Raw genomic sequence first — 55,333 nt, 5'->3', positions numbered from 1 at the left:
GCCGCCACCGGTGGGTCCCCACGACGCGCCGCCCTCGGGCGGAGTCCCGAACGCGTAGCCCTCGACCTGGCAGTCGTCGCGCTGCGACAGGGCGAGGAAGAGGTCCTGGAAGTAGCGGTTGAGCCCGCCGGGGCGGTCACCGAACCACTCCGCGCCGCTCATCACGATCCTCACGGCGACTCCCGGGGCGGTCCTTGCTGCACCGGTCGAACCTAACTGCTCGCAAGGGCGTGCCGGGGCGACTTGCCGCGACCGCCCGCCGGTGCCGAGATCGGCGGTGCGGCGATGTCAGGGGATCCCGGGACAGGTGGTCTGGACCTGGTGCAGACTGCCCCGATGCGCACGGGGGACACGTGGCGCCTGGGCTACGTGCCTGCGCTCGACGGATGCAGGGCGATCGCGGTGTCGTTGGTGGTCGGCTACCACGCCGACTGGCTGATCCCGGGGGGTTACCTCGGGGTTGACGTGTTCTTCGCTCTCTCGGGGTTCCTGATCACAACTCTCTTACTGGCCGAGCATGACCGGACCGGCGGCATTGCGCTCCGCAGCTTCTGGTGGCGCCGCGGCCGGAGGCTGATGCCAGCGCTGCTTGTGCTGGTCGCCGTGACGTGGATGGTGGAACGGAACAGCTCGGCGGCACTGAGAACGGTGACGTACACCTCGAACGTCGCCGCGGCGACCGGGTCGGACCTCGGGTCGCTGGGGCACACGTGGTCACTGGCGCTCGAGGAGCAGTTCTACCTGCTCTGGCCGCTCCTGCTGGTGATTCTGCTGTACCGCAGGCCGCAGCGGCTCGAGATCGCCGGGTTCCTCGTGGTCGCCGCCGCGGCCCTGTACGTGTGGGCCGGGCACTTGTTCCTCACCTTCGGGCAGGGGACCTACTTCCGCCCCGAGTCGCGTGCCGCGACGTTGATGCTCGGCTGCGCCCTCGCGTTCATCTCCAGCACCGGACCAGGCCGCGCCGCGGTGGCCAGATGTGGCCTGCCGCTGGGCGTGGCCGGCGTGGTGGTGCTCGGACTGCTCGCGGCGACGGTGCCTCCACCGTCGCTGTCCGCGCCGGCCGCGAGCGCCGTTCTGTTCCCCGTCGCAGGTGTGGCCGCTGCCGCGCTGGTCGCGTCCCTCGCCATGGGCGAGCACGTCCTGACCCGGGCGGCCGCGGTACCGGCGCTGGTATGGGTCGGACAGATCTCGTACTCGATCTACCTGTGGCACGTGCTCGTGCTGCACTACACGGCCGAGTGGCCACTGCCTGTGCGGGTGGGGCTGGTGCTGGCCGCAGCCACGGCCTCGCATCACTTCGTGGAGCGGCCGGCCGGGTACACGACGCCTCGCGGACAGTCGGTGGTCGTGCGGCGTGAACGGGTGACTCCAGACGCGAAGGAACCGGGCCCTTGGCGGGCGTGCATCAAGTTCGCCACCATCCCGAGTCACCACCCAACCCACATCAACGGCGCGAGTCCTGTATCCGTGCCGTCCCGCCATGTCAGGGGTCGGAGCAGACACGTGCGGGCATGGCGTTGATGGCCCCGGCAGCCGGGGTGGTCGTGGCGGTGGTGCTGGCCACGGCTTCGACACTGCTGGAGGAGGAGCCGCTGCGACGACGGTGGAAGCGCCACGCACGGACCCCTCGGCCCATTAGGCTCGACGACGCAGGGGCCAGCCCACGGCGAGGCCCCGCCCGAGCCGAGAGGGAGCGGATCCTGTGACCATGACGTCGATCGCCGTGGTCGGCTGCGGCTACCTCGGCGCCGTGCACGCGGCATGCATGGCCGAGCTCGGCCACGAGGTGGTCGGTCTCGAGGTCGACCTCGAGCGGGTGGCATCCCTCAACGACGGCCGGGCGCCGTTCCACGAGCCCGGGCTCGACGACCTCCTGGCGCGTGGCCTCGCGAGCGGCCGGCTGAGCTTCACCGCCGACCCCGCCGCCATCGCCGAGGTCGAGGTCGCCTTCATCTGCGTCGGTACGCCGCAGCGCCGGGGCGAGCTCGCCGCCGACGTGTCGCACGTGGACGCCGCCACCGCGACGGTGGCCGCGCACGTCACCCGCGCGGGCGCGCTGGTGGTCGGCAAGTCCACCGTGCCGGTCGGCACGGCTCCGCGGCTGGCCGAGGAGCTCGCGCGCACCGCACCGCACCTCGAGCTCGCCTGGAACCCCGAGTTCCTGCGCGAGGGCCACGCCGTCGACGACACCCTCGAGCCCGACCGGCTGGTCCTCGGGGTCACCAGCGAGCGGGCCGAGGCGGTTCTGCGCGAGGTCTACGCCACACCCATCGCCGGCGGGACCCCCGTGGTGGTCACCGACTTCGCGACCGCCGAGCTGGCCAAGGTCGCCGCCAACTCGTTCCTGGCCACCAAGATCTCCTTCATCAACGCGATGGCCGAGCTGTGCGAGGCAGCCGGCGGCGACGTCGTGCTGCTCGCCGACGCGATCGGCCACGACAAGCGCATCGGGCGCAGCTTCCTCAACGCCGGCCTCGGCTTCGGTGGCGGCTGCCTGCCCAAGGACATCCGCGCCTTCATGGCGCGCGCCGGCGAGGTCGGCGCCGACCAGGCCCTGACCTTCCTGCGTGAGGTCGACGCCATCAACATGCGGCGGCGCTCGCGCATGGTCGACCTCGCCATCGCCGGGCTCGGCGGCTCCGCGATCGGGCGCCGGGTCGGCGTCCTCGGTGCGGCCTTCAAGCCGCACAGCGACGACATCCGTGACTCGCCCGCGCTCAACGTGGCCGCCCAGCTCCAGCTCCAGGGTGCGGACGTCGTCATCACCGACCCCGAAGCCCTCGACAACGCGCGGCGCCTCTGGCCGGGGCTCTCCTACGCCAGCACGGCCCAGGAGGCCTGCGAGGGCGTCGACATCGTGCTGCTCCTGACGGAGTGGCCGGAGTACGTCGGGCTCGACCCCGACGAGCTCGGCACCGTGGTGAGGCGGCGCCACGTGCTCGACGGCCGCAACGCGCTCGACGTACGGCGCTGGCAGGCCGCGGGCTGGGACTACCGCGCCCTGGGTCGTCCTCACGTCTGAGCGGTCCTGACAGGATCGGCGCATGCGGGCAGTGGTGCAGCGGGTGCGGTCGGCGTCGGTCACCGTCGCGGGCGAGGTGACCGGGGCGATCGAGGGGCCGGGGCTGCTGGTCTACCTCGGCGTCACCCACGCCGACGGGAGCGACGAGGTCGCGTGGATGGCGCGCAAGGTCTGGGACCTCCGCCTCCTGCGCGACGAGCAGTCGGCCTCGGACGTCGGTGCGCCGGTGCTCGTGGTCAGCCAGTTCACGCTGTACGGCGAGGCCCGCAAGGGCCGGCGCCCGACCTGGCAGGCGGCCGCGCCGGGCGAGGTGAGCGAGCCGGTCTACGACGCCGTGTGCGCCGAGCTCGAGCGGCTCGGGGCGCACGTCGAGCGCGGGGTCTTCGGCGCCGACATGCAGGTCGCGTCGGTCAACGACGGCCCGGTGACGGTGATCCTCGAGCGGTGACGACCGCGCGGGACCCTTGGCACTACCGCCGCGGGCCTCCGGGAGTGACTGTGGACGTAGGTCTACTCGGAGGAGGCTCGCCATGGCACGCACCGTGCTCATCGCCGCCGCCGCGCTGGGCTCGGCCCTGGCGCTGGCCACACCCGCACTCGCCGTCGGCATCGACGGCACCGACCGGGACGACGTCCTCGTCGGCACCCCGCACGCCGACCACATCCGCGGTCACGGCGGCGACGACGTCATCCGCGGCCGCGACGGCCTCGACCGGGTTCTCGGCGGCTGGGGCGACGACACGATCCTGCTGGGCCGCAACGTCCTGCCCGGCAGCGACTTCGAGGGCGACGAGGCCCTCGGCGGGCCGGGCGACGACGTCATCCGCGGCCAGCAGGGCCTCGACGTCATTGCCGGCAAGGGCGGCGACGACGTCCTGTACGGCGGGCTGGGCCACGACAGCGTCCAGGACGACCACGGCGACGACCTGATGCGGCTCGGCCGACTCGGCGACGCAGCGTACGTCGGCGACGGCGCCGACCGCGTCAACACCGGGCAGTCCGGCGACGCCGTCTTCATCGGCGTCGACGGCAAGGTCGACGTCATCTTCTGCGGCGCCGGCGACGACCACGTCTACCGCGGCAGGCACCGCGACCCGCTCGACCGCTTCCACGGGTGCGAGCACTTCACGCGCAGCCCGTGAAATGACGCTGACCCGCCGTTGGTTGACGGCGGGTCAGCGTGGGGGTGCTCAGATCGGGATGGTGACCTCGGCGACGGAGCCGACGGAGGCGACGACCTGCTTGTCCACGACCTCGGCCTTGGGGGCCAGGGTGCGCAGGGTCCACTCGCCCTCGCCGGCGAAGAAGCGGAAGTGACCCGTTGCCGAGGTCGGCACCTCGGCGGTGAACTCGCCGGTGCGGTCGAGCAGGCGCACGTAGGCGTTGCCGACCGGCTCACCGTCGCGGACCACCTGGCCCTGGACGATGGCCTCCTTGGCGACGTTGACGCCGTCGAGCGAGAGCCCGCCCTCGGTCGCGCCGCACATCAGGCGTCACCCCGGTCGTCGCCCAGGACGACGGGCACGCCGACGAGCGAGCCGTACTCGGTCCACGAGCCGTCGTAGTTCTTCACGTTCTCCTGGCCGAGCAGCTCCTTGAGCACGAACCACGTGTGCGAGGAGCGCTCGCCGATGCGGCAGTAGGCGATGGTGTCCTTGTCCCAGTCGACGCCGGCCTCGGTGTAGATCTGCTTGAGCTCGTCGTCGGACTTGAAGGTGCCGTCGTCGTTCGCGGCCTTGCTCCACGGCACGTTCGCCGCGGTCGGGATGTGGCCGGCGCGCTGGGCCTGCTCCTGCGGCAGGTGGGCCGGGGCGAGCAGCCGGCCGGCGTACTCGTCGGGGCTGCGCACGTCGACGAGGTTCTGCGTGCCGATCGCGGCGACGACCTCGTCGCGCCAGGCGCGGATCGAGGTGTCCTGCTCCTGCGCGGTGTACGACGTCTGCTGCCGCTCGGCGGGCTCGTCGGTGAGCTCGCGGGAGTCGAGCTCCCACTTCTTGCGGCCGCCGTCGAGGAGCTTCACGTCCTGGTGGCCGTAGAGCTTGAAGTACCAGTAGGCGTAGGCGGCGAACCAGTTGTTGTTGCCGCCGTAGAGCACGACGGTGTCGTCGTTGGCGACGCCGCGCTCGGAGAGCAGCGCCTCGAACTGCTGCTTGTCGACGAAGTCGCGGCGGACCTGGTCCTGGAGGTCCGTCGTCCAGTCGAGCTTGATCGCCCCCCGGATGTGGCCCTTGTCGTAGGCGGAGGTGTCCTCGTCGACCTCGACGAGCACCACCTTCGGGTCGTCGAGGTGCTCCTCGACCCACTGGGCGGTGACGAGAGCGGTGTCGCGGCTCATGGTGCTGCCTTTCTTCGGGGAACTCGTGGTGTCTGTCGTGGTGGTGTGTCGCAGTCAGCGGGCGGCGGCGGGCCGCAGCCGCTGGATCAGCAGGTACGTCTCGCAGCCCAGGCAGAAGCCGAACACTGCGTTGAGCAGCGCAGCCGCCAGGGCGAAGCCGGTGGCCACCAGGCCGACGACGACGGCGCCGGTCAGGAAGCCGAGCAGGCCGATGACCGAGAAGGTCAGCCCCACGGCCTGGGCGAAGCGCGGCGGCGCCGGGTCCTCGAGCTCGGCGGGCGGGCCGAGGCGGGGGCGCACGAAGCGCCGGAACGCCCACGCGTGCGGGGTGCGCCGTACGCCGCGCACGGAGGCGATCGCGAACAGCACGGCCTGCGCGGCGAGCAGCCCCACCGCCAACGGCGAGGGCGCCAGCAGCAGCACGGCGGCGAGGACCACGGCGGTCACCGCTGCGGTGAACTGCTGGGCGCGCGGGTCGACGCCGGCGGTCGCGGGCTGGGTGGACGTGGACCTGGACGGGCTGAGGGTGGACATGTCGCTCCTGAGGGAGGTGGCCTGGTGACGCGGACGGGCGGGTGCGTGAGGCACGTGCCCGGAGCTCAAACTATACGAACTCAGTCAACTAAAGAGTGTTGACGCCGGGGTCTGTCGTCAGGACATTCGACACAGCGACGAGCGGACGCGGCAGTGGTCCACCGCGCGGCGCTTCGTGAGCATGGTCGAGGACATGCGGACGAGAGTAGGGGCGGCGGACGCCGGGCGACCATGGCCCATCTCGTTGGATGAGACGAGCGTCCAGATGATGGACGCGCTCACGGGAGCACTCCGTCCAGCGCGGCCAGCACCTGCTGACGACTGGGCGCGCCGGCGGCCCTGGCCACCTCGACCCCGCGGGCGTCGAGGACCAGCGTGGTCGGAGTGCGCAGGATGCCGAGGCGCCGCACCACGTCGAGGTGGTGCTCGGCGTCGATCTCGACGTGCTCCACCCCCGGCACGCTCCCGGCGACGTCGGCGAGCACCCGGCGGGTCGCCCGGCACGGCGCGCAGAACGCGGAGGAGAACTGCAGGAGGGTGGCCCGCTCACCGAGCGGCGTGCCGGCCGGGAGGTCGAGAGGCGCCGTGGTCTCGACAGGCTCGACCGACGGGCTGGAGTCGTCGGTCGAGCTTGTGGAGGTCACGCCGCTCCCCTTGACCGCATGGGTCCCGCGGAACCGGCCGTCGGCGTACGCGCGCCAGGCGCCGAACGCGAGCGCGCCGACGACGGCGGCGAGCAGCACCCAGGCACCAGCGGTCACGTAGGAACCCAACCACGCCCGGGGGGGTGCCCATTCCCGGGGAGCGCAGCGTCACACCCCCGGTGGCGCGCCCCCGCTCCTCTACGCTGCGGAAGTGCCCCTCCGCCGCAAGCTGGCCGCCGCCGGCCTGGTCGTCTACACCCTCGCCCTGGTCGCCGTGCTGCTCGGCCCCTCACCGGAGGCGGGCGACACGGCGATCCGCTGGACGCGTGAGCTGATGACCGGCGTCGGAGCCCCGGACAAGCTCAAGGACCCGGAGCGGATCGAATTCCTGCTCAACGTCGCGATCTTCGCGCCCTGGGCCGCCCTTGCCGCCCTGGTGTGGCCGCAGCCGAGCTGGCGCGACTGGACGGCGTACGGCTTCGTGGCCACCTCGCTCGTGGAGACCGTGCAGGCGCTGGTCTACCCCGACCGCACCGCCGCCTTCAGCGACATCGCCGCGAACACCCTGGGCGCACTGATCGGGTCGGTCGTGGTCACCCTCGCCCGCGCGCTCGCCCGAGCGCGGCGCGGAGGCGGCTGACCTCCCCCTCGAGCTCGAGGACCTTGGCGATGCCGGCGAGGTTGAGCCCCTCGGCCAGCAGCTCGCGGATGCGGTGCAGCCGGTCGACGTCCGCGCTGCTGTAGAGACGGGTGCCGCCCGGCGTCCGGTCGGGGTCGACGAGGCCGCGGCGCTCGTAGACCCGGAGGTTCTGCACCTGCATCGAGACCATCTCGGCGGCCACCGAGATGGCGTAGACGCCCTGCTCACGGTCGGGCACCGCGACACCTCCGTTGCTGTTGCCTCAGCCTTGATCGCGTGGTACAAGGAATATGTAACCACAGATACAGGTTACCTGACCTGACATCACCATACTGGAGCACAGGAGGAGGACTCGTGATGTTGCTGCGCACCACTGACCCGTTCCGGGACTTCGACCGCCTCACCCAGCAGTTCTTCGGCACCACGAACCGCCCTGCGGTGATGCCCATGGACGCGTGGCGCGAGGGTGACCGCTTCGTCGTGGAGTTCGACCTGCCCGGCGTGAGCCTCGAGAGCATCGACCTCGACGTCGAGCGCAACGTGCTGACCGTCCGTGCCGAGCGGGTGGCCCGCAACGGCGACTGGGAGATGCTCGCCTCCGAGCGGCCGCGCGGCGTCTTCAGCCGCCAGCTGGTCCTCGGCGACAACCTCGACCTCGACCGGATCGAGGCCGGGTACGACAGCGGCGTGCTGCGCCTGACCATCCCGGTGGCCGAGAAGGCCAAGCCGCGCAAGATCGAGGTGACCCGCGGCGACCAGCCCGCGGCGATCAGCAGCTGACGCCCGGGGGACCGAGGCCCCGGCGGGCCCGGCCGAGCGTCGGGCCCGTCGGGGCCTGTTGCCCGTGAGGGCTCGCCCGGCTGACGGTCAGTTGACCTGGTCGGCGACCTGGATGTCGAACTTCACGTCGCTGCCGTCGACCTCGGTGACCGTGACGGTCACGTCGATCGTGTCGGTGCCCGCGGTGAGCACGCAGGTCATCGTCGCGTCGACCTTGCCCTCGAGGTCCCCGGGGCAGTCGACCTTGTCCGGCGCCTGGCCGACCTGGGACTCGAGCTGGCTCGAGATCTGGTCCTCGACGTCGGCGGCGGAGACGGAGCTCGAGCAGCCGGCGAGCAGCGCGGCCGAGGCGAGGGCGATGGTGGCGAGGGCGGTGCGGCGCATGGGGGTGTCCTCCGGGTCGGCGCGACCCGACGCCCGGGCAGCGGTCCTTGCTACCACGCGACCCGGGCCCCGACGTCGTACGCCGCGAAGGAGGGCCCAACGGTCTGGACGCCCGGTCTGGACGCCCTGTCTGGACGGCGCGGGTCAGCCGCCGGCGAAGGGCGGCAGGAGCTCGACGGTCTCCCCGGGCGCGACGAGCACGTCCTCGGCGTCGGCGGAGCCGACGGGTGTCTCCCCCACCAGGACCGAGCAGACCTTCAGCACGTCGGGCAGCCGCGTGCCGGCGTGCAGGGTCGCGGCGCGGGCGAGCACCGTGGCCAGCGGGAGCGGTGCGGCGGCGGGCAGCTCGTCGCTGGCGACGCCCGCGGCCGCCCGGGCCGAGGCCCAGTAGCGCACGGTGATCGCTGTCTCAGGTCGAGTCGTTGCGTCCGGAGGGGTGCTCATCACCGGATATCCTTCCCTATCGGCCCAACGGGGAGAGAGGTGCCGCAGATGAGCCAGCTGCTCCTGCTGACCAGCGCCCTCCAGCCGAGCGCCGAGGTGCTCCCGGGCCTCGCGCTCCTCGGCCACCAGGTCAAGATCCTCCCCGCCGAGGGCAGCGCGCTGCTCGAGGCTCCCGAGGTCGACCTGATCCTCGTCGACGGCCGCCACGAGCTCGCCCCGGCCCGCGACCTGTGCCGCCTGATCCGCACGACCGGCGCCGACGTGCCCGTGCTGCTCGTCGTCACCGAGGGCGGCCTCGCCGTCGTCGCGCACGACTGGGGCATGGACGACGTGCTGCTGCACACCTGCGGCCCCGCCGAGCTCGAGGCCCGCATCCGTCTGTCGGTCGGCCGCCTCGTCGCGCAGCGCCAGAACGACGACCCCGAGGCCCACCTGATCCGCAGCGGCGAGGTGCTCGTCGACGACGCGACGTACACCGCGAAGATCGGGAAGCGCGCGCTCGACCTCACCTTCAAGGAGTTCGAGCTGCTGAAGTTCCTGGCCCAGCACCCCGGGCGGGTGTTCAGCCGGCAGCAGCTGCTGCAGGAGGTGTGGGGCTACGACTACTTCGGTGGCACCCGCACCGTCGACGTGCACGTCCGGCGGCTGCGCGCCAAGCTCGGCCCCGAGCACGAGACGCTGATCGGGACCGTGCGCAACGTCGGCTACCGGTTCGTGCTGCCGAGCGTCGACCCCGGCGAGGGCGTCGGTGCGGCGTCAGCGGCGGAGACCTCGCGGCAGGACGCCTGACGGGCCCGTGAGCCCCTCCGAGCAGCTGGAGACCATCCGGCGGGTGGCCGCCGCCGCCGAGGCCGAGGACGGCGCCGCGCCGTACGACGAGGCGACCTGGCTCGGGCTCAAGCGGGCCGACGGTTCCGTGCAGGCGTGGGTCGAGCCCGAGGCCTTCGCGGTGCTCGACCACGGCACGCTCAGCGTCGCCGTCGACCCCGGGTCACGGGGCCGCGGGGTCGCGACCCGGCTGCTCGACCGGGTGCTCGCCGACGCCGGCGACGCCGTACGTGCCGTCTGGTCGCACGCCGACCACCCGGCGGCCGCCCGGCTCGCGGCGCGGCACGGCTTCACCCGGGCGCGGGAGCTGTGGGTGATGCGCCGGCCGACCTCGCAGCCGCTCCCCGACCTGGTGCTGCCGCCGCACGTCACGATCCGGTCGTTCCGCGACGACGACCTGCCGGCCCTCCTGCGCGTCAACGCCGCGTCGTTCGCCGCCCACCCCGAGCAGGGCGGCATGGACGAGGCGAGCTTCGCCGAGCGGATCGCCGAGCCGTGGTGGGACCCCGCCGGCCTCCTGGTCGCCGTCGACGACGACGGCCGCCTGCTCGGATTCCACTGGACCAAGCAGCACGACGCGGAGGTCGGCGAGGTGTACGTCGTCGGCATCGACCCCGACGTGCAGGGCATCGGCCTCGGCCGCCTCGTCACCCTCGCCGGCCTGCACCACCTCGCCGGGCTCGGCGTCTCCGAGGTGATCCTCTACGTCGAGTCCGACAACGCCCCGGCGATCCGCGTCTACCGCGACAAGCTCGGCTTCACCCACGCCCCCGAGGACACCCACGTCATGTACGTGCGGGCGGGCTGAGCCACGGGGTAGTACGTCACGAAACGCCCCGTTCTCGCTGTCGAGGTGGGGCGTTTCGTGACGTACTACCGGATCAGCTCAGGCGCGGCCGCACGTGCAGCCCGACCTCGGGGTCGACCACGACCTCCTGGGTCGCGGGCAGGCCGTCGACCTCGAGCTGGGCGTCGACGGGCACGTTGCGCTTGAGCAGCGCCAGCGCGATCGGGCCGAGCTCGTGGTGGCGGGCCGAGCTGCCGACGAAGCCGACCGCCTTGCCGTCGTGGGTGACCTCGGCGCCGGCGGTGGGCAGCCGGTTCTCGGAGCCGTCGAGGTGGAGCATGGTCAGGCGTCGCGGCGGGCGGCCGAGCGTGTGCACCCGGGCGACCGTCTCCTGGCCGCGGTAGCAGCCCTTCTCGAGGTGCACGGCGCTGCCGATCCAGCCGACCTCGTTGGGGATCGTGCGGTGGTCGGTGTCGACGCCGAGCCGGGGCTCGCCGCGCGCGATCCGCAGCGCCTCGAACGCCCACAGCCCACACGCCGGCGCGGCGGCCTCGGCGTACGCCGTGAGCCGGTCGCGCGGCACCAGCTCGTACGACGACCCAGCCGGCCGGTCGCCCTCGGTCGACGTCGGCCTCCAGCAGACGGCGAGCTCGGCGGTCACGTCGGTGACCTCGACCCGGGTCATGAACTTCATCCGCTCCAGGAACTGCACGAGCGGGGCGCCCGCGCCGGGCTCGGTGTGCGCGACGAACGCCTCGCCGTCGTCGTAGCCGCAGAACGCGTGCTCGACGTGTCCCTGCGGGCTCAGCACGAGCGCCCAGGTCCAGGTGCGCGGCGCCAGGTCGGTGAAGTCCTGCGTGGTGAGGTCGTGCAGCCAGGTCAGCCGGTCGGGTCCCTCGATGCGCAGCACGTCGCGGTGGGAGAGGTCGACGAAGCCCTCGTGCGCCTCGAGCGTGCGCTGCTCGGTGTTGAACGAGCCGTAGTGGGCGGCGACCCCGGCGTCGACGCCGTTCGCGGAGACCGCGCCGGGGAGGTCGAGCAGGGGGCTGCGCCAGGAGTCGGGGTGGGTCACGGCAGGTCCGCCTGCCGGGTGCGCTGCAGCCGGGCCCACAGGTGCGGCTGGAGCTCCTGCCCCATCGCGGCCATGTCGTAGGCGTAGAGCAGGTCGCCGTCGACGTTGCCGTAGAGCCGGGTGCCGGCCGCCACCTCCTTGGCCGACTCGGTGCGCGCGATCGCGTCGGTGGCGAGCTCGAGCTTGCCGCCGTCGGCCCGGCCGTACCAGACCTCCACGAAACCGGTGTGGTGCGCCATCACCAGCTCGACCTTGCCCTCGGGCCGGCAGCGCAGGAAGCCGGTCTCGAGCGCGGCGTCGCGCACCTTCTCGCCCGACTCGTCGACGATCCACGACCGCGCGAAGTAGTGGAAGAACGGCCGGCCGTCGTGGGTGAAGATCAGCTCCTGCCCGAACTGGAAGGAGTCGATCGTCGGGTAGTCGCCGTGACCGTTGCCGTGCCAGCTGCCGAGCATCCATGCCAGGGGCGCGCAGTCGGGGTGGAGGTTCTCGGGCAGCTCGAACACCATGGCCCCACGGTAGCGCCGGGGCGCATGACCTAGCCTCGGGCCCATGCCTCGTCCCCTCGTCGTCAAGGTCACCTGCGGCGCCGACGATCCCGAGCGCTGCAACCAGGCGTTCACGGTGGCCGCCTCCGCCGCGGTCGCCGGGGCCCCGGTGTCGCTGTGGCTGACCGGGGAGGCGGCGTGGTTCGGGGTGCAAGGGCGGGCCGAGGACTTCGCCCTCCCCCACGCCACGCCGCTGGCCGACCTGCTCGCCACCGTCCTCGCCGCGGGCACCGTCACGGTCTGCACGCAGTGCGCCGTACGCCGGGGTATCGACGAGGCGGACCTGCGCCCGGGCGTGGGCGTCGCCGGCGCCGCGGCGTTCGCCGAGGAGGTCCTGCGCGACGACGTGCAGGCCCTCGTCTACTGATCCACCGGGCCGGGCCCGGTCGCCGCCAGCCCGACCTGCTGCAGGACGGCGTCGGCCAGCCGCTGCGCCCCGGCGGGCGTGGGGTGGACCCCGTCGGTGGTGAGACCCGGCTGCCAGTGGCCGTCACCCGTGGACAGCGACGGCGTCAGGTCGACGAACGGCACGCCCAGCTCGGCGGCCACCTGCGCCTCGGCGGCGAGCGTCGGCTGGATGGTGACGCCCGTGGCGGGGTCGAGCGGAGGCGGCGAGACGACCCACACCTCGATCCCCGCGGACTGTGCCGCCTCGACCATCGCGCGCAGCGCCGCCGCCGACTGGTCGGGCGGCACCCGGCGCAGGGCGTCGTTGGTGCCGCCGAGGATCACCACGCCGGCGGGGTCGTGGGCGAGCACGTCGGTGGCGAAGGCGGCCTGCATCTCCGCCAGCGTGCGGCCGGCGACGGCGGCGTTGGAGTCGAGGAACCACGGCGAGCGCGGGTCGGGCAGCGCGTAGGTCACCCACGAGGTGGCGTCGTCCGCGGCGAGGGTCGTGGGGTCGAAGCCCCGCGTGACCGAGTCGCCGACGAAGACCGTGCGCACCCGGCTGACCGGCTCGGGTGCGGTCGGCCCGTCGTCCCTGGTGAGCATCACGGTCGCCGCGATCGCCCCGGCGAGCAGGCCGGTGACCGCCGCGAGGACCCAGGCGCCCCGCACCCCCGGCGCCCCTGCAGCGGTCACGCCAGCCCGGCCCGCAGCCGCGAGGCGATCTCGGCGACCGCCGCACGCGAGGTGCGACCGACGCCGACGATGTTGAGGAAGCCGTGGATCTGGTCGGGGAAGCGCCGCAGCTCGACCTCCACGCCCGCCTCGGCGAGCTTGCGGGCGTAGGCCTCGCCCTCGTCGCGCAGCGGGTCGAAGCCGGCGGTCGCGACGTACGCCGGCGCGAGCCCGGCGGGCAGGTCGGCCAGCAGCGGCGAGACGCGGGGGTCCTCGACGAGGGCGGGGTCGTCGAGGTAGTTCTCGGTGCCGACGTCCATGAAGCGTCGGGTGAGGTAGAAGCCCTCGGCGAAGGTCCGGCGACTCTCGGTGCCGCCGCGCAGGTCGGTGCCGGGGTAGACCAGCAGCTGGAACCGCAGCGGCAGGCCGGTGCGGGCGGCCTCGATCGCGGTGGTCGCGGCCAGGCAGCCGCCGGCCGAGTCGCCGCCGACGGCCAGCCGCTCCGGGTCGGCGCCCAGCTCGGCGGCGTGCTCGGTCGCCCAGCGGTACGCCGCCACCGCGTCGTCGTACGCCGCGGGGAAGGGGTGCTCGGGCGCCAGCCGGTAGTCGACCGCGAGCACCCGCGCCCCCGAGCGCTCGGCCAGGAACCGGCAGACGGCGTCGTGCGACTCCAGGTCGCCGTACACCCACGCGCCGCCGTGGAAGAAGACGAGCAGCCCCGCACCCGGCGTGGTGGGGGTGTAGAGGCGCGCCGGCCGGCCCGCCACCTCGAAGTCGCGCACCGCGCCGACCGCCTGCTCACCGCCGGTCAGCCCCGCCTGCCGCAGCACCGCGGTCCGGCCCTCGGCGATCGGCAGGGTCTCCGGCCCCGGCTCGCGGACCAGCTCCTTGAGCCGCAGCGAGAGCTGCACGTCGGTGGCCAGGGTCTGGCCGTCGCGGACGACGCGGCGGCCCGCCAGCACCCGCTGCGCCGGCTCCGGGAGCGCGAGCAGACCGGTCAGGGTGGCGCGCTCGAGGAGCTCGAGCCGGGCGTGGATGGTCACGGAGGCAACCTAGTCTCCGTTACCTAGGTCCCTAGGACGTGTTCGTCTGGCGGTGCCACACTGACGCCATGTCCGTCGGCAGCCCGTCCCTCGAGGACCACGACCCCCTCGACGAGGCCTTCGACGTCGACCCGCCGTACGAGCCCGTGGCGGTGGACCTCAGCACGGTCGAGAAGTACGACAACCGGTTCCTCGACCGCGAGCTGTCGTGGCTGCACTTCAACCAGCGGGTGCTCGAGCTCGCCGAGGACGAGGGGCTGCCGCTGCTCGAGCGGGTCCGCTTCCTCGCGATCTTCGCCAGCAACCTCGACGAGTTCTTCATGGTGCGCGTGGCCGGCCTCAAGCGCCGGATCGCGGCGGGCGTGGCCGTGCGCGCGGCGTCCGGGCTGCTGCCGCGCGACGTGCTCGACACGATCTGGACCAACACCCAGGAGCTGATGCAGCGGCACGCCGCGGTCTTCCGCGAGGACATCGTGCCGGCGTTGCGGGGGGAGGGCATCGCGCTGGTGCGCTGGGAGGACCTCGACCGCGAGGAGCAGAAGCTCTGCAAGCGGATCTTCAAGGACCGCGTCTTCCCCGTGCTCACGCCGCTGGCCGTCGACCCGGCGCACCCGTTCCCCTACATCTCCGGGCTCTCGCTCAACCTCGCCGTGCTGGTGCGCAACCCCCGCACCGGCAAGGAGCACTTCGCGCGCGTGAAGGTCCCCCCGACGTTCCGCCGCTTCGTCGCCCTCGGCAACGCGCGGTTCGTGCCCATGGAGGACGTCATCCGCGAGCACCTGCGCCGGCTCTTCCCCGGCATGGAGGTGCTCGAGGTGCACACCTTCCGGGTCACCCGCAACGAGGACCTCGACGTCGAGGAGGACGACGCCGAGAACCTCCTGACCGCGTTGGAGAAGGAGCTGCTGCGGCGCCGCTTCGGCCCGCCGGTGCGGCTCGAGGTGGAGGAGTCGATCTCCCCCGCGGTGCTCGAGCTGCTGGTCTCCGAGCTCGGCATCAGCGAGGCCGAGGTCTTCCGCCTCCAGGGCCCGCTCGACCTGACCGGCCTCCACGACATCGCCGACCTCGCCCGTGAGGAGCTGCACTACCCGGCGTTCATCCCGACCACCCACCGGCACCTCGCCGAGGTCGAGTCGGCCGCGCCGGTCGACGTGTTCGCGGCGACCCACCGCCAGCACGTGCTGCTGCACCACCCCTACGACTCCTTCGCCACGAGCGTGCAGCGGTTCCTCGAGCAGGCGGCCGCCGACCCGCACGTGCTGGCGATCAAGCAGACGCTCTACCGCACCTCCGGCGACTCCCCGATCATCGACGCCCTCGTCGACGCCGCCGAGTCGGGCAAGCAGGTGCTGGTGATCGTGGAGATCAAGGCGCGCTTCGACGAGGTCGCCAACATCCGCTGGGCCCGCAAGCTCGAGCAGGCCGGCTGCCACGTCGTCTACGGGCTGGTCGGACTGAAGACGCACTGCAAGCTGTCGATGGTGGTGCGCGACGAGCCCGAGGGCATCCGGCGCTACACCCACATCGGCACCGGCAACTACAACTCCAAGACCGCGCGGCTGTACGAGGACCTCGGCCTGATCACCACCGACGAGGCGATCGGCGAGGACGTCGCCCACCTCTTCAACAACCTCAGCGGCTACAGCCGCAACGCGTCCTACGAGCAGCTGCTGGTCGCGCCCGACTCGGTGCGCACCGGGCTGCTCGACGCGATCCACCGCGAGATCGACCACCACCGGTCGGGCCGGCCGGCGCAGATCCGGATCAAGGCCAACTCGATCGTGGACGAGGCCGTCGTCGACGCGCTCTACCTCGCCAGCCAGGAGGGCGTGCCGGTGCAGCTGCTGGTACGCGGCATCTGCGCGCTGCGCCCCGGCGTACCCGGCCTGTCGGACTCGATCGAGGTGCGCTCGATCCTGGGCCGCTTCCTCGAGCACAGCCGGATCTACTGGTTCGCGAACGGCGGGGAGCACGTCGCCTGGATCGGCTCGGCCGACATGATGCACCGCAACCTCGACCGGCGTGTCGAGGTGCTCGTCAGGCTGCCCAGCGAGGAGAACGTGCGCGAGGTGGAGTACCTGCTCGACCTCGCCTTCGAGCCCTCGACCGCCGCCTGGACGCTGGGACCCGACGGCACCTGGCGCCGCAACGACGGTCAGGTCGACCTCCAGGCGATCCTCATCGAGCGGCAGCGCCGGCGGCGCCCCGGAGCCGAGCAGCGCCCCTGAGTTGCGTTCATCTCGCGGCCACCCCCTAGCATGATGGCCGTTCTGTTCTCCTTCACCAGGAGCTACCCGTGCGCCTGAAGTTCCGCCCGGTCGACACCACCTTCTACGACCTCTTCTCCGAGCTGGCCCAGCACCTCGTCGTGGGCGCCGAGCTGCTCGCCGAGATGCTGGCCGACGGTGGGGACCGTGACGACATCGCGCGCCGGATGCGCGAGGCCGAGCACGCCGCCGACGAGACGACCCACGCCATCGTGCGGCGGGTGAACCAGACCTTCGTGACGCCGTTCGACCGCGAGGACATCTACTCGCTGGCCTCGGGCCTCGACGACGTCATGGACATGATGGACGAGGTCGTCGACCTGATCCTGCTCTACGAGGTGCACGAGATGCCGGCGCTGCTGCACCAGCAGGTCGAGGTGATCCAGCGCTGCGCCGAGGTCACCGCCGCCGCGATGCCGAGCCTCCAGACGATGAAGGACCTCGACGAGTACTGGATCGAGATCAACCGGCTCGAGAACGCCGGCGACAAGAACCACCGCCGTACGCTCGCCCACCTGTTCTCCGGAGAGTTCAAGGCCATCCAGGTCCTGAAGCTCAAGGACATCGTCGACTCGCTCGAGGGCTCGATCGACGCCTTCGAGAAGGTGGCCAACACGGTGGAGCAGATCGCGGTCAAGGAGTCCTGACCCGGTGACCGCCGAAGTCGCGATCATCATCGCGGTGATCGTCGTCGCGCTCGCGTTCGACTACACCAACGGCTTCCACGACGCCGCGAACGCGATCGCCACCTCCATCTCGACCCGCGCCCTGACGCCCCGGGTCGCGCTCGCCATGGCGGCGATCATGAACTTCGTCGGCGCCTTCCTGGGCCAGAAGGTCGCGCACACCGTCTCCGACGTGATCTCACCACCCGACGGGGTGAGCGGGCTGGTGATCGTGCTCGCCGGGCTGCTCGGCGCCATCTCGTGGAACCTGATCACCTGGTACTTCGGCCTCCCGTCCTCGTCCTCCCAGGCGCTGATCGGCGGCCTGGTGGGCGCGGCCCTGGCCGCCGGGGTCACCGTGTCGTGGGCGACCGTCGTCGACAAGGTCGCGATCCCGATGCTGGTCTCGCCGGTGTTCGCGTTCGCGGCCGGCTTCGCCGTCATGGTGCTGATCATGTGGCTCTTCCGCCGTGCGAACCCCCACCGGACCAACCGCGGCTTCCGCCTCGCGCAGACGGTCTCCGCGGCCGCGATGGCGCTGGGCCACGGTCTCCAGGACGCGCAGAAGACGATGGGCGTGATCTTCCTGGCGCTGCTCACCGGCGGGTACGTCACCTCGGACGACCCGCTGCCGATCTGGGTGATCTTCTCCGCGGCCGCCGCCATCTCGCTGGGCACCTGGTCCGGCGGGTGGCGGATCATGCGGACCCTGGGCCGCCGGATCATCCACCTCGACCCCGCTCGCGGCTTCGCCGCCGAGTCGGTCGCCGCGTCGGTGCTGTACACCACGGCGTACGTCTTCGAGGCCCCCATCTCGACCACCCACACCATCACCTCGGCGGTCATGGGCGTCGGCGCCACCAAGCGCCTCTCCGCCGTGCGCTGGGGGGTGGCCCGCTCGATCCTCATCGCGTGGGTCCTCACCTTCCCCATGGCCGGCCTCGCCGCTGCCCTGTGCTGGTGGGTGTTCGACCTCCTCGGCCAGCTCTTCTGAGGCAGGGGCTTGCGTCATACGGTCCGTCGGTCCTGACCGGCAGAACGCATGACGTCCGGGCCTTGCCACCCCCGTGACCGCAGGGCGCGCTCGACCTGGTCGAAGAAGTCGTCGGCGGCCACCCGCAGGCCGAGCAGCGGCAGCCGGAGCACGAGGTCGCGCTGCAGGGTGACGTCGTTGTGGCGCAGCGCGTCCTGGACGACGTTCTGCGCCCAGGAGTGGTGGATGCCGTCGATCTCGAGGACCACGCCCCACTCCTCCCAGGCGACGTCGAGGTAGTACGTGCCGTTCGGCCCTCGCCGTACGACCTGGCGCGAGGGCTCCGGCAGGCCGCGGCGACGACACTCGAGCGCGACGTCGATCTCCCCGAGCGAGCGCGCTCCCCCGAGCAGGTCGAGGACCACGGCGTGGAGGAACCTGCGCCGACGGTCGCGCTTGATCCGCAGCATCTCGAGCGCGAGCGCCTCGGCGGTGCACAGGCCCTGCTGCACGGCCATGGTCACCAGCAGCGCCGCCTGGCGGTCGGACCTCGCCCAGAGCGCACCCCGGACGGCCGCGACCTCGGGCCGGCTACGCGGTACGCCGCTCCCCGGCGCGCGGTCGTCGTCGTCCCACCGCCGGGTCTGCCGGACGTCGATGCCGCGCACGCGCCTGATGCGGGCCCCGCGGGGCACCGACACCCGGACCTTGTCGACCTCGAACTTCTCCAGCCCCGAGGCCTTGAGCGCGGAGGCACCGTCGAGGAACGCGCGGGGGCCGGCCTCGAAGACAGCTCCCCAGGCTCTCTCGTCGTCACCGAGTGGCCCGGTGTGGACGACCACCGACTGCTGGCCGAAGCGCTGCCACCGCCGCGCCACGATGTTGGCCCGCACCTCGTGCCGGGTGACGCCGATGGCGTAGAGCTGGACCCGGGAGATGACACCGGACTGCTGCGCGGCGAGGCGCTCCGCCCGCCGTCTGCGCGCAGCACGGACCCGGGTCTCGAGGTCGGTCCGGCGGCGCATGCCCCGAGCCTGCCCCGTCCGGACGCCCCGTGACGGACCGCTGAGCGATCTGTGGAGAACTCGCCTCGGGCGACGTCATACGGTCTGCTGGTCAGGACCGGCAGACCGTATGACGCAAGCCCGGCGTCAGCCGAAGCGGCCGGAGATGTAGGCCTCGGTCGCCTCGCGGTCGGGGTTGGAGAACATCTTCTTGGTCTCGTTGAACTCGACGAGGCGGCCGGGCTCGCCGGTGGCACGGAGGTTGAAGAAGCCGGTGTACTCCGAGACCCGCGCGGCCTGCTGCATGTTGTGGGTGACGATCACGATCGTGTAGTCGCTCTTGAGCTCGTGGATCAGGTCCTCGATCGCGGAGGTCGAGATCGGGTCGAGGGCCGAGCAGGGCTCGTCCATGAGCAGCACCTGCGGCTCGACCGCGATCGCGCGGGCGATGCAGAGACGCTGCTGCTGGCCGCCCGAGAGGCTCATGCCGGGCTTGTTGAGGCGGTCCTTGACCTCGTCCCAGAGGTTGGCGTGCCGCAGCGACCGCTCGACGATCGCCTCGGCGTCGGACTTCGACATCTTCTTGGAGTTCAGCTTGTTGCCCGCCAGCACGTTGTCGAAGATCGACATCGTCGGGAAGGGGTTGGGTCGCTGGAAGACCATGCCGATCTGGCGGCGTACGGCGACCGGGTCGACCGAGGGGTCGTAGAGCGACTGCCCGTCGACCATGATCTTGCCCTCGACGCGGGCGCCGGGGATCACCTCGTGCATCCGGTTGAGCGAGCGCAGCACGGTCGACTTCCCGCAGCCGGAGGGGCCGATGAAGGCCGTGACCGCGCGGGCCCGGATGGTCAGGTTCACGCCCTCGACGGCCTTGAAGTCGCCGTAGTAGATGTCGAGGTCGGAGACGTCGATGCTCTTGGCCATGTCGTTCCTGGTTCCTCTCAGCGCCCGGTCTTGGGGGCGAAGATCCTGCCGATGATCCGCGCCGTCAGGTTCAGGACCATCACGATGGCGATCAGCACGAGCGCCCCGCCCCAGGCGTAGGACAGGCCCTTCTCGGTGCTGGTCGAGTACTGGGTGAAGATGAAGACCGGCAACGTCATCATTCTGTCGGAGAACAGGTTGGTGTTGACGGAGTCGGTGAAGCCGGCGACCACCAGGAGCGGCGCGGTCTCGCCGATGACGCGCGAGATCGCCAGCATGATGCCGGTGACGATGCCGCCGGCCGAGGTCGGCAGCACCACCTTGACGATGGTCCGCCAGCGCCGCACCCCGAGGGCGTACGACGCCTCCCGGAGGTCGTCGGGCACCAGCCGCAGCATCTCCTCGGTCGAGCGGACCACGGTCGGGATCATCAGCAGCGACAGGGCGACCGCGCCGCCGAAGCCGATCCGGACGCTCGGCCCGAAGATGATCACGAAGAGCGACAGCGCGAAGAGGCCCGCGACGATCGACGGGATGCCGGTCATCACGTCGACCAGGAAGGTGATCCACCGGGCGAGCCGCTTGCCCTTGCCGTACTCGACGAGGTAGATCGCGCAGAAGACGCCGATCGGCACCGAGATCACGGTCGCCGCGCCCGTGATCAGCAGGGTGCCCATGAGCGCGTGGTAGAGACCGCCCTGCGCGTCGCCGATGACGTTGCGCATCGAGTAGGTGAGGAACTGCGCGTTGATGACCGGCAGTCCGTTCTTCAGCACCGTCCAGACCAGCCAGACCAGCGGCACCATCGCGACCGCGAACGTCGTCCAGACCACCGACGTCGCGAGCCGGTCGACCGCGGCACGGCGGTTCTCGACGGCGGCCGACCAGAGCGGCAGCGCGACCAGGAAGGTGACGACGCCGGCGAGGACGCCGAGGCCGAGGCTCGTCGTCAGCAGCCAGACCAGCGCGCCGACGCCGCAGGAGCCGGCGGCAACCAGCCACGGCGCCCAGGAGGGCAGCCGCACGGTGTGGACGGCGACGTTCTCGCGCGCCGGCTGCTGCTGCAGGGTGCTCATGCCATCCTCCGATCGCTGCGACCGGCGACCCAGCGGGCCACGAAGTTGACCGCGAAGGTGAACGCGAACAGCACCAGACCGGTTGCGATCAGCACGGCCTGCTTGTCGGGGGTGGCCTCCTTGTAGTTGGAGGCGATGTTGGAGGCGATCGTCGCGGGGTTGCTGCTCGAGATGATGTTGAGGGTCACGATCGGCGAGGCCGACAGCACCATCGCCACCGCCATCGTCTCTCCCAGCGCGCGGCCGAGGCCCAGCATCACGGCAGAGATCATGCCACTGCGGCTGTAGGGGAAGACGGCCGTGCGGATCATCTCCCAGCGCGTCGCGCCGAGGGCCAGCGCGGCCTCCTCGTTGAGCCGGGGCGTGCGCGCGAAGACCTCGCGGCAGATCGCGGTGGTGATCGGGAGCACCATGATCGCGAGCACCACGCCCGCGGTCAGCATGGTGCGGCCGGTGGCCGACGGCGGGCCGGCGAAGAAGGGGATCCACGAGAAGTGGGCGTAGAGCCAGTCCTGGATCGGCACCATGTAGCGGTTCAGCACGCCCCCGCCCCAGAGGCCGAAGACCACGCTGGGGATCGCGGCGAGCAGGTCGATCAGGTAGGCCACGGGCGTGGCCAGCCGGCGCGGCGCGTAGTGGGAGACGAAGAGCGCCAGGCCGATCGCGAACGGCACCGCGAACACGAGGGCGATCAGCGCCGCCAGCGTGGTGCCCCAGACCAGCGGCCACACGTAGCCGGCGAACGTCGTCGCGGGCTCGTAGAACGACGGGTCGACGGAGAGCCCCGGAGCTCCCTCGATGGCCAGGAACACGAAGACGCCCGCCAGCGCCACCATGATGGTGATGCCGGCGGCCAGCGCCAGACCGGCGAAGAGCCGGTCGGAGAACGAGTTCGGCGGTCGGTCGGTCGACGGCGGTGACTGCTTCTCCGGCGTGAGCGTGTCGGTCACGGCGTTAGTCTCCCTCGTGCCTCGGACGACCCGACGGCGGCCCGGGGGTGCACGCCCCGGGCCGCCGTGACGGATCGTCTCCTGCTGATCAGCTGCCCGACGAGATCGCGTCGATGATCGACGCGGCCTGCTCCGACAGGCTGCTGTCGAGCGGGGCCGATCCGGCCTCGTCGGCGGCGGCCTGCTGGCCGGCGTCGGAGACGACGTAGGTCAGGTAGCCCTTGACCAGGTCGGCCTCCTCGGCGCTGTCGTACGTCGGGCACGCGAGCAGGTAGGACACCAGCAGCAGCGGGTAGGAGCCCGACTCCGTGGTGGTCCGGTCGACGTCGACGGCCATGTCGTTGGGCGAGGCGCCCTCGACGGTCGGCGAGTTCGCCACCACCTGGGCGGCGCCCTCGGCGGACGGTGTGTTGAACTCCTCGCCCACCTGGATCGCCGCGACACCGAGGTCGGCGGCCGCGCTCGCGTCGGCGTACCCGATGGTCCCGCTGCCGTCGGTCACCGCACCGACGACACCGGAGGTGCCCTCGGCCGCCTCACCCTTGTACTCCGCGGGCCAGACGCCGTCCGGGTCCGCCTTCCAGGCACCGTTGCCGGCGGCCGCGAGGTACTGGGTGAAGTTGTCGGTGGTGCCCGAGTCGTCCTGGCGGTGCACCGGGGTGATGGTGTCGCCGGGGAGCGTGGCGTCGGGGTTGAGGTCGGCGATCGCCGGGTCGTTCCACTTGGTGATGGAGCCGTTGAAGATGTTCGCGATCACCTCGGCGGACAGGTTGAGCTGGTCGACGCCGTCGAGGTTGTAGATGACCGCGATCGGGCTGACGTACGCCGGGACCTGGATCACGTCGTCGCCGCAGCGCTCGGTGGCGGCGTCGAGCTCGCCCTCGTCGTTGTTGATCGCGGAGTCGGTGCCGGCGAAGGAGTAGGCGCCGTTGATGAAGTTCTCGCGCCCGGTGCCGGAGCCGACCGGGTCGTAGTTGATGGTCGCGTCCGGGTTGTCACCCTGGAAGCCGGCGCGCCAGGCGGCCTGGGCCTTCTCCTGGGAGCTGGCACCGCCGCCGTTCAGCGTGCCCGACAGCCCGGAGTCCGAAGAGCTGTCGCCCGAGGACTCCTCGTTGCCGGCGCCACACCCCGCGACGAGCAGCGCGAGGGCCGCGATCCCGGGGACGATCACCCGGCGGAAGGAAGTCGTCTTCACGTCGTTCTCCTGATGTCTTGTCGTGTCTGACGCCTGCGAACGTAGGGAGACGAGGTGTCCTGATCCGGCGGCGACGGTGAACGGGCGGTGAACACGTCCCGCACGGAAATTGACCCGGTGCCGAGAAGGAGACGGCCATCACGTGAACAGCCACGCAGCCGGTTGCGTCAGCGCGGCTGGTGGACTTCGGTGCTGATGACTGCGCCCCGGCGGTGGTGGGCGACCAGCAGGCCGCCCGGCTCCAGCTTCACGTCGGGCACGCCGAGGGCGTCGAAGACGGCCGGGAGGACCGGCCGGTGGGTGCACACGAGGGTCGGCTCACCGGAGTGCAGCAGGTCGTCGACGACCTTGACCACGCTCTTGTGGGTGGCGTCCTCCTCGCTCAGGCCGTCCTCGAGCTCCATCGGCCAGCCGCTGTGCCCGGCGTACGCCGCGACGGTCTGGATGCACCGCACGCTCGAGGAGGTGACCACGCGCGCCACGTCGTACGCCGCGAGCACCGGCACCAGGCGCTCGGCCTGCCGCACGCCCGTCGCGAGCAGGGGGCGCTCGCGGTCGTCGAGCCGCCACCGCTTGCGCGAGCGGGCCTCGGCGTGGCGCAGCACGACCAGCGGGTAGCTCTTGCGCCGGAAGGCCCGTGCCTCGGCGAGGGTGTCGCGGTCGTGCTCGTAGGTGAGCCGGGCGAGCGCCTCGTCCCACGGCAGCCACTCGACGTCGTCGATCTCGTGGTTGACCAGGTAGCCGCTCACGTCGTCGTCGCCGATGACGCGGCCCATCCAGTAGTGCACGGTCTTCGACCGCGACCGCACCGCGTAGCGCTGCGACGACAGCCGAGGCCCCAGCCGCACGTGGACCCCGGTCTCCTCGGCCACCTCGCGCACCGCGCAGGCCGCCAGCGCCTCGCCCCGGTCGAGCTTGCCCTTGGGGAACGACCAGTCGTCGTAGCGGGGCCGGTGGACCAGCAGCACGTCGGGTCCCTGCCTGCTCCCGGCACGCCGTACGACGACCGCGCCCGCGGCCACGATGTCGGGCAGGGCGCTCGGCGTCATGCCGCTAGTGTCACACCACCCGACCCGGACAGGAGCGAGCGGTGCGCAAGTGGTGGGCGGTGGCGGGTGCCGCCGTGGTCGTGCTGGCCCTGGTCGCCGCGGGCGTCGTCTGGTGGCTCGGCTCGCGCGGGACCGAGCTGGAGAAGGCCGTGACGATGGCTCCAGCCGGGTCCCAGCGCCTCTCGTGGACCGACTGGGCGGCGGTGCGCGACCGGCTCGGCGACGCCCCTGGCGACGACCCCTCGGCTGCGCAGCTGCAGCGGTTCCTCGACGACGGCTACGACGCCGACCTGACCTCGACCTCCGCACTCCTGGCGTCGGCGGAGACGCTGCGCGCCCAGCTCGGCTTCTCGCCGGCGACGCTCGAGTGGGAGCTGTTCACGCAGTCGGAGGCGGGCGCGGCCGACTACCTCCGCTTCCCCGACGACGCCGACCTCGAGGCCCTCGGCGACCGGCTCGAGGCGATCGGCTTCACCCGACCCGACGACGAGGACGGCGTCTGGCGGGGCGGTACCGACGTGCTCGCCCGTGTCGACGGCACCCTGACCCCCGAGCTCGGGTTCCTCGCCATCGACGCCGACCGCCACCTCGTCGTCACCTCCGACACCGCCGACTACCTCGCCACCGCGATGGACACCGTCCGCGGTGACGCGGACCCGGTCGACGGGCTCGACGACGTGGTGGCGGCCAGCGGCGAGCCGCTCTCCGCCGCGGTGTACGCCGGGACGTACGCCTGCTCGGCGCTCGCCATGTCGTCGGCCGACGCGGGAGACCAGGCGCGCGCCGAGCAGCTGATCGCCGACGCCGGCGAGGTCAACCCGGTGACCGGGTTCGCGATGTCGGTGCAGCCCGGCGGCGACGTGCGGGTCGTGCTCGGCTTCGAGAGCGAGGACCAGGCGCGCACCAACGCCGACTCGCGGTCGGCGCTGGCCCGGGGGCCGGCGCCGGGACAGGGTGGCGACTTCACCGACCGGTTCACGGTGCGCTCGGTCACCGCCGAGGGCGACCTGGTCACGCTCGAGCTCGACCCGGTCGAGGGCCAGTACGTGCTCTCCGACCTCAGCTCGGGGCCGGTGCTCTTCGCGACCTGCTGATCAGCGGAAGCGCCGCAGCCGCAGGCTGTTGCTGACCACGAACACCGACGAGAACGCCATCGCCGCACCCGCGATCATCGGGTTGAGCAGCCCGGCGGCGGCCAGCGGTAGCGCAGCGGCGTTGTAGGCGAACGCCCAGAAGAGGTTGCCCTTGATCGTGGCCAGCGTGCGCCGCGACAGCCGCACCGCGTCGGCGGCCACGGTCAGGTCGCCGCGCACCAGCGTCAGGTCGGAGGCCTCGATCGCGACGTCGGTGCCGGTGCCCATCGCCAGCCCGAGGTCGGCCTGGGCGAGGGCGGGGGCGTCGTTGATGCCGTCCCCGACCATCGCGACCACCCGCCCCTGCTGCTGGAGGTCGCGGACGACGTCGACCTTGCCGGCGGGGAGCACCTCGGCGACGACCTCGTCGATGCCGACCTCGACGGCCACGGCCCGTGCGCTGCGCTCGTGGTCGCCGGTGAGCAGCACCGGAGCCAGCCCGAGCGCGCGCAGCCGGCGCACCGCCTCGGCCGAGGTGGGCTTGACCGTGTCGGCCACGACGAGGACGCCGCGCACCCGGCCGTCCCAGCCGACCGCGACCGGCGTGCGGCCCACCAGCCACGCCGACTCGACGGCGGCCGCCAGGCGCGGCGGCAGCGGGCCGTCGTGCACGAACGCCGGGCGGCCCACGACGGCGTCCCGCCCGTCGACCACGCCGCGGACGCCGAGCCCGTCGACCGTGGCGAAGCCGGCGGGGCTGCCGGTCTCCCCCGCCCCGACCGCGACCGCCCGGGCGATCGGGTGCGACGACGCCGACTCGAGCACCCCGGCCACCCGTCGTACGACGTCGACGGACTCGCCGTCGTCGGCGACCACGTCGACCAGGGTCATCCGGCCGGTGGTGACGGTGCCGGTCTTGTCGAGCACCACGGTGTCGACCCGTCGGGTGGACTCGAGCACCTCGGGCCCGCGGATCAGGATGCCGAGCTGCGCGCCGCGGCCGGTGCCGACCATCAGCGCCGTCGGCGTGGCCAGGCCCAGCGCGCAGGGGCAGGCGATGATCAGCACCGAGACCGCCGCGGCGAAGGCCGTGGTCGCCCCGGCACCCGCTCCGAGCCAGAAGCCGAGGGTCGCGGCGGCGAGGGTGATCACGGCCGGCACGAAGTAGCCCGAGATCCGGTCCGCGAGCCGCTGGGCCGGCGCCTTGCCCTCCTGGGCCGCCTCGACCAGCCTGGCCATCTGTGCGAGCTGCGTGTCGGCGCCGACGCGGGTGGCACGCACGACGAGGCGCCCCCCGGCGTTGACGCAGGCGCCCGCCACGGTGTCCCCCGGGCCGACCTCGACCGGCACCGGCTCACCTGTCAGCATCGAGGCGTCGACAGCGCTGGTGCCGCTCACCACGACACCGTCGGTCGCCACCTGCTCGCCGGGGCGCACCACGAAGAGGTCGTCGACCCGCACCTCCGCCGTCGGCACCACCCGCTCCGGACCGTCGGGCCCATCGGGCAGCAGCGCCACCTCGCGCGCGCCGCGCGAGAGCAGGTCGCGCAGCGCGGCGCCGGCCTGGCGCTTGGAGCGCTTCTCGAACCAGCGCCCGGCCAGCAGGAACGTGGTCACACCGGTGGCTGCCTCGAGGTAGATGTTGTCGAGGGCGTCGGTGCGCCCGACGGTCAGCTCGAAGGGGTGGGTCATCCCCGGCTCCCCGGCCGAGCCCCAGAACAGGGCGACGAGCGACCAGCCGTACGCCGCCAGCACGCCCATCGACACGAGCGTGTCCATGGTGGTGGCGGCATGGCGCAGGTTGATCCAGGCGGCGTGGTGGAAGGGCCAGGCGCCCCAGACCACCACCGGCGAGGCGAGCACGAGCGAGGCCCACTGCCAGTAGTCGAACTGCCAGGCCGGCACCATCGCCAGCAGCACCACCGGCACGGTCAGCACGGCGGAGATGACGAGGCGCTGCCGCAGGGCCGCGAGCTCGACCTCGGCCGGGTCGGGCGGCTCCGGACCGGTGCCGGCGGGTGGGCGGGGCGCGTGCACGGTGGCGGCGTACCCGGCGGCCTCGACCGTCGCGAGCAGGGCGTCGGTGGACACCGCGCCGGCGGTCTGCACGTGCGCGCGCTCGGTGGCGTAGTTGACGCTCGCGACCACACCGTCGAGCTTGTTGAGCTTGCGCTCGATCCGGTTGGCGCACGAGGCGCAGGTCATGCCGGTGATGTCGAGGTCGACGCTCACGCCCGCTTCGCGGCCGGTCTCCTGGTCAGTGCTCATGGCCCGCCGCCTCCCCCGCGCCGGTGACGTCGACGGTGAGCACCGCCGTACGGACCGCGGCGTGGTGCCGGAAGTCGAGGAACATGCGGTAGCGGCCGGCGCTCGGGAAGGTCGCGTGGAAGACGACGTCGGGGCCGCCCACCTCGCCCGGCAGCGGCTCCGCGTCGGGGTGCACGTGCAGGTAGGCCAGGTCGCCGTCGCGCAGCGCGACCAGGTGGCCGAAGGCGCCGAGGTAGGGCTGCAGGTCGGTGACCGGTCGCCCGTCGCGGCTGACGGTGAGCGTCAGCGCTGTCTCGCCGGTCACCAGCGACCCGTTGAGCACCACCTGGTAGGACCCGACGTTCGCGATCCGGTCCTCCGGGCCGAGCGGCCGGGGCCGGAACTCGCCCGGGACCATCAGGTCGGTGCCGAGCACCATGGGGCCGGCGCCCGTCGGCGCCACGTCGGCGAAGACCCGCCAGGCGCCGGGCGTCAGCCGCACGTCCGTCGTCCACACGCCCGTGGCGGGGTCGAGCTCGGGGTGCACGTGCTGGTAGCCGGTGAGGTCGCGCCGGACCACGATCAGGTGCAGCTGCTTCTCGTGCTGCACGTCGTACGCCGTGACCGGCTCGCCGTCGGGCCCCGTGATCGTGAGCGCGAGCTCCTGGCGACCCGCGGGCAGGCGGTCGTCGACCAGGGCGAGGGTGTGCCCGGCGACGCTGGTCTGCAGCCCGGCGGGGAGCTGCTCGGCCGCCGCGCCGTGGTCCGCGTGCCCGTCGTCCATGGCGTGCACGGGCTCGGCCGCGGTGTCGAGCGGGCCGACGGCGCGACCGATCCCGGCCGCCGCGCCGAACGCGACGACCACGAGGACGACGAACGCGGCGACGCGCAGCGGCGCACTCATGCCAGCTGGTAGCCCGCCTCGTCCACGGCTGCGGCCACCGCCTCGCGGGTCAGCGGCTCGGCGCTGGTGACGGTGACCTCACCGCTGTCGAGGACGACGTCGACGGACTCGACGCCGGCGATCTCGCCGATCTCCTCGCTGACCGACGCGACGCAGTGGCCGCAGGTCATGCCGGTGACGTGCCAGGTGCTCGTGGTGCTCACGGGGTGCTCCTCCGGGGTCGGGTGGTTCAGGACCTGATCAGGCGGGCGATCGCGGCCATCGCCTCGTCGACCTTCTCGCGCCCCTCGTCCTCACCGGCGCGCGCGGCGTCCACCACGCAGTGGCGCAGGTGCTCGTCGACGAGGGCGATGGAGACGGCCTCGAGGGCGCTCGTCATCGCGGAGATCTGGGTGAGGATGTCGATGCAGTACTGCTCCTCGTCGACCATGCGGTGCACCCCCCGGGCCTGGCCCTCGATGCGGCGCATCCGCTTGAGGAGCTCGTCCTTGCGGTGCAGGTAGCCGTGCTGGTGCCCGTCCATGGGTCCAGCATACCCCCGTCGGGTATGGAACGGTGCGTCGCCCCGGGGTCAGCCGCGTGGTAGCGGGACCACACCGAGGATGCGGTCGATCTCGTCCGTCGACAGACGGACCTCGGACTCCGAGGCCGCGATGATGAGGTTGGTGGTGAGCTCCACCTCACCGAGGAGGTCGGAGTCCTCCAGCGTGACGTCGAACTGGTCGTGCACCGAGTGGGTTTCCTTCGCGTTCTGAGGGGGCGGAGTACCTGACACCAGACTGCCCGATGAACCCAACCTGCAAACGCTGATGACCGAAAAGTAACCCAGAGATCCCCCGGAAAGCACAGGTCCCCCACCCGTACGGGTGGGGGACCTGTCCAGACAGCTGGGGGGTCGAGGACCTCTCAGCAGGGCCGGCCGGAGCCGGTCAGACCGGGCGAACGTTCTCCGCCTGCGGGCCCTTGGGGCCCTGGGTGACGTCGAACTCGACCTTCTGGTTCTCGTCCAGGGACTTGTAGCCCTGGGTCTGGATCGCCGAGTAGTGCACGAAGACGTCGTCGCCGCCGTCCTCCTGCGCGATGAAGCCGAAACCCTTCTCGGCGTTGAACCACTTCACGGTGCCCTGAGCCATTGCGCTCGTTACTCCTTCATCGGGGCGTGAGCCGCCACTTCGGCGACCCGCACCAGATGCGGTGACACGTCGCTCCGACCTGCGTGACGCTGGGACACACATGAAGAAACGCCGTTGGATCACAAACTCCGCGGGCGTCAGACCTGCTGGAACTTTGCACCTGCTGCAGCACCGACCCTACCAACGACCGGCCCAAAGGAAACCATCCGAGGGCACGGTTTCTGCACAGCCCGCGCAACAGCCGGTGAACGGGTGGTGTCCCCGACCGCGTCGCCGGTCCAGACGGGGGCGTGAAGCGATCCCCGTCGGGGTAACGATCTGTACGTGCGACCCGAGATCGCCGCGCACGAGTTGGTCACGGCCCACGCCACCGGCGTGCTGGTGCTGGCCCTGCGGCTGCCCGCCCCGGACGCGGAGGATGCCCTGCACGCGGCCGCCCGCCGCTACGAGGTGTCGGTCGGTGAGCTCGCCACCGCGGTCGCGCTGACCGCGTCGGGTGCCGAGGTCACCAACCGCCGCCTCGAGGCCATCGTCCGCTCCGAGTGGGGCGACCTGCTCGCCTGAGCCGTCGCGACGCGTCAGCGGACGACGAGGTCCAGCGAGGTCGGCGGTGAGGCGAACCCGGTCACGGCGGACGTTGTGCCCCCTCCGGCACGTACCTGGGCGCTACCGTGTCCTCACCGATCCCGCCCGGTCACACCCCCAGGGGGCAGCGATGGAGAAGCCGTTCGGCCAGGACCTGTGGCGCAACCTCCAGGCCGTGCACGTCGACCGCGACGGGACGTTCCGGGCACCCGTGCGGATCACCGGGGACGACGGCATCGTCGTCGGCGTGGACGCCGTCGAGCACGTCGACGCCAGGCACCCGGCCCCCACCGATCGACGTCCGGGGCTGCTGTCGCGGCTGCTGCGCCGCCCGCCCGGCGCCTGACCTGCCCGACATCGCCGCGCCGAGGAGCTCAGCACCCTGCGTTCGCGCTGGAACCCGACAGCTTCCTCGCCGCGACCCGCTGCTGCCCGGTCGAGATCGGGAACCCGCGCTGCCAGTCCGAGATCAGCGCCGTCTGGTTCATCTCCAGCTGGCCGTCACCGCGCAACGAGAGCCGCAGCGTCAGGGGCACGCGCGGGATCGCGGCGGGGCGGGTGACCGACGCGACGGGGGCACCGTCGAGGAACCAGGTGAGGTGGCGGCGGCTCACCTCCACCGCGGCGTTGATCGGACCGACCAGTGGCGTGAAGTCGTCGCGGGCAGCGCCACGCCAGACCTGCCGCGGCGACCGGACGCCGATCCCGACCCGCTGCGAGAACGGCGAGATGCTCGCGACGGTGATGTTGTGGGCACCGCAGTCGTAGTCGGACGGGCGGGCGGGGATCAGCTCGGCCAGGACCCGGTAGGGGCGACCGCCCGTCTCGAAGGCGTTGCGGATGCGCATCGCGACCTCCCACCGCCCGTAGGTCACCGCGTTCCCCTGCAGCGTCGCGCTGGTGGTCCCGAAGTCGCCGGGCCCGGCGCCGGCGTACCGCTTGGACTCGATCGCCAGGCCGCCGTTGTACTTCGCCACCCTGCCGCTGCCGCTGGAGTAGTCGACCCAGTGACCCTTGATGCGTGTGCCGCGGCCCGGCGGGCTGTCGAGCGACTCGCCGGTCGCCCAGCCGAAGTCGTAGTAGGAGGGGTACCACTCGAAGTTCTGGCTGGCGGTCGGCGGCTGCCCGCCGCGGGAGGCGCTGGGGGCGTCCACCTCGCGCGCGCGCGGGTCGTCGGCCTCGTGAGCGGCGGCGTACGCGTCCTGGGCGGCGCGGCCGGCCAGGACGTAGAGCGGGAACGACTGGGTCCAGCCGATCCGGTTGCCGTCGGTGAAGTAGTTCTCCGCGCGGACCCGGTACACGGTTGTGCCGGCATCCTCGCTCAGCCCGGTGAAGAAGCCGAACCCCTGGAGGCCGACGGTGGTGGTGTCCACGGTGTGCCACGTCGTCGGGCCGGTGCGCTCCTGCAGGGTCAGCTCACGGCCCACGAGGACCGGCGCGCCGGCCGACTGCGGGCTGCGGAAGATGTTGTCCGGCGCGGTGTCCACGGTGAGCCCGTACGTCTCGCCGACGTCGACCCGGACCGCGTCGTTGGTCCGGTTCTCCTCCAGACCGGTGCGGCGCACGGTGAGGTCCTGCGTCTTGGCGTTGAAGACGATGTCCGGGGTGACGTAGGGCCCCGCCTTGGCCCGGTACCGGATGCCGAACATGCTGGGGGCGCGGAACCCGAAGGAGAAGCTGCCGTCGGCCCGGGTGCGGGCGTGCACGCCGTCGACGTCCACCCAGCCGTTGAGGTTCATGTTGAGCTGCAGCCCCACCCGTCGCTCGCCGCGGTGCCCGACGTTCCCGCTCCACGTGAGCAGTTGGCCCCCGATGTAGTTCTTGGGCGAGATCGAGAGGCTGGCCGAGGTGCGGGCGGACACGACGGGGGACGGGCGCGGCTCCATCGCCGACGCCGGCTGCGCGGGGTGCGCGGAGACCGTCACCATGGTCGCGGCCGCGAGCGCGAGCGCGAACGCCGGCAGGGCGCGGGACGTGCGGGGCCGGGTTCTCATGGGCTCCATCGTGCGCGTTCGTGCAGCCTTCGTCAGGAAAAGGTCGAGATCTCGGCAGGTTCTGGACATCTGGGCGACTGCCGGCGGTGATGAGCGAGACGTGGAGCCGGGCTGCGCGTGCCGGGCGCGGCTGCCACGGATAGAGTCGCCAGTCAGGCTGGGGGCCGCGAGAACTGCACGGGACCTTGCCCCGAGGCTCGTCTTGACGAGCGAACCCCTCCCGCGCCCCTGGGACATGGGGACTTTCACTCTGAACTGCGTAGTCGCAGTTCAGACGGTCCCTCGGATTGCACTGACCAGAACGGGCCGACCTTGAGTAGGGAACGTCCAAGAGCGACTGCGACCGGCTTGCGGGCATCCGATCAGCGAACCGCCGGGAAGCCCTGCAGGACCCGCCTGCTGACCACGGACGGGCACTGGTACGAACGCCTGCGCCCGGGATCGGGCCCGCGGCCACCCGCGCCGGCAACGACCTGTTCACGGTCAACCCCGACGGCACGGACCTGACCCGCCTCACCACCACCGGCGACGCCTCCCGGCCTGCTTGGTCACCCGACCACACCCGGATTGCGATCATCAGCGACGGCCCCGACTCCTACGGCGACGCCCCGGCGCCAGGCCTGTGGGTCATCGTCCCCGCCGAGTACCCCGACCAACGCCACCCCGGCCTGGTGTGGCTCGACCACTCCATCAGTGACGTCGACTGGTGAGACCCCACGGCTCGAGACCAACGGCCCTGCCCGACTCCTGTCAACCGGCTCCCGATGCGTGTGTGGGGGCAGGAACTCCGCGGCCCATCGTTGGTCAATGTTGGTGGGGTGGTCCGGCTTGACGCAGAGGACGACGCGCTGCGGCACTCCCGCGCACCCTCTCACCCGTCGCTGATGTACCGCACGAGAACGTCGTCGCCGTGCGTTCTGGACTCGCGCCCGCGCGCAGTTGGAGAGCCACCTCGTAGACGTCGTAGCCGCCATCGCAGACCCGGGGCAGCAGCATGCGTGCCGCGGACCGCCCGACCTGGGGCCTCCACCACGGCGCAGGACACGGTCACACCGCAGGACCCACACCACGGGTGTGGCGGTCCGACGCGTCACCAGGTGATGGTCCGCCCGTAGACGTCCATCGCCTCGTCCGTGTCCTCAGGCAGCATCGGCAGGTACGTCGCGGCCCACACGAAGCTGCGGTCACCGGGCACCGCGAACGACAACCACTGCGACCGTTGCGGCACCGGCGGGTCGGTCGGCACCGTCGGCCCAGTCACCCGGAACACCGCGCCGGTCGTCACGTGCACCAAGTACCCGTCGACCCACCTGCCGTCCGGGCCCTCCTCGCCGGTCAGGTCCTTCGACGAGGACACGAACGCCCACGCGCGCGACCCCGGCAGCAGCCAGAACGCCTGCACCGTCCGGTTGTTCCCCGCCGTGTCGACCGCCGCCGGCCAGACCCGGCCCGAAGCCAGGTCGGTCAGGTACGGCTTCCACAGCGACGGACCGGACTGCGGCGCGTACGTCGTGTACGCCACCCGCGTCCCGTCGGCCGAGATGCCGGCCAGGTAGACCGGCACCCGGTACCTCACGTCCTTGTTCCACGTCAGGTCCTGCACGGCGCCCGTGCGCCGGTCCTTGACGAACACGTCGGGCTGGATCCCGTCGGCCTCCCGGTTGAACACGTTCGCGTGGGAGTCGAACGCCAGGTACCGGCCGTCCGCAGACACGTCGCTGTACCAGCAGCCGTCCGCGCGGCGCCCGTCCTCGCTCATCGACCCGACCCGCGTCACACCGGTCTCGATGTTGCGGACGAACACGACGTACGCCTCGCCGGTGAACCCTTCCTGGTACTCCTGCATGAACGACGCAATCCGCCCGTCGTCGCTGATCCCCCCGCCGACCAACCACCCCCCGAGCTTGTCACCGCGAGGACCGATCGAGACCAGGACCGTCTCACCGGCGACCGCGTCGCGGCGGAACTCATCGACGCGCTTGTCGTTGTCGTCGGGAGTCAACCGGGCCCGTGAGGTGAACAGGACGTACCGGCCGTCCGGCGACATGTCGCTGAACGCCGACCTGCCTCCCCTGCGGTTCGGGTAGGTGCCGTCGGGCCGCACGTTGACCGGGATCGTCCGGCTCTCGACCCGGTCCCACAACGCGACGACGGAAAGCCCGTCGACCGTGGTGGCGTTCAACGCGACGTACCGCCCGTCGGGGGTCGCACCGACGAAGTGGTCCATCGAAACACGACCGCCGACGCCCACCCAGAACGGCTCAGAAGGCAGATCGAAGCTCAACAGCTCGAAGTCGGTGAGCACCGGCGCCCCCTGGACGTTCGCGCGCCCCGCCTCCCCCGCAGCGGGGCTCGCCCCGCCCGGAGACGCAGCACCCACCAGCGCCGCCGTGGCGGCCAACGCGGCGAGCACCGCCACCGCCTGACCCCTGATGACCTTTGCCGAGGCCCGCGCGAAGTTCCGCTGCCCGTCCATGCCGGCCCTTCCCGGCGGCCCCTCCTCCCCAGACCCGGGGCCCGCAGTCCCGGGCAAGGTGCCAGATCGCGGCCGCCTTCTTCCGCGACCCCTCGCCGCCATCCTTGCCCGCCCGCCCGCCCCCCGGTAGAGACCTTGGTCCCCCCGCGACCGACGCCCCCGGCGCACGCGCCAACTCGACCGCCCGACGCCGGAACTCCGGCGGGCGCGCTGCAGGCATTGCGGTGTCCTCTCCTGCACCGATCATCGCTTAGGCAGACGTCCATGGCTACGACGACAGCAAGGGCGACTCGTGATCAGAGCGGGCATGGACACCGAGCGAGTACGGCGTGGCGTCGGCTACCTGTGCGCCGCGGGCCGCCTGCGGGCTGCTGTTCTTGCCCGCGGGCGACAGCCCCATCTCGCCGTTGTTCTCGGTCGGGTTCGTGGTAACCGCGCTCGGAGGGCTGTTCGAGGTCGCATCCGGGCTGAACGTCACGGCTCGGTCGGACAACCCACCGAAGGAGTAGGACCCCTCAGCCCCGATGTTCAACGGGCTCCATCGGTCCACCCCTGTCACCCCGGAGCGATCAGCCGGCCAGCCACTTGGGACTTGCATCCACGCTCGTGGACGAAAGGGGCGTGTTGGCGCCGCAGCCCTGGTCGAGTAGTGACTCAGCACCGGATGCTGGGGCGTGATCGCCCGAGAACTCCGCCGGCAAGCCCGCCGCCGGCGGCTCGATCGGTCCCCGGCTAGAGTCGCAAGCCGGGCAGGGGTCTTTGGAACTCCACGGGCGTTGTCCCGAGGGATCTCCGGGTGAATTTCCCCATGTCCCGGGCCCCTGGGACATGGGGACTTTCACTCTGACGTGCAGTTTCGTCCTCCGGCGGCGAAGAGGACCAGTCCCTCCTCGGAATCGGCATCTGAGGGTTGGGGAACGTGCCTTGCTGCCTGTTCGCGCAGCCATCAACGTCTCGCCAGGCGATGGCAGGAGGACGCAACGTCTTCCTCACCAGTCCAGATCGCTGACCGACCGGTTCAGCACGCTGAGCCCGGGTGCGCTTCCGTCGCCCTTTGCCCAGATACCCGGGTGTGGTGATGAGCCGAAGGGGGCAGGTCCGTCGCTGTAGTAGGCGAACCGTCCACCGTTGGGCGCCCACACCGGGAGGGCGTCGAGAGCCGGCGTGCCAACCACCCGGCGCAGGGCAGTTCCGTCGGTACGCATGCTCATGATGACGGTCGTGCCACCATCCTCGCGCACGAACAGAAGGCGCCGCCCATTGCCCGACCACGACGGTTGAGACTCGCTACCGGGCAGATGCGTGAGCATCGCGAGGTGTCGGCGACCGTGCACCCTGAAGACGGCGATGCCGCGCTCAGGCTTGGTGGCCTCCTCCCGCTCACCGACGGCGATCCATTGGCCGTCGGGTGAGAACTCGGGGTCATACGCCCAGCTCAGCGGGAGCTTGGTGTACTCGAGCCGGCCGGTTGCCAGCGTGACGGTGCCGAGGGCTCGCCTTACCGTCCACGCGATGGACCGGCCGTCGGGGGACCAGGCAAGGTCGCCGTTCGAGTAGAAGCGGTGCACAACCCGCTGCAGGTGGGTCCCGTCGGAGCGCACGACGTACACGTCGCCGTCCGCAGCGAAGGCCAGGCGTCGGTGGTTTGGCGACCAAGCTGGGCCGGAGACGCCGCCGAGGTCGGTCACCTGCCGGAGACCGGAGCCGTCCGGACGGACGGTGAACAGGTCGTGCCCCCTGTCGCTGCCTGCTACGAACGCCAGTCGAGGCCCGTCGGCGGGGGTGGGGACTGCTTCGACCACGGCTGGTTCGGAGTAGCCCGGGCGCCATGCCGGCGTCGTGCCACCCCGGACGAGGAGGCGGTGGTTGCCGCCGTCGGCGTCGAGCAGCCAGACGCCACTCTGCCGCGGGTAGGGCTGCTTCATCGTCCTGCCCGCGACCGCCACCTGGGCACCGTCGGGGGACCAGGTCGGCCACCGGTCAGCGCTGGACTCGGCGAAGATCTCGGTACGGCCGGTCCCGTCGACGTTGATGGTGTAGATGTCTCCGCTGGGTCCCCCGCCCCGGCCGCTGTAGTGCTCGCAGTAGGTGATGACGTCGCCGCTCGGCGACCACTCCGGGTCATCTGCGTCTGGCCATGTTTCCGCGAGCTCGGTCAGGCCGGCACCATCAGCGGAAACGACGAACAAGGACCGCCCGTTGCTGTACTCGTCGCCGTGGTCGGCCTCGCGGGTCACGACCAGCCGGGTACCGTCCGGCGACCAGCTCGGGTGGGATGCGTAGGGCCAGTCCGCGGAGGGACGGACCAGTGCGTGCGACTCGAGCGAAGCCAGGTCCAGGATGCGTACCTCGTCACCGCTGGTGTAGGCGACCTCCTGCCCGTCGGGCGACCACGACGGATCCGAGCCCGCGACCAACTGGGTCTCTGCGGTGCCGTCTGACTCCATGACCCACAAGAATCCGTTTCGCGTGAAGACGATCCGGGCGCCGTCAGGTGAGTAGTCCGGCGCTGAGCCGCCGTCACCGGTGAGCCGGAGGCGGTCGGATCCGTCGGTCCGGATCGTGTAGATCTCGAGGTTGCCGGTCGCGTGCGAGCTCGCCGCGTACGCCACCATGCCGACCATCTGCTCCCCCGGAGCCCAGAAGGGTGTATCGGTCGCACGGGGAACCGCGGCTCCCGCGCCGGTCAGCGCAGTCGTCAACACGGTGGAGATCGGGAGCATCCACGTCGACCAGTCGGTCACCTTGCCCATGGGTCTTCCCCCATCGCGCGCTTGACTGCGGCGACTTGCGACCGAGACGTGCCGCCAGCTTGTGTCAAGCCTGCCGGCTGGGTTGGGGCTCCGGGTAGAGCCCAACGTCCTCGTGGCTCCGCATCCCGTGAAGGCAGGCAGCCCCCTGGCACCACCACGCGGTGTGACCAGCGAGCGGCCGGTCTCATGGCGGTCCTCGACCCCGGCCGCGGTTCCGGAATCTCGTTGCCGGGCCTGCGTCGATCAATCAAAGGACCAGGAGGGACGGCCGAGTTCAGGAATGCGGCAATAGCCGCTTGGCCTGATGGCTCCCAAGGGACGCGACGAGCTGTGGTCTTGGGCAACGACCCTGTGCTGGCTGGACCCCCTGCGGGTCTGGCCTGGACTGCGTTCGGAACGACAGACCGGGGCTCGGCACAGGCGATCACGCTTCGAGCGCGACTTCCCGCTCACCAAAGGGTCAAGCGACCGACGGCCCCCACCCGCAGCGCGCTCAGGACCTGCGACTCTGGCGGTTGCACATCGAGCGCGCTCTGCTGAGAGCAGGGGTCGACCCGATCCGCACCCTGGGAGTTGTCATGACCCTTCCGCGACGCCAGGCACTTCTCGGCAGCACCACTGGCCTCGCTGTCGCCGCACTCACCCTCGCTGTCACGTCGCCACTCGCCGCGGCCCCGTCCCCCGACGCTTACGCCTCATCGGCGCCCCCCACCGTGGAGTCGTCTGCCGCTGCTCCGGCCGACCTCCTCAGTCGCTCGCTCGGCACGTGGACAGAGACCTGGAGTGAGCCGGTCACGATCTCGGACCCGGCTGACGTCGGCGAGAACGTCGCGATCGACGGCTCGGGCGCCGGCGTCGTGGTCACCTGGTCACCCCGGTACGCCAATCTGCTGGCCCGCATCTACCGGCCCGGGTCCGGATGGAGCGACATCATCGACACCCCTCAGACGTCGAACTCTCTCCTCTACGTGCACGCGGCGATGGCGCCAGACGGGCAGGTCTGCCTCAGCTACGAGGAAGACCGATACGCGGGGAACGTCCTGTGCGACGCCGGCGATGGCGTCTTCGGCGAGGAATTCTCACAAGACCACCCCATCAGCGTGGGCGTCAGCAGCACCGGTGTCTTCACCGCAGCGTGGTGGGACGCCAACAACGCCGGCGAACGACAGGTCTACGTCTCCCAGCGGCACTCCGGCGCCGGACAGACCTGGTCCGAGCCCCTCCAGCTGAACACGACCGGCCACGAGACCGGCATCCGGCCGCAGGTGGTCCCCGGCAACGCCGCGCAGGCAAGCGTCACCTGGCCGGACCGCCTCGCCTCCGGCACCGGCGCTTCACAGGTCGTGGTCCGCAGCCAGCGCCCCGACGGGACCTGGACCGACCAGGTCCCCGTCGCACCAGCCGGCATGCGTGACGTCGTCTCCGCATTGCGGCCCAACGGCGATCTCGTCGTCGCCTACCGGCAACCACACGACGGACCCCTCGACGTCCGCGAACGCGACGGCATGACCTGGGGTGACCCCGTCCGAGTCCGCGACGTGTCCCGCCAGGTCGACCAGCGGACCGAGCTCACCCTCGCAGCCGGCGGCCGCGAGGTGACCGCACTGGCCTGGGAGGCCGACCTGCACGCGACGCCCAAGTACCGGCCATTCATCAAGGCCACGATCGGCCGCAACGGCGACTTCACCCGCCCCGTATCGCTCAGCGAGGGATGGGACTACAGCTGGCTGCAGCAGATCGTGGTCACCGGCAAGGGCAAGGTCGACTCCGCCTGGTGGTCCGACGGCCGACGAGGCGACAGCTGGTTCGGCGGCTACCACGCCCGCGCCTGGACCGCGAGGCGCGGCTGGAGCCGTGTCACCGCGATCAACGGCGACAACACCGAGGGATGGTCGGTGGTGTTCCCCGCCCTTGCGATCGGACCGTCTTCGAAGGCCTGGTACGCCTACGTGGCGGGCCGGCGTGACACCGTTCGCGTCAGCCACACCCGCGGAACCGGATGATTAGAAGCAGAACACCCCTGCCCGCCCAGGCAGCGAACGAACCCCTGCCCGCGAACGGTGCGCGACGACACGTCCGCTCCCTGGCGGTGGTCAAGGTCGCGCGCGGGATCGACAGGGGACAAGCCCACGGCACGTGCTACCAGTCGAGGTAGCACACGGAACGATCGATGCGAGCCAGCTGCAGCCCTCCCCGCGGTGCACCCGTGGCTCCGGTGACCCAGATGCCTGGCCGGGGGGCAGCCCCGTAGGGGTGCGGCCCGTCGCTGAAGAATGCGACCCGGTGCCCGGCGGGTGAGGCGGCCGGTGCGGCAAGGAGGCCGGCGCCCGCGGCGAGGGTCCGCAGCCTCGTGCCGTCGAGCCGGATGCTGAGGACCTCGTCGCCTGAGATGGCGTCCCTGCCGGGCTGGTGGGCGAACACGATCCGCTTCCCGTTGGCGGTCCAGGTGGGTTGCAGAGCCACTCCGCCGACATGAGTCAGGAGGCGGGCCTGGCCGCCGTCGGCGTCGACAAGACCGAGCGCGGTGCCGCCGATGTCGAAGTTGGCCGTGAAGACGATGGTGCGTCCGTCGGGCGAGTAGGCCGGGTCGTCCGGCGTCGTGATGATGCGGCCCAGACGCACATGCGTGACGGCACCGGTGCGCAGGTGCAGGACCGTGAGCCGGCGGCCTCTGCCGCCCCAGGCGATGGCTCGCCCGTCCGGGGTCCAAGCGAAGGATCGTCCGGCGAGGGCGACGCCGGTGCTGCTGACCGTTCCGTCCGGTTGCCGGATCGTCAGGACCCCCGCCGAAGCGTAGGCGAGATGCTGGTGGTCGGGCGCCCACGCCAAGTCGGTGACGTCTCCGGTGGTGGTGAGCTGGCGCAGGCCGGTGCCGTCGGGGCGCATGGTGAACAGGTCGCCGCCGGTGTCGGTGATGGCGACGAAGGCGAGCCGGGCTCCGCGGCCGGGGGTCGGGTAGGTCACGGTGGTGGCCGGTTGGCTGTACCCGGGGCGCCACACGGGGCCTCCGCCCTGACGGGTGAGGAACGTGCGGCGGGTTCCGTCGGCGTCGGCGAGCCAGATGCCGTGCAGGACTCCGGGGTACTCCCACGATGCGCCGTCGCTGCTGTAGGCGATCTGCGTTCCGTCCGGTGACCAGACGGGATCGCTGTCGGTGCCGCCGGAGTCGAGCAGGCGGGTGCGGCCGGTTCCGTCCGGGGCGATGGTGTACAGGTCGCCCTCGCCGAAGCTGTCGCGTTCGTCTGGAACTTCCTGGTAGGCGATAAGTGCGCCGTCTGGTGACCAGGTCGGGTTGCCGGCGTAGGGGTAGGTGGCGGTCAGGGCGGTGAGGCCGGTTCCGTCGGCGGCGACCGTGTACAGCTGCTGGTCGAGGTCGTAGTTCTCGTCGAAGGCGCCTCCGACGAATGCGAGCATGGTCCCGTCCGGGGACCAGGTCGGCGACTCGGTGCGCTGCCAGTCGGTGCCGGTGGCGACGACGGTCTTGGTGGCGGTGGCCGGGTCGAACAGGATCAGCCGCTCACCGAGCCCGTAGGCGATGCGGGAGCCGTCGGGGGACCACGCCGGGTAGAGGCCCCGGCGGATGATGCGGTGCTCGTCACTCCCGTCGGCGTTGATGACCCAGATGCCGCCGTCGTAGCCGGTGTAGGCGATCTGGGTGCCGTCGGCGGACCAGGTCGGTCCCCACCCGCCGTGGCGGCTGACCTGTCGGCGCCGGGATCCGTCGGTGCGAATCGTGTAGATGTCGTCGCGGCGCCCGGTGCCGGAGGCCGCCGTGTAGGCGAGCATCCCGACGGTCGCCTCCGCCTGCGCTGAGGCTGGAGCCGGGGGCTGAGCGCTGGGTGCCGGTCGGCTGTGGGCGGGCGCCGTGAGCGCAAGCCCGAGCACCGCGGCCGTGACCGCCGCGATGACCGGCCCGGCAAAGACTGTGATCCAGTGCGGGGCGGGACGCGACGCCTTCATGATCGAGCCTCCTTGCATGGGTAGCCTCGACCCCGGCAGCACGAGATGCCTGTCCCTGACTTCACCTTGACGCCCTGGGAGCGCTGCTCGCCAGAGCCGAATTGCCTACGCCCCGTGGTCGTTGCCAGCGCCACCGACTCATAAGACACCCTGCGGGTCGCTGCTCCACTGTCCGACGACTCGCCCCTCTCCCGCCCGCCCACTTGCCCCGCGAAGACCCTTGTTGGCCTCAAAGACGACCAAGCGGATCTCCTCGACCGGAGACTCCGTTCAATTGGGTGTGGAGGCGGACGTGGTGGCGGTAGTGGACGTCGTCCATCCAGACAACAGCAGCCGCTCCGTCCGCGCCCCAGGCCAGTTGCTGCGTTCCGGACTCGGCGTGCCGGGCGGTCAACGCGATGGGCGCGGTCCAACCGCTGCGCTGCGTCCAAGTGCGCGTGAACACGCGGTAGCCGTCCTGGACGTGCCCCCGGTCGGTGTGGGTCCACGCGGCCCGCACGCGACCGGTGTCGTCGACGGTGATGACCGGCCGAAGGTCGGATGCCCCCGTCTTCTGGGTGATGCGGGTCGGCTCGGTCCAGGCGCCGTTCCTTCATGGCCGTCGACAAGGCGTCGAGGAACCGAACCGGGCGCCCAGCCAAGAGGAACGTCATCACCCTCCTCGCGCTTGCCAACTCGGACCGCGCGGCGGACGTGGGGGTGCAGGGATTCGCCGACGTCAAGCGGACCGAGATCGACCACGACTGGATGTCCGTCCACCTCTTCGAGGAGGGGTGGACGCCCTCGGAGATGGACAGCCGCGAGCGCACGCTCCTCGAGTCCGAATGGGTCCTCCGCGTCGTTACGCTCGGCTCACCCTTCATCCGCAGCCTCCTAGACGCCGGGGAGGACCCTCGGCCGGCGGACCACTGGGACGCCGTCAGCGGTCTGCTCACCGCCCTAAAGACCTTCCAGGGGCCGGGCACGAAGGCGCCGGCGCGGGCGCAGTACAGGTTGGATCTCGAGGCGAAGCTGGAGGCGTGGCCGCACTCGATCCGGGACCTGACCCCGTTCTGGGGCGCTGGCCAACCTCGTGCGGCGACGTACGAGGCCGCGCTGAAGAAGCTCTTGCCCGGCTACGACACGAAGGCGGACGGCTTCCTAGGCGTGCGGCCGGACTTCGTCGTGAGCCCCTTCAAGCCTTGCTCCGTGACTGCGGCGGTCAACGACACGAACGAGGCGATCAGGCGTGCCATCCGGCGCGAAGCCCACGTCTTCGAGTTCACAGCGCTTGCGCAGCCAACAGCCGCCGGGATCCGGACCTACCTCAGGGACAAGCTCCCCAACTATGTCCAGGTAACCCAGGAGCAGTAGCCCGGTGGGCTTGGCAACCTGGCCTCGACGCATGATCATCGGCCACTGCGGACCTGCCGGCTGCCCAAGCCCGGCCGTCGCGAGCCTCTCCCGACCACGGGGCCACGACCGAGGCGTGGCCACGAGCGGGCCTGCGACTAGAGTCGCAAGCCGGGCTGGGGCCAAGCGAAACCACACGGACGTTGTCCTGACGGTTCTCCGGATGCAAGTCCCCATGTCCCGGGCCCCTGGGCGTTCCACTCTTTAATCGTGGCCTGCGATAACACAGAGTCGTAGTTCTCTGGGGGCGGTCTGGGCCGGGATGGACTGAGTCCCATCCGGAACGGGATCTGCCGGAACTCAGAATGCCAACGCAACCATGATCTGAGTGGCGTTGATGCCGCCCGCCAGCCCCTGCTTGTGCGCCCGACGCCAAAGGTGAGTCGCAACCCCAGGGATCGGCGGCGGGCCCCGGGACGCGATCCGTCGCGCCAGAGTCGGTGCTACGAGGCGTGCTCCGGCAAGTGGGACTGACACACGAGCAGGCCAACGCGCTCAGGCATGAGCACGCACGGCGCCCTGCGGCGGCGCTTCGCACCACTTCCTCGTGGTCCGGCCTAGGGTTGTGCCTACAAACGTCGTGGCGGCATTGTCCGCCGGAACAACCACGCCGGACTGATGGCCGTTGAACCTGCCGATGTGGATGGGGAGCACGGGGAGAGGCACGGCAATGTCGGCACGTCACTCGGGAGTACGTCAGTGAGCACACAGCCCCCGCTGGACGGCCTTCCTCCCACTGTCGCCGCCGAAGACATCGCCGCGATCTACCAGCCCTTCGCGAAGGGGCTGACGCGGTGCGCGGTCGTGGTCGACACCCGCAACATGCACGGCCAAGCCCGCCGGGTGTTCGGGCGTGGCCTCCGCCCGAGCGCCCACGGCATTCGCCTCGCGCTCCGTGAGTACGGGTTCGATGCGGTCGAGGTGTACGCGGGCGTCGCCACCAAGACCATGGCTACCTCGCCTTCGGATCGGGTCCGTGCCGCCGTCGAGGACAACAAGCGGTATGCCGTGGAACTCGCCCGGGAGGACGCCGTCGTCCTTGCTGGCCACCTAGCCGAGCGTGGCGGGGAGATGGAGGAGAAGCAGGTCGACGTTCTCCTCGCTCTCAAGGTGGCCGACCTGGCCGACCGCGCACGTCAACTCTCAGCACCCTTCGAATGCATCGTCGTCCTCTCCGAGGACATGGACCTCATGCCGTCCTATGAGTTCGGCAACCAGCGCGGGGTGCCGGTCTACGCAGCCGCGTTCGACACCATCCATACCCGCGATGACCAACGGAAGTGGCTGATCCTCGACGAGGTCTCCTTGCGCCGGATCTGCCCTCCACCGGCCCACATCGCTCTCGGCGCGCCGATGCGGAGCCTGATCGCACGCATCGCAACTACGCCCGCCCCCGTGCAGGCGCCGGTGTGGAAGGTCGAGACGTGGAACCATGCCAAGCGGGAGATCATCCTCAGCAACAGCAAGGGCATCACCGGCATCCTCAAGGAACGCCGCAACAGCATCCGCGTCAACGAACGCCACTTCCTGTACGCCACCGGGATCGAGATGGAACCCAAGTCGCGACGGTTCCCGCTGCTCACACTGGGTCGCTCCCGTCCCCAACACCACCACTTCGAGGGCGTCGACTTCGGACACGTCCTGTACTGGGTGGAGCCCACCCGAGCGAAGATCCGCATCGAGGACAGCCAGGAGACAGCGACCATTACCGCCAGCCCCGGCCAACTGCTCCCCGGCCAGCGCATCGCGGTGTTCCGCGAAGCCACTGGCGACCGAACGGCGACCTACTACGTCGGTCCCCTCGAAGAATCGCCCCCGACCGACGGATGGCCCCTGCCGGAAACCATCGGGGTGGTCACGATCACCGGAGACGAGCACCGCAGCAAGGTCTGGCGATGCGCCGTCGACGGCCTCGACACACCCGTTCTTGTCCCCAAGGAGCACCTCAAGCACGCCACCGTCGGCGACCGCCTCCGGGTGGCACTCGCAGGGCAATTCCCCACGGGCGAGCCCCTCGGGCAGCCCCTCACCTGCTGCCTGCCCCACGGTCGCGGTGAGGAATCCGACAAACTGGGTGCGGGGACTTGATTCTCGGAGCAGACTTGCCGATAGTTACACCGCGGGTCGCGGAAGCGGCAACGCATCTATCTGCGCCGGACGTACGGGCCGGTAAGAGAGAGCGGGTCTTCGGACCCGCTCTCTCTTGTTGTGTGGGACGTCCAAGGTGGCCTTCCAGAGGACGATGTGCGGGCTCGCGGGAGCACCAACCCTACGGCGGTTGAGAGCCGTTGAAGACACTAGGAATTGGGCGGGCGGGAGGTTGGCCGCAGCGAACGCTATGCGGCATGAGTGTGCGCTTCTGGCAGAGTCGCACCGTGGATGATCGGGAACTCGCAAGGTGGCAGAAGCACGAGCAGGAGCACGGCTACATCCGCGCCCGACTCCATCTCCTGAGCACTCACGAGGGTGGGCGCAGCGTTCCGATCTTCTCGGGCTACAGGTCCAGTTGGGGCTTCCCTCAAGAGGTGCACGAGTACGTGCACGACGGTCCGCTGCTCATCGAGGACCAGGACACCTTGAGCCCCGGAGAGGTCGCCACCGTGCGCCTGCATCCGTTGGTCCCGGACTACTGGCCAGAGGTCTCCGTTGGCCTGTCGCTCGGCATGTTTGAGGGCTCGCGCAAGGTCGGTGAGGCCGTGGTGATCGAGGTCGTGGAGCCAAGCAACTGACCGCACGCACATCGGCAGGAGCGGATGGTCAGTCGCCGTTGAACATCAGGTAGCGATGGGGCCGCTCGCCTACAAGACTGATGGCGACCTGGAGAGCGGCGATGGCCGGTGTCAGGTCCCTCTGCCCCGACAGAGCGTCGACTTCACTGACCAGCCGCTCTGACTGCCTCCGGTTGAACCGCGTGTCGTCGTAGACGTCCACGCTGGTCAGGAGTGGGAGCCCAAGAGATTCAGCGGCCTCCAACAGGTCACGCATGTCGGTTGGGTCGCGCAGCAAGACTTCACCGAGGTAGTCCTCGACATAGATGGTCACACCCACAGGCGCTCATTCTGCCGTGCTGGCGTCGATGCGGGGTCGCATCACTGTCATCGGCAGGACAGCGCACAACCAGCGGCATGACCGGATGGCCGCAGCGAACGCTATGCGGCATGACCGGATGGCCGCAGCGAACGCTATGCGGCATGAGCGGACGGTTCAGTCCCCGCTGGATGTCCCGAGGCGCAGGTCGAGCAGTTCCACAAGTTGGTCAATCGACCCGGCGATCTGCACCCAGTGGTTCGGTTCGCCCCACCTCTCGGGGTACTTCAGCTGCAGCGCTGGCGCGGGGTCGAATCGGTAGTCCAAGATCACAACCGAGTCGGAGCCGAGTTCGAATTCTGCGACGACAAGGGCCTCGGCGCTGTCGATCTCGGCCAACGCGCCGTGCTCGGTCCAGAAGTCGCCCTCGTAGGTTTGATACTCCGCCACAGTGCGGAACGGGGGCGGATGAAGAAGGAGGAGTCGTTCGTCGGGGATCAATCGCTCCACCAAGGAGGGATCGACAATCGGCGATGTGTGTTGGAGGTTGACGGCAGATTCCCACGACCGAGAAGCCCTCGCCGCCGGGGCTGGCCACCGCGTCTTGGCCAAGGTGGTCTCCAGGTCAGCCAACTGCCGTGTTGTGGGCACGAGCGGAAGGTAGTCCGTCTCGCCCATTAGCGTCCCGCGATTGAGACCGCCCGCTCATCGGCAAAGGCGTGAACTCACGGATGGTGGCGAGGGATGATCACGACATGAGTCGCGCGCCGAAGGCCCCCACTTGTCCGGCCTGTGGCCACAACTGGGGCGAGCACGGGTTCGACAACGACGTTGACGGCGTCTGCGGTGAGTGCGCCTACGAGATTGAGCATGGCCTGCGATCAACCGACGCACCCGGCTGCCGTTTGACGCCTCCCCAACACTCATAGCCTGGGTTACCGCTCATCGGCATGAGCGGAGCCCCCGACCTAGCGCACCCCGGACGAGACGGGGCCGATGACAGCAGGTGGCAAACCCACTGTGTCGAGGGCACTCGATGTCGTTGGAGGTCGGACAGTGGTAGATGTCGGCGCAGCCGCGGTTGCTTGCCACACGGGTCAACGCGGCCCCCGACGCCGACCGCGCGGGTCAGAAGCCGTCGAACGTCGCGATGAGTTTGGGAATCTCCGGGGCGACGATGATGAACTGACCGAGGAAGCGTTCAACCTGTGCCACCTGCTTCTTGCCGAGAAGGATTTGGGCGTCGTCCCAGCCTTGGGCGGTCATGACTCGGGCTACTCGCCAGCCCACGATGGCCTGGGGGACCGGTCGGTCGTGGAGTGTGAAGCCCGATTCGTACATGTACCGGCGCAGATTCGTGGCGGCCGATGCGCTGGCGATGGCGCCGGGCTTACCGGTGAAGCACAGGCGGTCATGGACGGCGCGATCGGAGCCTGCGCACTGTTCGTCGAGTCGTGCGGCCACGACTGGGCAAGCCCACGGTGGAAGGGCGAGGGTTCGTTCGCCGTTGTAGGGGCCGCCCTTGCTGTGGACCGTCGTGGGCGCCCGGAGGTGGTCGAAGTCGGTTCCGCGGATCTCGGTGGTCTCGACTGGGGTCATCCCGGTCTCGACGAGGGAGTACTGGCAGCCTTCGATGAGGCGTTGGCCGCCCTGGACGATGGTGTGGAGGGCGCGTTGACGCAGGAGCAGGATCTCGTCGTCGGCGGGCAGTCGGTGGCTTCCGCCTGCGCGCGGTGCCACGTCGGGCATCGCGGCGATCGCGATGGCGGCATCGGCGCCGTGGTGTTGGGCGACCGCGGAGAGGGCCGCCCCGATGCTGTTGCGTGTCCGGTTGAGGGCATCGGCGTCCTCGCGCAGGGCGTAGGCGGTGGGGCTGGCGAGCGAGGTGACCTCTTTGATGACGTCCGCCGCATGCCGGTGCAGTTCGCGGTAGGTGGTAACGCCGAGGTGGCCGCACGCGTCGGCGACGCGGGCCAGGTCGTCGTGGATGCGGTCACTGTCCAGGTCGTCGAGGACGTGGTTGGCCCTCCACCACTCTCGGGCTGTGTTGACGACCCTTGGGATGCTCATCCTCAGGACCCTCGGGGGCATCTGGTCGAGTGCGGCGGAAGCGATCTGACGGCTCTTGCGCAAGTCGTCGTGCATCTTCATGCGATCGTCCTGACTGTGGAGCGCGTCCAGGAACGTGTGTCGTGCGCCCTGGCATCGGCACATGAGCGGCCACGGCGCGGCCAGGGATGACGCCAGAGCGAACGCCGAGGCGAAAAGGTTCGACCCGCCCCGTCGCCAGTCGTCCGGAACCTGAGGTGGCGCGGCTTACCGCGACTGGAGCGAGCGGGCGATGAGGCGTTCATGATTGACATAGGTGAGCGTGTTGGCCAAGGTGCCGATGCACAGGTGGTCGAGGAACTGGCCTGACACGTCGTTGCGCATGGCACGACCGTGGTCACCAAGGGTCCGCTTCAACCAGGAGTGGTAACTCTCGGTGTGGTTGCGCATCCCATGAACTTTCTTGAACAGTTCCTGATCGTGACGGGTGAAAGGGCGCACGTCGTACAACGCCTGGTCGACCCCCCTCTTCGGTCGCCCGTGCGCGCTTGGGTCGGCAACCCATGCCATGTTGAACAGGTGCCCACCGCCTGCGGCACGCGAACACGGCAGGCGCCACTCGCACTGCACCACGAACGGACCGCCCGCCGCATCGGTCACCGGAACGGCGTGGACGATCGTGGCGCGGGCGACCTTCACCAGCCACCAGGTGGTGCTGTCCAGGGCGACATCGAAGATGGCGCCTCCGTCCACCCACAGTTCGTGCAAACACCCGCCGGTCAGGGTGCCGTACATGAAGTAGGAGGTGCGCACCACTTCGGCCGGCTTGTTGCCCGAGGTGCGAAACACGCTGGTCCCAAGCGGAAGCGGCCGACCACATTCGAAGTCGTCGAGGGCGCGCTGACGCTTCAGTACCGGCGCGGTGACGCCGTCGGACTTCACACTCTTGCTGCTTCGAGCGACGGGCTTGGTCACCAGCAGGATCCCGCGTTCCGCCATGAGCCGCTGGGCATGCACGCTTCGGAGCACGCGGTCCCAAACCACCGTGTGCAGGCCCGTGCCGAGCAAGTCGTGGACACGACTGATCAGGAGTTCGGCCTCGTCTCCCTCGAAGGTGAAGGACTGTTCGGCGGCGAGCATGATCCATCCACTTGGAGTCGACGTGCTCAGTGTCACGTGGTTCACCCCAAGCGCCTTCTTCTTGTCGCGCCGCGGGTCGGTGAGCCGCTTCTGGATCCGGGGCCGCTCTGCCGCACGACTGCCGACGAGGGTCTGCTCGCCGGTCTTCTTGTCGGTCTGCCAATGCACGCCGCTGAGCGGACGGAGGTACATTCCGTCGCCCATCACGACGTGCCGCGGGTCCGGTTTGGCGTAGTCAGGGGTGATCCCGGGGGCGAAGTTGCCCTGATAGCGGGCCTGATGGACGGCTACCTCGGTGAACCGTTCCGACAGGCCCGCCAGCACGCCTGGGTATGCGGTCAGGCGGGCGACGAAATCGTCTTGCTGCTTCGCGGAGGGTGGCTTCAGCGGCATCGGTCTGATGTCGCGGCTCCCTCGCTGGTAGGCGTCGCAGAACCGTCGCCACAAGTCGCCGCTCCCCAACTCGGTCAGCGCCAGCCGCTGTGAGCCGTAGATGCGGGCAGCGACACACACCGCGTACTGCATGAGCGGCGGGTAGAGGGCTCGGCCCTCCTCCAGGTCAGCGAAGGCCGGGGAGAGGTCATGCAGCACGGGGCTTTCGGCAAGCACGACGATCTGGGTGCTCATCGGCAGCGGGGGCAGGTCCTGTGTTGCCCGCGATGACATCGTTCTCCTCCAACGCTCTCAGTTGGGGACCACTAGGTACGTGCGCGCCGATGCGCGGTCGCGGTTTCGACCCGGTTCGGTCGTGCTCGTGGGCGCTGGATCAGCGGGATATCAACTTGGGGACCGCTCCCGGCCCGCAGGTCATCGGTGGCCTCCGGCTGGCCTGCCATGGAGGCCACCCCGGCCGTGCCGGTCCGACGCATGCGCCCATCGACCACGTTGGCGTCCGGGGGACGCCGATACCCTGCCATCCCTCCATAGTCCTGTCATTCCGTGTCACCGTCAACCCTCGGGACTCGTCTCCTAGTTGCCCCATGACTAGGTTCTCGGCACGAAGGGTCACGCCCGCAGCCTCGACTGATCGACGCCCGAATCCTCACTGACTGGGGTATTGTTGACCCCGTGTATACGTCCTCTTGGAACGTCCATCAGGCTGAGCGTGCCCACATCGGACCGGCCGATCGCCGTTGGTGGACGCTTTCAGGATTCTGGCATTTCGTGTTCGCCTGCCAAGCCTTGGGGTGACCAGGTGACGCACCTACAGGCGTGGGAAGGACTGGTCGAGTCGTTGCCGTGGCTGGCAACGACAGTGGATGCCGACCGCGTTCTCGCGGTGGCCTGCCTCTTCCCTGAGTGCACGGAGTGGGTGCCGCGACGTACTGGGGCTGGTCGACAGAACTGGTACTGCAGTGCCGCGCACCGGATTGAGGCTCGCCAGCGCCGAGTAGCCCTGCTGCGGGAGATCGCCCGCATTGAGAGCGTGCTGGGCTCGGCTCGCTCCCACACCCGGGGGGTGGATCGACGCTCGCTTGAGGCCAATCTGAGATACCTGAGGGTGGTTCTGCTCGGTTATCCGGCGACGACCGATGTCGCCCCCGCCCCGCGAGCGGCAACCCGGTCCAAGTAGACCCGTTGATCGACTGCGGGGCACTGCCACGGGCCTGGGGCCTGGGCCTGGGCCTGAGTCCACCCGGGGTGACAGGGTCGCCGTAGGGCAGAGCCGGACCATTGGCCGCCGACATGCGACGGCATGGCGTGGCATGGGACCAGATGTCGGCGTCATCCGCACGACGCGGGCAGCAACCTGAGCGAGCCAAGAGACTCACCGAGTGGAGATCACCCAGCAGGAATTGGAGCAACGGCTCTGAGGCGCGGCCAACGCACTGCGCGGCCCCGTCGATCCAGCCGACTACAGGACCTCCGTCTTCTCGATGCTCTTCTGGAACGCGAGGTTCCTCACACGCCGCGACGGGCCGCTTCCTCGCGGAGGGTACGCATGAGAGGTGTCGCCTCCAGCCAAGCCCGTGCTTTCCGGAGGTCTCTTGCTTGCGGCTTGCGGCCGATCACGGCCCCGTGGAACTGGATCGCCTCCCGGTCAAGGAAACCCAGCAGGTTGCGCAGGTACTCGTCGGTCAGGTCTGAGGTGTCAGTGATGCGGTGAGGCTGTCGATAGATGTCGACCCAGACCTCCCCTTGCGTGAACACCCGGAGATCGATGTCGCCGGGCGGGGTTGCGGCGTAGGCGGAGAAGTCGTCGACCGCCCTGCCGCGGCGCTCGACCGTCGCCAACGCCCGTGCGTACAGGCCCGTGACCTGCTCTGGGGACTTGCCGTCGCGGATGGCGCGTCGGATGAACGCTCGCACGTCCCTGCCGTTGAGGAGCAGGCCACTCAGTGCCACGGCCATCCATCGCTCTGGGATGCCGCGGCGCATGGCAGCCGCGATGGCTGGCTCGGCCTCGAACACGGCTGCAGGAAGGTCGAGAAGTCTGTTGGTCCAATCAGCCAGGTCCGGGTCGCTGTCTTCACTGGCCGTAGCGGGTTCCGACGGCTCGGATGGAGAGGCTTCTACCGGATCCGTCGGCATCCGCGGGGCCATCATGGTCGGCCTTGGGACTCGGGGTCGGTGAGAACCCAAGTCTCGATGCGCTGCAAGTCGTTGTCGGTGAGCCCGACGCGAGGATCCGGTGCGATCGCTAGGAGTCGGTTCTTGTCGAGTCCGCGGAGACCGCCGCGGGAGATGTCGTCGTCGGTCCAGATAGCGCGACTGGTGGAGTGCTTGCGCATCCACGTCTGGACGGCGTCGACCTTCCACCAGCGGTTGTGACCGGGACGGCGGCGAGGGTGCACCGGGAACGGTCCAAGGCCGACGTCGGTCCACCCGTCGGCCGCTTCGAGGTCCCAGGTCGTCAGCCAGGCGATGTCGACGAGGCCGGAGTCGTGGAGGCGCTGGATCCTTTGCACAACTTCCCGTCGGTAAGGCACCGCCAGGTCCGAGTCTGGCGGGCCGCCGTAGAGCGACGGTCCGTTCCACGGCTCAGTCAGTCCGTAGGGGCTGACGACGCCGTCGATGTCGAGGAACCACCGCACGGGGAGGTCGTGCGCGGCGCGGTGGGTCATGACGAGGCGCCTGGGGGCGCTGGGCCGTCATGGCCGGTGTCCGCGTCTGGCGCGTCGTCTTCGGGGTGTTCAGGAGATTCGGACGGGGACGCGGGTTCCGGCCCCTGGTCTACGTCGGCATGGGTGGCGTCATCCGATTCGACATGGTCGACGATGAGGTCCTCAGGAACTCTGGGACGGGTCCTGTCCTCCCGGTTCGAGTGTGCCTCGGCGGCCCCCCAGATCTCGGCCAGGAGCAGCGCGCCCGAGTCGCCTTCCAGGAGGCGGGCGGCCGTCTCCCAGGTGCTCCGCTTCGATCCGGTGACGGCCATCTGGTGAAGGGTTGCGACGGCGCGGGTGGAGTACTTCGGCTCATCGGCTCGATTCTGGCGCTTCCACAGACGTGCCAGTGAGTCGACGACACCGTGCGCGTGGCCTGCGTCCGTGAGGGCGTAGCGCTCCTCGGGGGTGATCTCCCAGTTCTGGTCGGCGTCGATGTCGAAGGATGAGAACACAACCCGTTCTTCGGCCCAGGAGAACCAGCGTCGCGACCTCCATGTGAGGGCGTCGCTACTCTCCTCGCCACGCTGCTTGGCGACGACCGAGCGGGCGTCGGCCTGCGAGGTCGGGGTCATCACGACAGCGCCGCGCTCGAACTGGATGATCAGCACGCCTTGGAGGTGTGACGAGAGCGGATAGGCCACGTCATCGGAATCGATGCTCCTTGGCTTGCTCGCCGTATCTCGGTCGGAGTCTTCGGGCTTGGTGGCCTCTTCGGTCATGGTCCCTCCAGGCCGGAATGGGGTGACGCTGTCGGGACGCTACGACCCGCCACGCGTGGGGACCTACGGCTTCCGTCGACCCCGCTGCTCCCCGCGGTGTAGTCCCGTTCTGTCGGCCCCTCGGTTAACGCCCCTCTACCGACCGGACCGGATGGCGAGCGTCAGCCCGCGGGCGGCGGGCCTTGGGCGTACTGGCGAGGCGTGGCCCGGGCGATGCCAAGGCGTAGGGGCACTTCTTGGCGCTCTACATCGACCGTGGAACGGGTCACAACCTGACCAAAGGCTCACGGGCAGGACTGCTCGCATCTATGCGGCATGACCGGATGGCGTCCCGGTCAGACGTTGGAAGCGACGGACTGCTGGTTGGCGTCCATCTTCGACCGTGGCCGTCGCGCCCACCACACGATTCCGGCGAGCCCTGCACCGCCGAGGCCGAGTGTCATCGTGACGCGGACGCGTCCTTGGGTCTGGCACGCATCCACGGAGGGACCCTGAGCACCCACAGCAGCGTGAAGGGCAGTCGGATCGCACTGCACGGTGACGGTGCCGTCGACGTAAGGCGATGTACCGGTCGCTTGCACTGGCCACACGAGCCCGCCGACCCACACCAGGGCCACCAGCAGCATTCCGCCTAGTCCCGCAACGGTGCGGCGCGCGGAAGTCGCCCCGGTGAGCACCTTGACCGCCGCCATGGCCAGGACCGAGGTCAACACAGCGAGCACGGTCGCCCAGAGCAGCGCCTCGACCCAAGTGAACATCCAGATCATCGGGTCACGCGTCCGCTGTCAGTCGCTCCCAGGGAGGTCGACGTGGGGCGCGTGGGAGACCACACGCCAGCCACCACGCTGGCGATGGCCAGAGAGACGCCTGCCAGCGCGCCCGCGCCCAAGAGCGCCAGCCCAAGGCGCGAACCGGTCGTGTTGAACGAAATCTCGCCCCAGTCGTGGATGCGAGCCGACGAGGCCCACGCCACCACACCGCCGACGAGCACCACCGCAGCCGAGACCACCAGCATCCTCGCCACGATGGACCGAACACTGCGGCCAACTGGATCAGCCTGAACCACGACGCCTCCTGCTCCAAGGGTGCAAGACAACCAGCACTCTCGTCCCACGAAGCCAGCAAAGGAGTTCACGTACCACATCTGCGGCACGACCGGATGGCCACAGCGAACGCAGAGCGGCGTGAGCGGATGGCCGGGCAACACCTCGGCATCGATCACGTCACGGAACCCTCAAGCCCTGCGCGCTCGTCCTAGATTCGTGTCCGTGAACAAGGTGACCGCCGCTCTGCTCGGCCTTGCGAGCGTCTGCCTGGTCGCTGGCTGCTCCCCCGCAGAGGACGATGGTGACGGGGCCAGGACGCCGATGTCTGGTGCCAGTGCCACGCCGACCCTCGATCCCTCAAGCACCGGTCGGATGGAACTCGACAATCGGTCCTACTCGCCCGGAGACCTGCTGAGTGTGAGTTGGCCGGGCGAGGATACGCGGGGCGTCGCGTACTCCTTGGACGCTTGGGACGGCAGCGAATGGCGAACGGTGTACTACCTCAGTGCTGTGAGCCCGGGCTTCCGGCCCAAGGGGGACCCGACGTGGTGGGATGCAGACGCCACTGGCTACGGATGGGTGGACGTCGGCGTGACCGGGCCCGGACCCGACGCCGCGATCCTGCCCGACACTGCCGCGACTGGAACCTATCGGCTGTGTACTGCCAACTCCCCGGAGCAGAGTTGCGTGGTCCTCACCGTCGACTGAGGCATCTGGTCATCGGCACGCCGCGCCCAACGCGGCGTGAGCGGTCGGTTCCTCGCTACTCGGATGCTCGCTCGCGTGACTTCGATTCGCGGTGCCTTAGCCTCCGACGCAGTTGACCCCTGAACCTCCGCTGCGCCGTCTCAGTCGTCACGAACTGCGGGTCGTTCGCGCTTTCGAAGTAGCCGTTCTCGGCGTCGTCGCGCCCCTGGTCGGCATCAACGGTCCGAGCCAACTCGTCACGCATTGGCGGCCCGCTCGGCAGTCGGTCGGCCCAGTCGGACTTGGGCGAGGTCGGTTCCACCCGTCCAGTCTGACTCACGCGCTTGTCTCCCGTGGAGTTACCGCTCATCGGAGGGACCACTCAGCGGCATGAACCGGATGGCATGGCGACCGCGACTTCTAGGCTGCATCCATGGCGGTCCTCATGCGTGTCCAGGTTCGGAACCAACTTCACGAGGTCGTCCGGGTCTATGAGGAGCCGGATGGCGAGCCCTTCCTCCGGTTCTGTCGGCGTGCAGCCATTCAGGGCGTCCGCTACGTCGACTTCACCTGGCCGTACCAAGACTCGATGCTGAACGAGTACCAACTCAAGGCGTGGCTCGAAGACTTGCCCAACGCGCTCAATATCGACGGCCTGCCCGAGGACGAGCGTTCGAGCGTCGTTGCGATACTCCAGGCTGCACGGGAAGCCGAGGACCTGGCCGGGTACCTCTTCATCGAGGGCTAACTGTTCTGCCCGGGGAGGTTGGGCACGCGGTCGATGGGTGACTTGCCGTTGAGGCTGGTGTGGC

The 55,333-nt window shown here is 70.4% G+C and carries 58 protein-coding genes (1 of these 58 cut by a window edge); 21 read left to right on the top strand and 37 right to left on the bottom strand.

From position 1 onward, the window contains the following. Positions 1–162: the 5' portion of a glycosyltransferase family 4 protein gene (locus ACFPGP_RS03355; RefSeq protein WP_378586870.1), read on the bottom strand. The gene continues 885 nt to the left of window position 1, outside the view; only the first 162 of its 1,047 coding nucleotides appear in the window; its start codon is at positions 160–162; its stop codon lies off the left edge, out of view. Positions 163–336: 174 nt separating this feature from the next. On the opposite strand from ACFPGP_RS03355, the gene ACFPGP_RS03350 reads away from it, so the two are divergent. The 4 genes from ACFPGP_RS03350 to ACFPGP_RS03335 all read left to right on the top strand — a co-directional run bounded on the left by ACFPGP_RS03350 (position 337) and on the right by ACFPGP_RS03335 (position 4,164). Then, a complete protein-coding gene (locus ACFPGP_RS03350) occupies positions 337–1,521 on the top strand; it encodes an acyltransferase family protein (RefSeq protein ID WP_378586867.1) in 1,185 nt (394 codons plus the stop codon). A 187-nt stretch (positions 1,522–1,708) separates the two neighbouring features. Further along, complete coding sequence (locus ACFPGP_RS03345; RefSeq protein WP_378586864.1) at positions 1,709–3,022, top strand: UDP-glucose dehydrogenase family protein; 1,314 nt, start codon at positions 1,709–1,711, stop codon at positions 3,020–3,022. A gap of 22 nt (positions 3,023–3,044) precedes the next feature. Then, on the top strand, positions 3,045–3,470 hold the full coding sequence (gene dtd / locus ACFPGP_RS03340; RefSeq protein ID WP_378586861.1) for a D-aminoacyl-tRNA deacylase: 426 nt from the start codon (positions 3,045–3,047) through the stop codon (positions 3,468–3,470). Positions 3,471–3,552: 82 nt separating this feature from the next. Further along, complete coding sequence (locus tag ACFPGP_RS03335) at positions 3,553–4,164, top strand: calcium-binding protein (RefSeq protein WP_378586859.1); 612 nt, start codon at positions 3,553–3,555, stop codon at positions 4,162–4,164. Positions 4,165–4,212: 48 nt separating this feature from the next. Here the strand turns inward: ACFPGP_RS03335 and ACFPGP_RS03330 are convergent, their stop codons facing one another. The 4 genes from ACFPGP_RS03330 to ACFPGP_RS03315 all read right to left on the bottom strand — a co-directional run bounded on the left by ACFPGP_RS03330 (position 4,213) and on the right by ACFPGP_RS03315 (position 6,652). Next, positions 4,213–4,509, bottom strand: a complete 297-nt coding sequence (locus tag ACFPGP_RS03330) for a DUF1416 domain-containing protein (RefSeq protein WP_378586856.1) — start codon at positions 4,507–4,509, stop codon at positions 4,213–4,215. Then, positions 4,509–5,357, bottom strand: coding sequence for a sulfurtransferase (locus tag ACFPGP_RS03325; protein ID WP_378586854.1), 849 nt, complete (start codon positions 5,355–5,357; stop codon positions 4,509–4,511). The genes ACFPGP_RS03330 and ACFPGP_RS03325 overlap by 1 nt, the downstream gene beginning before the upstream one ends. A gap of 54 nt (positions 5,358–5,411) precedes the next feature. Further along, positions 5,412–5,891 carry a DUF4395 domain-containing protein gene (locus tag ACFPGP_RS03320; RefSeq protein WP_378586851.1) on the bottom strand — a complete coding sequence of 160 codons (480 nt, stop codon included), beginning with the start codon at positions 5,889–5,891 and terminating at the stop codon, positions 5,412–5,414. 278 nt (positions 5,892–6,169) lie between these two features. Next, complete coding sequence (locus ACFPGP_RS03315; RefSeq protein ID WP_378586848.1) at positions 6,170–6,652, bottom strand: thioredoxin family protein; 483 nt, start codon at positions 6,650–6,652, stop codon at positions 6,170–6,172. Positions 6,653–6,746: 94 nt separating this feature from the next. Between ACFPGP_RS03315 and ACFPGP_RS03310 the strand changes: the two genes are divergently transcribed. Further along, the gene (locus ACFPGP_RS03310; protein ID WP_378586845.1) at positions 6,747–7,175 is read left to right on the top strand and encodes a VanZ family protein; all 429 of its coding nucleotides are present in this window, start codon (positions 6,747–6,749) and stop codon (positions 7,173–7,175) included. Here the strand turns inward: ACFPGP_RS03310 and ACFPGP_RS03305 are convergent. Further along, positions 7,129–7,413 carry a MerR family transcriptional regulator gene (locus ACFPGP_RS03305; RefSeq protein WP_378586842.1) on the bottom strand — a complete coding sequence of 95 codons (285 nt, stop codon included), beginning with the start codon at positions 7,411–7,413 and terminating at the stop codon, positions 7,129–7,131. The genes ACFPGP_RS03310 and ACFPGP_RS03305 overlap by 47 nt on opposite strands. A 119-nt stretch (positions 7,414–7,532) precedes the next feature. On the opposite strand from ACFPGP_RS03305, the gene ACFPGP_RS03300 reads away from it, so the two are divergent. Then, on the top strand, positions 7,533–7,955 hold the full coding sequence (locus ACFPGP_RS03300) for an Hsp20/alpha crystallin family protein (RefSeq protein WP_378586839.1): 423 nt from the start codon (positions 7,533–7,535) through the stop codon (positions 7,953–7,955). A gap of 87 nt (positions 7,956–8,042) precedes the next feature. On the opposite strand, the gene ACFPGP_RS03295 is transcribed toward ACFPGP_RS03300, so the two are convergent. Together ACFPGP_RS03295 and ACFPGP_RS03290 are read right to left on the bottom strand one after the other, a co-directional pair. Further along, positions 8,043–8,339, bottom strand: coding sequence for a DUF4333 domain-containing protein (locus ACFPGP_RS03295; RefSeq protein WP_378586836.1), 297 nt, complete (start codon positions 8,337–8,339; stop codon positions 8,043–8,045). Positions 8,340–8,483: 144 nt separating this feature from the next. Next, positions 8,484–8,783 (bottom strand): MoaD/ThiS family protein, encoded by a 300-nt coding sequence (locus tag ACFPGP_RS03290; RefSeq protein WP_378586833.1) that lies wholly within the window; start codon positions 8,781–8,783, stop codon positions 8,484–8,486. Positions 8,784–8,831: 48 nt separating this feature from the next. Here ACFPGP_RS03290 and ACFPGP_RS03285 point away from each other — a divergent pair, with 48 nt between their 5' ends. Together ACFPGP_RS03285 and mshD are read left to right on the top strand one after the other, a co-directional pair. Continuing rightward, complete coding sequence (locus tag ACFPGP_RS03285) at positions 8,832–9,572, top strand: response regulator transcription factor (RefSeq protein ID WP_378586830.1); 741 nt, start codon at positions 8,832–8,834, stop codon at positions 9,570–9,572. Positions 9,573–9,579: 7 nt separating this feature from the next. Next, complete coding sequence (gene mshD / locus ACFPGP_RS03280) at positions 9,580–10,419, top strand: mycothiol synthase (RefSeq protein WP_378586827.1); 840 nt, start codon at positions 9,580–9,582, stop codon at positions 10,417–10,419. A 73-nt stretch (positions 10,420–10,492) separates the two neighbouring features. On the opposite strand, the gene ygfZ is transcribed toward mshD, so the two are convergent. Together ygfZ and ACFPGP_RS03270 are read right to left on the bottom strand one after the other, a co-directional pair. Further along, entirely contained in the window at positions 10,493–11,470 is a 978-nt protein-coding gene (ygfZ, locus tag ACFPGP_RS03275) for a CAF17-like 4Fe-4S cluster assembly/insertion protein YgfZ (protein WP_378586824.1), read from the bottom strand. Further along, positions 11,467–11,979 carry a heme-binding beta-barrel domain-containing protein gene (locus ACFPGP_RS03270; RefSeq protein WP_378586821.1) on the bottom strand — a complete coding sequence of 171 codons (513 nt, stop codon included), beginning with the start codon at positions 11,977–11,979 and terminating at the stop codon, positions 11,467–11,469. The genes ygfZ and ACFPGP_RS03270 overlap by 4 nt, the downstream gene beginning before the upstream one ends. Positions 11,980–12,022: 43 nt before the next feature. On the opposite strand from ACFPGP_RS03270, the gene ACFPGP_RS03265 reads away from it, so the two are divergent. Next, positions 12,023–12,385 (top strand): DsrE family protein, encoded by a 363-nt coding sequence (locus ACFPGP_RS03265; RefSeq protein ID WP_378586818.1) that lies wholly within the window; start codon positions 12,023–12,025, stop codon positions 12,383–12,385. On the opposite strand, the gene ACFPGP_RS03260 is transcribed toward ACFPGP_RS03265, so the two are convergent. Together ACFPGP_RS03260 and ACFPGP_RS03255 are read right to left on the bottom strand one after the other, a co-directional pair. Beyond that, positions 12,379–13,101: an SGNH/GDSL hydrolase family protein gene (locus ACFPGP_RS03260; protein ID WP_378586816.1), complete on the bottom strand. Its 723-nt coding sequence runs from the start codon at positions 13,099–13,101 to the stop codon at positions 12,379–12,381. The genes ACFPGP_RS03265 and ACFPGP_RS03260 overlap by 7 nt on opposite strands. Further along, positions 13,098–14,123: an alpha/beta hydrolase gene (locus ACFPGP_RS03255; protein WP_378586813.1), complete on the bottom strand. Its 1,026-nt coding sequence runs from the start codon at positions 14,121–14,123 to the stop codon at positions 13,098–13,100. The genes ACFPGP_RS03260 and ACFPGP_RS03255 overlap by 4 nt, the downstream gene beginning before the upstream one ends. Before the next feature lie 68 nt (positions 14,124–14,191). On the opposite strand from ACFPGP_RS03255, the gene ACFPGP_RS03250 reads away from it, so the two are divergent. The 3 genes from ACFPGP_RS03250 (at position 14,192) to ACFPGP_RS03240 (ending at position 18,049) form a co-directional block, all read left to right on the top strand. Beyond that, on the top strand, positions 14,192–16,351 hold the full coding sequence (locus ACFPGP_RS03250; protein ID WP_378586811.1) for an RNA degradosome polyphosphate kinase: 2,160 nt from the start codon (positions 14,192–14,194) through the stop codon (positions 16,349–16,351). 68 nt (positions 16,352–16,419) lie between these two features. Beyond that, complete coding sequence (locus ACFPGP_RS03245; RefSeq protein WP_378586808.1) at positions 16,420–17,037, top strand: DUF47 domain-containing protein; 618 nt, start codon at positions 16,420–16,422, stop codon at positions 17,035–17,037. 4 nt (positions 17,038–17,041) lie between these two features. Next, positions 17,042–18,049 carry an inorganic phosphate transporter gene (locus ACFPGP_RS03240; RefSeq protein ID WP_378586805.1) on the top strand — a complete coding sequence of 336 codons (1,008 nt, stop codon included), beginning with the start codon at positions 17,042–17,044 and terminating at the stop codon, positions 18,047–18,049. Positions 18,050–18,063: 14 nt separating this feature from the next. Here the strand turns inward: ACFPGP_RS03240 and ACFPGP_RS03235 are convergent, their stop codons facing one another. The 6 genes from ACFPGP_RS03235 to ACFPGP_RS03210 all read right to left on the bottom strand — a co-directional run bounded on the left by ACFPGP_RS03235 (position 18,064) and on the right by ACFPGP_RS03210 (position 24,229). Then, positions 18,064–19,053, bottom strand: coding sequence for a hypothetical protein (locus ACFPGP_RS03235; RefSeq protein WP_378586802.1), 990 nt, complete (start codon positions 19,051–19,053; stop codon positions 18,064–18,066). A gap of 126 nt (positions 19,054–19,179) precedes the next feature. Beyond that, positions 19,180–19,959, bottom strand: a complete 780-nt coding sequence (gene pstB / locus ACFPGP_RS03230) for a phosphate ABC transporter ATP-binding protein PstB (protein WP_378586800.1) — start codon at positions 19,957–19,959, stop codon at positions 19,180–19,182. Positions 19,960–19,976: 17 nt separating this feature from the next. Further along, entirely contained in the window at positions 19,977–21,035 is a 1,059-nt protein-coding gene (gene pstA / locus ACFPGP_RS03225) for a phosphate ABC transporter permease PstA (RefSeq protein ID WP_378586797.1), read from the bottom strand. After that, a complete protein-coding gene (pstC, locus tag ACFPGP_RS03220; protein WP_378586794.1) occupies positions 21,032–21,985 on the bottom strand; it encodes a phosphate ABC transporter permease subunit PstC in 954 nt (317 codons plus the stop codon). Before pstC ends, pstA begins: the two co-directional genes overlap by 4 nt. An 88-nt stretch (positions 21,986–22,073) precedes the next feature. Then, positions 22,074–23,180 carry a phosphate ABC transporter substrate-binding protein PstS gene (gene pstS, locus ACFPGP_RS03215; protein WP_378586791.1) on the bottom strand — a complete coding sequence of 369 codons (1,107 nt, stop codon included), beginning with the start codon at positions 23,178–23,180 and terminating at the stop codon, positions 22,074–22,076. 167 nt (positions 23,181–23,347) lie between these two features. Continuing rightward, positions 23,348–24,229 carry an NUDIX hydrolase gene (locus ACFPGP_RS03210; protein ID WP_378586788.1) on the bottom strand — a complete coding sequence of 294 codons (882 nt, stop codon included), beginning with the start codon at positions 24,227–24,229 and terminating at the stop codon, positions 23,348–23,350. A 41-nt stretch (positions 24,230–24,270) separates the two neighbouring features. Here ACFPGP_RS03210 and ACFPGP_RS03205 point away from each other — a divergent pair, with 41 nt between their 5' ends. Further along, complete coding sequence (locus ACFPGP_RS03205; RefSeq protein ID WP_378586785.1) at positions 24,271–25,323, top strand: hypothetical protein; 1,053 nt, start codon at positions 24,271–24,273, stop codon at positions 25,321–25,323. On the opposite strand, the gene ACFPGP_RS03200 is transcribed toward ACFPGP_RS03205, so the two are convergent. The 6 genes from ACFPGP_RS03200 to ACFPGP_RS03175 all read right to left on the bottom strand — a co-directional run bounded on the left by ACFPGP_RS03200 (position 25,324) and on the right by ACFPGP_RS03175 (position 29,586). After that, positions 25,324–27,570, bottom strand: a complete 2,247-nt coding sequence (locus ACFPGP_RS03200; protein ID WP_378586782.1) for a heavy metal translocating P-type ATPase — start codon at positions 27,568–27,570, stop codon at positions 25,324–25,326. Next, positions 27,560–28,453, bottom strand: a complete 894-nt coding sequence (locus tag ACFPGP_RS03195; RefSeq protein ID WP_378586779.1) for a hypothetical protein — start codon at positions 28,451–28,453, stop codon at positions 27,560–27,562. The genes ACFPGP_RS03200 and ACFPGP_RS03195 overlap by 11 nt, the downstream gene beginning before the upstream one ends. Beyond that, entirely contained in the window at positions 28,450–28,656 is a 207-nt protein-coding gene (locus ACFPGP_RS03190) for a heavy-metal-associated domain-containing protein (RefSeq protein WP_378586776.1), read from the bottom strand. The genes ACFPGP_RS03195 and ACFPGP_RS03190 overlap by 4 nt, the downstream gene beginning before the upstream one ends. 26 nt (positions 28,657–28,682) lie before the next feature. Then, positions 28,683–28,976: a metal-sensitive transcriptional regulator gene (locus tag ACFPGP_RS03185; protein ID WP_378586773.1), complete on the bottom strand. Its 294-nt coding sequence runs from the start codon at positions 28,974–28,976 to the stop codon at positions 28,683–28,685. Positions 28,977–29,024: 48 nt separating this feature from the next. Next, positions 29,025–29,183 carry a hypothetical protein gene (locus ACFPGP_RS03180; RefSeq protein ID WP_378586770.1) on the bottom strand — a complete coding sequence of 53 codons (159 nt, stop codon included), beginning with the start codon at positions 29,181–29,183 and terminating at the stop codon, positions 29,025–29,027. A gap of 199 nt (positions 29,184–29,382) precedes the next feature. Beyond that, a complete protein-coding gene (locus tag ACFPGP_RS03175; RefSeq protein WP_056863399.1) occupies positions 29,383–29,586 on the bottom strand; it encodes a cold-shock protein in 204 nt (67 codons plus the stop codon). 324 nt (positions 29,587–29,910) lie between these two features. Between ACFPGP_RS03175 and ACFPGP_RS03170 the strand changes: the two genes are divergently transcribed. Next, positions 29,911–30,150 (top strand): hypothetical protein, encoded by a 240-nt coding sequence (locus ACFPGP_RS03170; protein WP_378586767.1) that lies wholly within the window; start codon positions 29,911–29,913, stop codon positions 30,148–30,150. A 151-nt stretch (positions 30,151–30,301) separates the two neighbouring features. Further along, entirely contained in the window at positions 30,302–30,517 is a 216-nt protein-coding gene (locus tag ACFPGP_RS03165) for a hypothetical protein (protein ID WP_378586764.1), read from the top strand. Between the two features lie 28 nt (positions 30,518–30,545). On the opposite strand, the gene ACFPGP_RS03160 is transcribed toward ACFPGP_RS03165, so the two are convergent. From ACFPGP_RS03160 to ACFPGP_RS03150, 3 genes are all read right to left on the bottom strand, one after another. Continuing rightward, positions 30,546–32,165: a hypothetical protein gene (locus tag ACFPGP_RS03160; RefSeq protein WP_378586761.1), complete on the bottom strand. Its 1,620-nt coding sequence runs from the start codon at positions 32,163–32,165 to the stop codon at positions 30,546–30,548. A 1,090-nt stretch (positions 32,166–33,255) separates the two neighbouring features. Next, positions 33,256–34,641, bottom strand: a complete 1,386-nt coding sequence (locus ACFPGP_RS03155; protein ID WP_378586758.1) for a TolB-like translocation protein — start codon at positions 34,639–34,641, stop codon at positions 33,256–33,258. A gap of 989 nt (positions 34,642–35,630) precedes the next feature. Further along, positions 35,631–36,878 (bottom strand): TolB family protein, encoded by a 1,248-nt coding sequence (locus ACFPGP_RS03150; RefSeq protein WP_378586755.1) that lies wholly within the window; start codon positions 36,876–36,878, stop codon positions 35,631–35,633. Positions 36,879–38,107: 1,229 nt separating this feature from the next. Here ACFPGP_RS03150 and ACFPGP_RS03145 point away from each other — a divergent pair. Then, positions 38,108–39,397, top strand: a complete 1,290-nt coding sequence (locus ACFPGP_RS03145; protein WP_378586752.1) for a hypothetical protein — start codon at positions 38,108–38,110, stop codon at positions 39,395–39,397. Positions 39,398–39,533: 136 nt separating this feature from the next. On the opposite strand, the gene ACFPGP_RS03140 is transcribed toward ACFPGP_RS03145, so the two are convergent. Further along, positions 39,534–41,354 (bottom strand): hypothetical protein, encoded by a 1,821-nt coding sequence (locus ACFPGP_RS03140; protein WP_378586750.1) that lies wholly within the window; start codon positions 41,352–41,354, stop codon positions 39,534–39,536. A gap of 594 nt (positions 41,355–41,948) precedes the next feature. Here ACFPGP_RS03140 and ACFPGP_RS03135 point away from each other — a divergent pair. From ACFPGP_RS03135 to ACFPGP_RS03125, 3 genes are all read left to right on the top strand, one after another. Further along, a complete protein-coding gene (locus ACFPGP_RS03135) occupies positions 41,949–42,707 on the top strand; it encodes a hypothetical protein (protein WP_378586747.1) in 759 nt (252 codons plus the stop codon). Between the two features lie 738 nt (positions 42,708–43,445). Further along, complete coding sequence (locus ACFPGP_RS03130; protein ID WP_378586744.1) at positions 43,446–44,834, top strand: PIN domain-containing protein; 1,389 nt, start codon at positions 43,446–43,448, stop codon at positions 44,832–44,834. Between the two features lie 257 nt (positions 44,835–45,091). Next, positions 45,092–45,475 carry a hypothetical protein gene (locus ACFPGP_RS03125; protein WP_378586741.1) on the top strand — a complete coding sequence of 128 codons (384 nt, stop codon included), beginning with the start codon at positions 45,092–45,094 and terminating at the stop codon, positions 45,473–45,475. A gap of 28 nt (positions 45,476–45,503) precedes the next feature. On the opposite strand, the gene ACFPGP_RS03120 is transcribed toward ACFPGP_RS03125, so the two are convergent. The 9 genes from ACFPGP_RS03120 to ACFPGP_RS03080 form a co-directional block, all read right to left on the bottom strand. After that, positions 45,504–45,794: a hypothetical protein gene (locus ACFPGP_RS03120; protein ID WP_378586739.1), complete on the bottom strand. Its 291-nt coding sequence runs from the start codon at positions 45,792–45,794 to the stop codon at positions 45,504–45,506. Positions 45,795–45,950: 156 nt separating this feature from the next. Next, complete coding sequence (locus tag ACFPGP_RS03115; RefSeq protein ID WP_378586736.1) at positions 45,951–46,406, bottom strand: hypothetical protein; 456 nt, start codon at positions 46,404–46,406, stop codon at positions 45,951–45,953. 495 nt (positions 46,407–46,901) lie between these two features. Further along, a complete protein-coding gene (locus ACFPGP_RS03110; protein ID WP_378586733.1) occupies positions 46,902–47,924 on the bottom strand; it encodes a hypothetical protein in 1,023 nt (340 codons plus the stop codon). A 165-nt stretch (positions 47,925–48,089) separates the two neighbouring features. Then, the gene (locus ACFPGP_RS03105; protein WP_378586730.1) at positions 48,090–49,589 is read right to left on the bottom strand and encodes a hypothetical protein; all 1,500 of its coding nucleotides are present in this window, start codon (positions 49,587–49,589) and stop codon (positions 48,090–48,092) included. A gap of 1,275 nt (positions 49,590–50,864) precedes the next feature. Continuing rightward, positions 50,865–51,374, bottom strand: a complete 510-nt coding sequence (locus ACFPGP_RS03100; RefSeq protein ID WP_378586727.1) for a hypothetical protein — start codon at positions 51,372–51,374, stop codon at positions 50,865–50,867. A gap of 131 nt (positions 51,375–51,505) precedes the next feature. Beyond that, positions 51,506–52,027, bottom strand: a complete 522-nt coding sequence (locus tag ACFPGP_RS03095) for an HAD domain-containing protein (protein WP_378586725.1) — start codon at positions 52,025–52,027, stop codon at positions 51,506–51,508. Beyond that, positions 52,024–52,788, bottom strand: coding sequence for a hypothetical protein (locus ACFPGP_RS03090; protein ID WP_378586722.1), 765 nt, complete (start codon positions 52,786–52,788; stop codon positions 52,024–52,026). Before ACFPGP_RS03090 ends, ACFPGP_RS03095 begins: the two co-directional genes overlap by 4 nt. 335 nt (positions 52,789–53,123) lie before the next feature. After that, the gene (locus tag ACFPGP_RS03085; protein ID WP_378586719.1) at positions 53,124–53,555 is read right to left on the bottom strand and encodes a hypothetical protein; all 432 of its coding nucleotides are present in this window, start codon (positions 53,553–53,555) and stop codon (positions 53,124–53,126) included. Next, a complete protein-coding gene (locus tag ACFPGP_RS03080) occupies positions 53,552–54,010 on the bottom strand; it encodes a hypothetical protein (protein WP_378586716.1) in 459 nt (152 codons plus the stop codon). The genes ACFPGP_RS03085 and ACFPGP_RS03080 overlap by 4 nt, the downstream gene beginning before the upstream one ends. A gap of 46 nt (positions 54,011–54,056) precedes the next feature. Here ACFPGP_RS03080 and ACFPGP_RS03075 point away from each other — a divergent pair, with 46 nt between their 5' ends. Beyond that, positions 54,057–54,542 (top strand): hypothetical protein, encoded by a 486-nt coding sequence (locus ACFPGP_RS03075; RefSeq protein WP_378586714.1) that lies wholly within the window; start codon positions 54,057–54,059, stop codon positions 54,540–54,542. A gap of 412 nt (positions 54,543–54,954) precedes the next feature. After that, positions 54,955–55,269: a hypothetical protein gene (locus ACFPGP_RS03070; protein WP_378586711.1), complete on the top strand. Its 315-nt coding sequence runs from the start codon at positions 54,955–54,957 to the stop codon at positions 55,267–55,269. Positions 55,270–55,333: the final 64 nt, after the last annotated feature.

This window comes from Nocardioides taihuensis, assembly GCF_042657275.1.
Taxonomy (GTDB): domain Bacteria; phylum Actinomycetota; class Actinomycetes; order Propionibacteriales; family Nocardioidaceae; genus Nocardioides; species Nocardioides taihuensis.
The sequence above is the reverse complement of the archived record's forward strand: the minus strand, read 5'-3'. Positions and strand labels throughout refer to the sequence as shown.

Bases quoted from the DNA above. Each gene is read 5' to 3' on its own strand.
- ACFPGP_RS03350 (WP_378586867.1), top strand. From the start codon at position 337: ATGCGCACGGGGGACACGTGGCGCCTGGGCTACGTGCCTGCGCTCGAC.
- ACFPGP_RS03345 (WP_378586864.1), top strand. From the start codon at position 1,709: ATGACGTCGATCGCCGTGGTCGGCTGCGGCTACCTCGGCGCCGTGCAC.
- dtd (WP_378586861.1), top strand. From the start codon at position 3,045: ATGCGGGCAGTGGTGCAGCGGGTGCGGTCGGCGTCGGTCACCGTCGCG.
- ACFPGP_RS03335 (WP_378586859.1), top strand. From the start codon at position 3,553: ATGGCACGCACCGTGCTCATCGCCGCCGCCGCGCTGGGCTCGGCCCTG.
- ACFPGP_RS03330 (WP_378586856.1), bottom strand. From the start codon at position 4,509: ATGTGCGGCGCGACCGAGGGCGGGCTCTCGCTCGACGGCGTCAACGTC.
- ACFPGP_RS03325 (WP_378586854.1), bottom strand. From the start codon at position 5,357: ATGAGCCGCGACACCGCTCTCGTCACCGCCCAGTGGGTCGAGGAGCAC.
- ACFPGP_RS03320 (WP_378586851.1), bottom strand. From the start codon at position 5,891: ATGTCCACCCTCAGCCCGTCCAGGTCCACGTCCACCCAGCCCGCGACC.
- ACFPGP_RS03300 (WP_378586839.1), top strand. From the start codon at position 7,533: ATGTTGCTGCGCACCACTGACCCGTTCCGGGACTTCGACCGCCTCACC.
- ACFPGP_RS03295 (WP_378586836.1), bottom strand. From the start codon at position 8,339: ATGCGCCGCACCGCCCTCGCCACCATCGCCCTCGCCTCGGCCGCGCTG.
- ACFPGP_RS03290 (WP_378586833.1), bottom strand. From the start codon at position 8,783: ATGAGCACCCCTCCGGACGCAACGACTCGACCTGAGACAGCGATCACC.
- ACFPGP_RS03285 (WP_378586830.1), top strand. From the start codon at position 8,832: ATGAGCCAGCTGCTCCTGCTGACCAGCGCCCTCCAGCCGAGCGCCGAG.
- ACFPGP_RS03270 (WP_378586821.1), bottom strand. From the start codon at position 11,979: ATGGTGTTCGAGCTGCCCGAGAACCTCCACCCCGACTGCGCGCCCCTG.
- ACFPGP_RS03265 (WP_378586818.1), top strand. From the start codon at position 12,023: ATGCCTCGTCCCCTCGTCGTCAAGGTCACCTGCGGCGCCGACGATCCC.
- ACFPGP_RS03250 (WP_378586811.1), top strand. From the start codon at position 14,192: ATGTCCGTCGGCAGCCCGTCCCTCGAGGACCACGACCCCCTCGACGAG.
- ACFPGP_RS03235 (WP_378586802.1), bottom strand. From the start codon at position 19,053: ATGCGCCGCCGGACCGACCTCGAGACCCGGGTCCGTGCTGCGCGCAGA.
- pstB (WP_378586800.1), bottom strand. From the start codon at position 19,959: ATGGCCAAGAGCATCGACGTCTCCGACCTCGACATCTACTACGGCGAC.
- pstA (WP_378586797.1), bottom strand. From the start codon at position 21,035: ATGAGCACCCTGCAGCAGCAGCCGGCGCGCGAGAACGTCGCCGTCCAC.
- ACFPGP_RS03210 (WP_378586788.1), bottom strand. From the start codon at position 24,229: ATGACGCCGAGCGCCCTGCCCGACATCGTGGCCGCGGGCGCGGTCGTC.
- ACFPGP_RS03200 (WP_378586782.1), bottom strand. From the start codon at position 27,570: ATGAGCACTGACCAGGAGACCGGCCGCGAAGCGGGCGTGAGCGTCGAC.
- ACFPGP_RS03195 (WP_378586779.1), bottom strand. From the start codon at position 28,453: ATGAGTGCGCCGCTGCGCGTCGCCGCGTTCGTCGTCCTCGTGGTCGTC.
- ACFPGP_RS03185 (WP_378586773.1), bottom strand. From the start codon at position 28,976: ATGGACGGGCACCAGCACGGCTACCTGCACCGCAAGGACGAGCTCCTC.
- ACFPGP_RS03175 (WP_056863399.1), bottom strand. From the start codon at position 29,586: ATGGCTCAGGGCACCGTGAAGTGGTTCAACGCCGAGAAGGGTTTCGGC.
- ACFPGP_RS03165 (WP_378586764.1), top strand. From the start codon at position 30,302: ATGGAGAAGCCGTTCGGCCAGGACCTGTGGCGCAACCTCCAGGCCGTG.
- ACFPGP_RS03160 (WP_378586761.1), bottom strand. From the start codon at position 32,165: ATGAGAACCCGGCCCCGCACGTCCCGCGCCCTGCCGGCGTTCGCGCTC.
- ACFPGP_RS03155 (WP_378586758.1), bottom strand. From the start codon at position 34,641: ATGGACGGGCAGCGGAACTTCGCGCGGGCCTCGGCAAAGGTCATCAGG.
- ACFPGP_RS03140 (WP_378586750.1), bottom strand. From the start codon at position 41,354: ATGAAGGCGTCGCGTCCCGCCCCGCACTGGATCACAGTCTTTGCCGGG.
- ACFPGP_RS03135 (WP_378586747.1), top strand. From the start codon at position 41,949: ATGGCCGTCGACAAGGCGTCGAGGAACCGAACCGGGCGCCCAGCCAAG.
- ACFPGP_RS03125 (WP_378586741.1), top strand. From the start codon at position 45,092: ATGAGTGTGCGCTTCTGGCAGAGTCGCACCGTGGATGATCGGGAACTC.
- ACFPGP_RS03110 (WP_378586733.1), bottom strand. From the start codon at position 47,924: ATGAAGATGCACGACGACTTGCGCAAGAGCCGTCAGATCGCTTCCGCC.
- ACFPGP_RS03105 (WP_378586730.1), bottom strand. From the start codon at position 49,589: ATGAGCACCCAGATCGTCGTGCTTGCCGAAAGCCCCGTGCTGCATGAC.
- ACFPGP_RS03095 (WP_378586725.1), bottom strand. From the start codon at position 52,027: ATGACCCACCGCGCCGCGCACGACCTCCCCGTGCGGTGGTTCCTCGAC.
- ACFPGP_RS03090 (WP_378586722.1), bottom strand. From the start codon at position 52,788: ATGACCGAAGAGGCCACCAAGCCCGAAGACTCCGACCGAGATACGGCG.
- ACFPGP_RS03085 (WP_378586719.1), bottom strand. From the start codon at position 53,555: ATGATCTGGATGTTCACTTGGGTCGAGGCGCTGCTCTGGGCGACCGTG.
- ACFPGP_RS03070 (WP_378586711.1), top strand. From the start codon at position 54,955: ATGGCGGTCCTCATGCGTGTCCAGGTTCGGAACCAACTTCACGAGGTC.